The sequence below is a fragment of the Pseudoalteromonas sp. MMG024 genome, from assembly GCF_021654175.1.
In the GTDB taxonomy this organism is placed as follows: Bacteria; Pseudomonadota; Gammaproteobacteria; order Enterobacterales; family Alteromonadaceae; genus Pseudoalteromonas.
In genome coordinates this window covers 173,015-230,267 of record NZ_JAKFZO010000003.1, presented here as the reverse complement: position 1 = coordinate 230,267, position 57,253 = coordinate 173,015, and the positions used below count along the sequence as shown (strand labels likewise).

The window sequence follows — 57,253 nt, the reverse complement described above, 5'->3', positions numbered from 1 at the left end:
AGCTGGTTTACCATTTGCGCTATTTGCCGATCGTTTGGCAGTAAACGCGTAAGGTTTTCAGCATAAAATAACGCTTGCTTAAACTGGTTTAACGCAATGTAACTTTGCGTCCGGCTATAGCTAATATCTGGGTTTTTCGGGGTAATCGCATAGGCCATTTCAAAATAATGAATTGCTTCGTGAATATTCTTTTGGTCTTGCAGCAATAACGCGTAAGTGTATAAGTAATTTGCATTTTTAGGGGCAAACCGAGTGGCATTTTCTAGGCTTTTAAGTGCATTTTTCTTTTCATTGCTGCGTATTTGGCTCATTGCTAATGCGTAGTAAACATCGCTTGCCTCATGATTGACACTGAGCGCCTGCTTAAGAATATTTTGAGCTTTTGATTCATCACCTTGCTGGCGATATAAATCGGCAAGGTTTACATACGCTGGCATAAAAATAGGTTCAATTTTTATCGCATCGAAATAGTGCATTTCTGCGGCTTTAGGCTCTGCCAACTCAAGCGCTAACAAGGCTAAATTAGAGTGTGAAAATCCACGTTCCGCGTTAAATTCTTGGCTTTTTTTGTAATCGTTTAGTGCGGCGCTTAAACGCGCCTTATCTTGCTTTGACAGCTCATTTGGAAAGGGCGCGTTCAACATGCCGGCCAGTGAGCGCGCTGCCTCAATGCGCACACTGTGGTGAGTTGAATCTAATAAAAAATTAAAAAGACGCCAGCGGTCTGTCACTGGATAGGGCGTCGCAGCATTAATTGCGGCGATGTGTTTGAGTGGCGATGGGTCTTTTACTGCCCGCGCAATCGCAACTAACGCGTTATTGTCGGGTGTATTGCGCATACGTGTGAGTGCTGAAGCTCTAACAATGGTCGAATACTGTTTATCTTGCGCGATACGGGGCAGTAATTCAGCTGCGTTTGGCGCACGCTCGTCGACGCGATGAAAGCTGGTGGCAAAGTGTTGTTTGCCAATATGTTTACTATTTGGGTGCCACGTTTTAATTTTCGAAACCGCCCAGCTTGCCGTTTGATCTTGGTGACATTGGTTACACGCATTACTGACACCCGTTTTAATCGTTAAATCAGGTCTTGGCACTTTAAAACTGTGGTCGCGACGGGCATCAACTTGCATGTAAGTTGTGGTGGGCATATGGCAATCTACACATTGGCTGCCAATTTCATTTGTTGCGTGGCCATGATGTTTTGGTGTATCAAAAGTGGTGCTTGCATGGCATTGGGTACAGGTTAAATTACCTTGCAGTTTTAACTTACCACTGTGCGGGTTATGACAGTTAGTGCAGGTGACACCTGCTTGGTACATTTTACTTTGCACAAATGAGCCCCAAACGTAATTTTCATCTCATACTTGACCATCTACTTGATAGAGTTCAGGGGTTAATAGCGCCGGTTGAAATGCATTGAAAAAATCATGGGGTCCATGGCGGTCAGCCAAATTTGAACGTCGGCCGTGACAGGTGGCACACATAGTAAATTGTTTGGATTCTTTTAAAGGCGAAACGCTTTTCACCGTGCCATCAGCCTGGCTTTGAAATAGCGATGTTTTTTGCCCAATAACATGGGTAAAGCCTCTGTTTTTGATTTTGTTATTACCACTCGCCCACTTTAAGTGTTGTTCACTGTCGCCGTGACATGCGTTGCAGCTAACATTAATAGCGGAAAACGTTGAGTTAAAAGTGTTACTTTTAAAGTCGGAGTTCTTTTGAAAGTCAGTGGAGTGACAATCGGCGCACATATGGTTCCAATTTTGCCCTTTTTGGCTCCAGTGAAAGGCGTCTGTTTCACTTTGCTCAGGATGAAGCACAAACCAGCGTTGCCCCCCCTTGCTGTTTACTTCGGCTGTCCCATGCAAATGGAAAAAACTGGTAATGACCGTTACCAAAATCAAACATATATTGTTGCAGAGGATGATAGCCAAAAGTATATGCCACGGCGTAAGTTGTTAATTTGCCAGTAAGGTTTGGCATTTCAATATAAAAACCACTGTCTTTTTTGAAAAAGCGCGCTGTTTGGTTTTTATAAGCTAAGCTTGCGTTGTCAAAGTTACCTAAAATTGACGAGTCGCTTGCGACTTCCATGGCATGAAAGTGGTGTGAAGTCTGCCAATCTGCAACTTGGCTTTGGTGGCATGTTGCACATACCTGTTCGGGCTTTTGCGCTGGTAACGCAAGGGCAAAGGTACAAAATACGCTGTAACTTAGAATAAAAAAAGCGAGCCAAGCCTTAGACATAATCCATTATCTTTTTATTGTTTTTCAACCTTATAACAAGTTGTAGGTTTAAACGCAAAGGCTTAGCCTGCACTCGGGTTAAGGTGTTACTCCCGCAGGCACGTATGAGCTATGTTGTTTTATAGCGCTAGCTTAGCAAAAGGCAAATTTGTGCGCCAAAAGCGAGTCTATTGCATCAAGTTTAATGCAATAACATGTAAAAGGTGCTGCTAAAGAGTAATTTGTGATTTCGAGCTCAGGACTTAATGTTTCAAACAACATTGTTTGCTTTTAAAGCGTGAGAGTAATGGAGCATGTGTGAATTTAAGTGTTGTTTTTTTTAATAGCGATTGTTTGCGTCGCGTGGCGTAAAAGTCGACTACTTTACTATCAAAATAAATCGCTAAAACCAGTGCCACTATCGTTAGGGAGGGGGCATAGACAAGTGATGCAATCACATCACCTTTAATGGTTAAGTTGATCATTAATGGCGTTAAAACGACCAATGTAGCAAGTAAACGATAGAAAATTAGAAATATTTGAAACATGGTAATGGCTCTGTGTATAGCTGTTTGCGTAATTGCTACTTTAGAGCCAAAAAATGGTCATGACAAAAGGATAATATTCACTCTATAGGTGAATACCATTCATCTATTATCAACGTAGAGCTCTGGTGATGTAGTTAGCCAATTTATAAAGCACTGAATATCGTGACGACCTGCGTCTTCTTCTCGGTACACGGCGTAAAGACCACGTTCAAAAGGAACAAACTCATTAAACGGTGCAATCAATGATTGGTTTTCCAGCCGTTGATTTTCAAGTGGGAAAATCGCCAACGCCATGCCTAATCCCTGAGTTGCCGCATTAATTGAAGAGTCGTAATCATTAAAGGTAAGCACGCGTTTTGTGTTGGATAAAGTAATGCCTACAGCACGAGACCATTGTTGCCATACATCGTCCATGTAGGCTAAATCAATTAACGGCAACTGGTTAACATGCGCTAATTTATTGATTTTATGTTGAGCTAAAAATGGCGCCGAGCAAACCGCAGATACTGATAGGTCAAGCAGCTTTTGGTGTGTGGTATTGGGCCAATTACCTCGGCCAATGCGAATTGCTAAATCAATGTCGTCGTAGCGCAAATCAGCTACGTGGTTACCGGTTTCTATTCTAAGTTCAATGTCTGGGTGTTTTGCTTGAAATGCGCCTAATTTTGGAATAATGATGCTACTTGCTAGGGTTGTAAAACACGAGATTTTTAATGCTTGCGATGAAAACCGGTTGCGGGTTTTACGCGTACCAAGTTCAAAGCAGTCAAGCCCTTGTTGCACGTAATTTAAGTACATTTCTCCTGCAGCGTTTAGTTCAACACCACGGCTTTTGCGTTGAAATAAACTAAACCCTAATTGCTGCTCAAGTGCTTTTATTTGATGACTTACCGCAGAGGGCGTAATGCATAGCTCATTACTGGCCGCTTTAAAGTTTTGGTGACGTGCCGCTGCTTCAAAAATACTCAGTAGATGAAGCGGCGGGTATTTATGTTTCATCGAAAACACCATGTGAACGTATTGACTAGCACAATTAATTTACGCTTAAGGTGAATTTTATTCAACCTTTTAATTACAGTCTCTATTTCTTGCCTGAGCAAATCATGGCTTTAGTTTAAAAACTCGGTACAATAAAAACATGATAAATTTTAATGAGTTGTAAAATGAGCGCTGTGAAAAAAATAATAAGTAAGGTGGCGTTTGAGTTAATTGTGATCACCTTAGGTGTATTGGTCGCGCTTGGCATTAACGCTTGGTACAACACTTACCAACAACGACAACAAGCTGAAGTGTTATTGGGTAAAATTGCTTATGAACTAACGCAAAACATAGAGCGATTAGAAAGTGCAGCAAGTGCTTATAACGATAACATTATTAAGTCGCAGCGTTATGTCGCTGAGCTGGAAGAAACCGGTGAATCGCCAAGGTTTGAGTTTGTATTAAAAATGCTCAATGTTGATCAAGGGGCATGGCGTTTTTCACAAAGTCGTGAGGAGTTAAATACCTTACCTGTTGAGCTGTTAATCGCGCTTGACCTTGCCAATCGCAGTAATACTGAAGCCAAACATATGGTGAACACCTTTATTTTTGAAGGCCATGACGATTTGAGTGAATTCTCAGATAGCGATTTAAATGAACGTTACTTAGACGGTGTGGAGCGCGAATTTAAACAAATTAAGTTTTATGTGGATTATGCGTTAATGAGTTCACAGCAAGCGCTTTCACGCTTAAAAGAATACCGCGCTACTGGTAAATTAGTCGCTCGTAAAGAGAATGTAACCCTCTCGACAGAGTTGTAAAACAAGAAAGTACTTTTCGATATTAATAAGGATATTACTTTGAAAAATTGGGTATGTGCATTGGCTGTCACTATGTTAGCTGGATGTGGTTATTTTGGAGCACCCGTGCGCGAATTTGATTCTACGGTTAAACAGCTTAATTTAGCAAATACCGTTGAAGGGTCGTGGCAGCGGGTTTGTTTTATTACGCCATACACTGATAATCAACGAGCTCGCAAAGTGTTAGGGTTTAAGTTTGATGTTGAAAAATTGACTCGAATTAAAACTAATGACGGCGTGACACTGTTGGTTTTTATTAAGGACAATCAAGTAGAACACTATTTTGAAACACCACGCGGCAATATTGATTTTACTAGCGTTACGCCTACATGCATTGATCGTGAAAATGCCCATTTTAAACTAGAAAGTGACAGCAACTGGACTCGAGCGGTTCATAGCGGAAAAGGAGAGTAAAGCCCAATGGTTTCAATCGAAACATTAAACCAAACCCATTTTAATCGACTTGCTAACGTAACATTGGCAAGTGAGCAATTAAAGTTTGCTTGCAGTGCTAAGGAGTTTATTCAAGAAGCAAATCCAGCGGTGCATTTACATGTAATTAAACAGCATGATGAGATCATTGGCTTTTTTAAGCTCGATACCCATTACAGCAAGCATTACGATTTTTGCCCAACTGACGGTTTAGGGCTGAGATCGTTTGTAATTGATGAGAAGCAACAAGGAAATGGCTTAGGTAAGCAGGCGATTGCTGCATTACTTAAATATTTAACGCAGTACTACGGCGATTATAATTGGCTTTACCTAACCGTTAATTGTAAAAATGCCATTGCACAACGCTGCTATCAAAAAAGCGGTTTTACTGAGGCTGAATCCCTTTATTTAGGTGGTCCTGTTGGCCCGCAACACATTATGTATAAAGCGTTATAAGCAACCAATAATCAGCTTCACGTTAACGCGTTACAACAATATTTACAGATTAATCTGTAAAAATCGCTTTCTATTTTAACTGGTCAGATATACAGTAAAAAAATAAAAGGAATGCGATTATGAAATATACAGGTAGTTGTCACTGCAAAGCGGTGCAATTTAAATTTGAAAGTCTACCTATTAAAGATGCGTTGCAATGCAATTGCTCAATTTGCATTTAAAGATGCGTTGCAATGCAATTGCTCAATTTGCATTCGTAAAAATGCGATAATGTCTAAACATTACGTTAGCGCGCAGCAGTTTACATTGATTTCTGGCAAGGATGATTTGAATACCTATCATTGGGGTGATCACGATGTAAATCATCATTTTTGCAAACACTGCGGCATTTATCCGTTCCACGACACCCTATACAAACCGGGCGAGTATCGTTTGAACCTGGGTTGTGTTGATAATCTTGAGCCGCGTGAATTAACAATTACCTATTTTGATGGTCGCAATGAATTGTAGCGAGATGGGTTGTTGAGCTTTATTTTTGATTGATAAAAGTGAACGTAAAGTTCGTATTAATTAATTTTATTGTTAGCGGCGAGTTGCTCATAATAGCCTTGTTACTTGGATAACACTGGAGAACAAAATGAGTACATTAATCAATTCGTTAAAACAAGCACTGACGCAACCAGCGACGGCACCAAAGCAGGTATGCAATTACCCGAACAATTACTACGGCGACCAATGTTGTAAATAAACGCTTAACTCAAAATTGCGACAATATAATGCACTGCTAACGCTGGAAGCCAGCTGAAAAGCAGTGTATTTTACCCTTTTATTTTTGATCGTTAGGGATGTTGTCATTGTGACGCAAAAAAATTTATTAAAAGCTGAACGTGTCGCGTTTATTTTAGATGAACTTGAAAAGCGTTACCCAAATCCCCCTATCCCACTTGATCACAGCGATCCCTATACCTTATTAGTTGCAGTTCTTTTGTCGGCGCAATGTACTGATGAAAGGGTAAATCAAGTCACGCCAAAACTATGGCAACTAGCCGATAACCCGTTTGATATGGCAATGCAAACGGTTGAGGATATTCAAGCGATTATAAGGCCTTGTGGGCTATCGCCGCAAAAGTCCAAAGCCATTAAAGTGCTGTCTGAAATGCTTGTTGTAAATCATAATGGGCAAGTGCCACAAGATATGGCTATTTTAGAAACGCTGCCAGGTGTGGGCCATAAAACAGCAGGTGTTGTAGTGGCGCAGGCATTTGGTGTTCCGTCGTTTCCAGTCGATACACATATTCACCGCCTTGCACAACGTTGGGGGCTAACCAATGGTAAAAATGTGGCGCAAACCGAAAAAGATTTAAAACGACTTTTCCCGAAAGAACGCTGGAACGATTTGCATCTGCAAATTATCTATTATGGACGTGAGTTTTGCACTGCGCGTGGGTGCCACGGTTTAGTATGCCCGATCTGCACAACTTGTTATCCTAATCGAAAGCACGCGAAAGTGATTAAAAAACCTTAAGGTCTGTTTAATAGTGTAGCTTTACCCCCAAGGGCAGTGGTGATTTCTTCCCTTGCCTGTATTGGAATTTCCTTGATTTAGAGCGGTAAACCATACTCATTCTGTTTTGTTAGTGAAATAAATGATCAATGCTTAAAATATTAATAAAGATAACCAGTCCCCCAGTACTTCACATCAATTCGTATGCCGCATTGCTAATACATAAATCGTAATGCAGCCGAATGCTCTAATATTTATTTATTGAATGTTATATTCAGGTGTAAATATCGTTAACATTTTGAGTGTTAATACCGATACCAAATAGGTATATTAAATTTGTAACCTGTTATACAAAACAATAATAAAGGCAGTATTATGAAAATGCGCACCAAGTTAATTGCGGGATTCGCCATCACCGTAATTGTGCCTATTCTGGCAATCGCTATGCTCGCACTCTCGCAGGCGAAAAGTGATGGTTTCACCCGATTTTTAGCAACCACCCATGCTGAGATCCGCCAAGTAGAAAAAGGCTTTAATCTATTTTTTCAACAAGTTAAACACAATGCTGACTTTTTAGCACAGGCCAATGTTGTAAAAAATGTGCCAACAGATGTCACCACATATATGGACGCTGAAAAGTCGATGGACCCGCTGGCAGCAGTGGCCGGTGAGGCAGATATTTTTACTCTGTATGAAACCTTTGGCAAAACCCATCAAGAGTTGCTGTTTGTTTATTTGGGCACAGAGCAAGGCGGGTTTATTCAATACCCAGCAGAACCACTTGGAAATTACGACCCGCGTCAGCGCCCGTGGTATAAATTAGCACAAAGCGCCAAAGGCAAAACCGTTATTACCGAACCCTATCAAGGTGTAACAGGACAAGCTATGGTGTCAGTGGCCAAAGCGATTAATAATGACAATGGTCAATTTGTTGGTGTGCAATCCCTTGATGTGACCTTAGCCACACTGACCGATATTGTATCGAGCATTAATATTGGGGAAACAGGCTATTTAATTTTGGTTGATGGCTCGGGCACTGTGCTTGCTGACCCTAAAAATGCTGATAACAATTTTAAAGCTATTTCTGAATTGTCGTCACCGATTTATACATCGCTTGCGGATAGCCTATCAAGCAAATCATTTACCATCGAAACCAGTAATAACACGTTAGAAGCAACTACTTATTTTTCAGATGATCTAAATTGGCGTTTTGTGGCTGTCATAGAGCAAGATGAAATTCTACAATCTGCATCGGAAATGAAGGTATTTATAGGCATTATCGCATTGATAATGATTGCACTATTTGTGGTAGTTGGCGTTATCTTAGCCAATCGCATTGTTTACCCAATCGAAAAAGTATCTGAAGGCCTAAAAGAAATAGCGCAAGGTGAAGGGGATTTATCGAAACGCCTTGATGTGATTGGCAATGATGAAATTAGCCAATTAGCAAAGTGGTTTAATCAATTCCTATCTACAATTAACGATCTTGTTAAAGATATAAATCATAAATCGCAAATTCTAAATGATGCGGCCACTGTGTCGGGTGTAAAAGTCACAGAGATTATGAACGCAAGTCACGAACAAGAGGGAAGCAGTGAAGAAGCTGCAAAAGGCACGGTAACACTTGCTGACGTAGCAAAACAAGTCTCTGATGATTGCACTATTGCTATGAGTGATATCGTGCAAGCAGAGAACTTTGCTGATGAAGGTAATAATGATGTTAGGCTCGCGGTAAATGAAGTCACTAGTTTAAACGACTCGTTAAGCGAATCATCACAGGCCATGACCCAACTTGAAAAAGAAAGTGAAAACATTACCAAGATACTTGATGTGATCCGTGGAATTGCAGAACAAACCAACTTGTTGGCACTGAATGCGGCGATTGAAGCGGCGCGAGCGGGTGAGCAAGGACGTGGCTTTGCGGTGGTTGCTGACGAAGTACGTACACTGGCAAAACGTTCACACGAATCAACCGAAGAAATCGATAAAGTTCTCAACAGTTTAATTGAACAAACCCGCTTGATGTCAGATAAAATGGCAAGCAGTGTTACGCGCTCACAAGGCGCCATCGAAAAGGCAGAAAAAGCACATAACTCGTTTGATGACATTAGTAGTGCGGTTAGCAAAGTTAAGCAACTGATTTCACAAATTTCAGATGCCGCGCAGTCTCAGTATGATGCCGCCGATGAGATTAACCGCGACATCACGGGTATTAGCGATTCGGTAAAATACACTGCTGGTTCTGCCGATGAATTAGCCGAAGGCTCTCAGCAACTCGTTGCATTGTCGGACGATTTACGCAGCCTAGTAAATCGCTTTCATGTGAACTAATACGGCTATTGGGCTTGGCAAATACACTGTTGCCAAGCCGTTATCTCCCTTTTAAAAAACCGTCAATCTACCTCTATACTTTACCTTTCTGCACATCATAGGGCGAAAAAGTGGTCTACACTTTAGATGGTTCAGCCGTAGGTTAATGCTATGTCACGTTGTGTATTATGGTTAATTGTTATGTGTTGCTTAGCGTTTTTTGTGCATGCCAATGAGGTTTCGCTGCCAAAAAATAACGCCGATATTTCTGACGTGATCCATTTTCTTAAAAAGAATTCCATCAACAGCCCAAAAATAGTCATAAGTTATATAGAAGATAACAAGCTAACGCAAAAAGCGTTTAGCAATGAGGATAAAATTAAAGTATTAAGCTATTACGCTCAGGCGAATCAATTTATAGGCGAAATTGAAAAAGCCAACGCCCTGCTAGCAGAAGCATTTACCATAATCAGTAATGGCTCTGTATCAGCTGACACGCAGGCAATTGCCTTGTTTGTGCGCGCTGTGATTAGCAGTGAAACGACACAATACACACAAGCACTCAGTGATTTGAATGCGGTTATTGCACTTTATCCTAAAGATAGTAATAACAAAAATATAGGTAAGGCTTATCAAACCCTCGCAGATACATATCTACTGATAAATGACTACAAAAATACCTTTGATGCGCTATACAAAAGCCAATTTGTTTTTAAGGCAATGAAAGATCAAACCATGCTCGCTGTGAGCTATGGTCGCCTTGGTTCGGTCTATCGTTCAATAGGGGATTTCGATAAAGCCCTTGAAAATATGCTTAAATCACTTAAAGCATTAGAGGGTACCCAGGCTGAAAGGCGCGTTGCAATTACCTACAACAATACCGCAATTATCTATAAAGACTTAGGCCGCTATGATGAAGCGATTAACTTACACAAACGATCGCTCAATCTAAAAGAAAAAATTGGTTATCAGCGTGGCATGGTGTATTCCTACAATAACTTGGGTGAAACATATCGACTAAAAGGCGATAAAGTACAAGCCCAGCGCTACTTAGATGAAGCACAAGCCCTGGCGGTAAAGCTTAATAATACCATGTTACTCGGTTCTACTTATTTATATCGAACACGCATAGCTAAACAAAACAAGCAGTTAGAGCAAGCGTTAACGCATCTAGACAATGCCATGACGATTTACAAAAAGCGAGATTCAAAAGCACGTATATCGGAAGCATGGGTTGAATATGGAGATATTTACTTCGCGCAAAACGATTTTGTAAAAGCTGAAAATAGCTATCAACACGCTATTGAACTAAGTCAGGCTGTGCAAAAAAATGTCGTGACCTTTGCCGCCTATGAGGGCTTAGTTAACGCGTTAAAACAACAGCAAAATTACCAAAAAGCGCTTAATGCATTAATTGTCTATCAAGGGTTAAAATCGGCCTTATTTGATAAGCAAAGCCAACAGCGACTTGAATCTTTAATTGTAGAAAATCAATTATTTCATGCTCAGCAAAAACTAAAGTTTGTTCAGCAAGAGGGCAAGTTAAAGCAGGCCGAGTTAGAGCGGGTAGAAACGCACCGAAACTGGAGTGCTTTTACCCTGGTTGTTATTTTTATTATTAGCTGGTTAATTTATCGAAAAGTACAGCAGCATAATCGTATAAAAGTAGAGATCGGAGCGCGCAAAGCAATAGAAGAAAGCGAACGAAGACTCAACCTTGCACTTTGGGGCAGCGGCGATACGCTCTGGGATTGGGACTTAACTAGTGGCGAAATTACGCGCGAAAATTTACCGACTTACTCTCGCTTTTCATCAAATGCTTCAGGGCTTGATGCAAAAGCACTGAAAGAATTTGTGCATCCCGACGACTATTCATCACTTACCGATGCGTTTGACGCCCATATTCGCAATAAAACGCCGTTTTTTGAAGCGAGTTATCGGGTGCTAGACAAACAAGGTGAATGGCGCTGGCTGCTTGATAGGGGCAAAGTAGTTGATACCGATGAGTATGGTAAAGCATTGCGCATTACGGGAACGCAACGAGATATTACTAAACTAAAGCAACAAGAAGTTGCGCTATTAGAGTTAAACAGCGAGCTTGAGCAGCGCGTTGCACAAAGAACGAATGAACTTGCAACAATGAATCAGCAACTGATGCATACAATTGAAAAATTAGAAGTTGCTCAAAAGTACATTATTGAAGCCGAAAAACACGCAGCGTTAGGAAGCATGGTTGCGGGGCTTGCCCATGAAATAAATACGCCGCTTGGCACTGCGATCACTGCCGTAAGCCATCTTAAAATGCAAACAATGACTACAGAGTCGCAATTTAAAAGTAAGACCTTATCAAGCCAAGCGTTTGAGAGCTTCTTAAATGATGTGAATAACAGTAGCGAATTGATTGAAAGTGGGGTTGGTAAGGCTGGCGAACTGGTAGAGCGGTTTAAACTGCTTGCCGGTAAAAATAGCGAACAAAAGCCGACTGTAATAAACCTTTCGACCCTATTATTAGAAAGCTTTAAAGTGGCGTTAAACACGCTGCAACGTGACCCTGAAACTGCCAACTTAACCATCAGTGGTGATGTGGAGTTAGTTAGTTTTGCGGCAACATTAGCGCAAGTATTTAATATTATTGTAGAAAATGCGTTACTGCATGCTGATGTACCGTATGTAGAAATAACCTGTGAACTGTCTAAAGTAGGCTCAGGTGTTGAAATAAATTTTTATGATAACGGTAAAAACATTAAGGTTGGCGATGAAAAACGGATATTTGAACCTTTCTATACACGAAAACGTCAGTGCGGATATGCAGGACTTGGTTTGCACATTGCCTACAATAATGTAACACAAGACCTTAATGGCAGTATTGAGTGTTACCGCGATGCAAGCAAAGGGCTCGGATATAAAATAAAGTTACCCTCTATTGAAAATTAAAAATTTAGCTGGCTAGATGTTGAGATTTAATAATGTCTAGACGTCTTAATGCCTATTTTAAGTGCAAAATGAAACGCGAGAATACAAGTGTTTCAAACAACGAGTAAACATCTAAGTATTTATTTATCAATCGGTTATGCCTAAATTAACTATGTGCTTTTATCATTTCTAAACGTCATTAAATGCGTTTAAACATCGAGGATTTACAACTAAGGTTTAATTGCGTTTTATGCCTTACGCTTTTCTAGTATAAAGTTGCTAATTTACCTCAATATGAAAAGAATTTTAGTACCCGTTTTAATTACATATTGTTATAACTTATTGTTTTACTTGCGGTGTAAAATCACATAATCTGGAGATGGCATTCTTATGACAATTAACTAAAGGACGTTATAAGTGACAAGGACGAAATCTCAAGTTTACTTACAAGTTGCCGCTAATGCGCAACAACAAAACACAACGGAAATTCTACTTAAAGTACTCGAAACATTGTGCTTAAACGTAAAGGTAGAGTCGCTGTTCCCAGCAATAATCGATTCATCGGACAGTGCAGAACTGTATTTAATTTGCGCTAAAGATGCGCCGTGGAATGATATGTTGCCCAGCGCGCTTATTAATCTGGCGCGTCATCATAAAGTAGTGATTTATGACGCGCATAAAGATAATATTTGCGAACAATTACTACTGCTCGCTAATGTTAAAGGTGTTTTTTACCAAAACGATACACCCGATGTATTGTTTAAAGGCGTACAAAAAGTACTGAACAGCGAGTTGTGGTTTCAACGTGGTGCAATTTGTGATGCATTTTCAAATCTGTTGGCGCTACAGTTACAACGGCAAGATAGCAGTGGGCACAACGAAGCGTTAGATAAGCTTACCAACCGCGAACGCACAATTATTCGCTTGGTGTCGCAAGGCGCACAAAATAAAGACGTTGCTGAGCAGCTGCATATTAGTGACCATACGGTCAAAACCCACCTTTACAGTGCGTTTCGCAAAACCAAAGCGCGAAACCGCATTGAATTGGTTAACTGGGCACAACAGTTTTTGCCTTCGCTGGTTAAAAGCGGCATTGATATTAGTCATCAAAGTTAAATCCAAGAAATAGCGCTTTTGGATAGCTATGGCAATCGCTTAAGTGATTGCCATTTAGCATAAAACGAGAAAAATCCGATGAATTAACAGCATCGGATTTTTTTATACTTATTTTTAGGGTAATACACCAACTTCATGATGTTAAAATTATTACTTGGAAACTAAAAAAGTTTGTAACGGGGGTTAGATGAGGTTATTTAAACTAGCGATGACCGCTACAGGTATTTTGTTACTGTCATCTATGCTTTTTTACAATAAGCATGGGATTGCATGTGAGGCTGCTCCGCTGCTTGGGTTTGAGCAAATTGATGCGGAAATTTATGTCGATGCGACATTAAGTCAAACAGAACGAGACGCCCTGATAACCTTTGTTGATAAAGCGCAAGAAAGGGTTAGTGCAGCTTTTGGTGATATGAGTTCAAAACCTCGTTATATAGTGACAAAAAAGAGTGCTCAATTTGGCTTTAACCCAACAGGCATGGCCAGAAGCTCATTAACACGAGAGTGTGTTTTTATTGGTCCTAAAGGCATCAATGTCGATGTTATCGCCCATGAAACGTCTCATGCAGAAGTGTTTTATCGCGCAAATTTTATAACTCAAACGTTCAAAATCAAACCATGGTTGCTAGAAGGGGCTGGCACATATGTTGATTACAGACATGCCCTAAAGTTAGAAAATATTGCGCTCGATAAAGCTTTAGTAGAAAAAGTAACAATGTTATCCGATTTTTCGCCAAGCGATACATGGGCTTATCAAGCATCACGAGTTGCATTTGAGAGCATAGACCCTAAAACATTTTATAAAGGCATCGAGCGGTTAAACGAAGGCGAAAGTTTCGAATCGGTTTTTGGTTATGCCAACTAGCGCGTATTTAGGTTAAGTCAAAAAGTAATCATGCCAACTTTTTACCATGTTTAAGTCGGCATGATGCGTGTTAATTTTCGCCTCGCGCAATTAGCTCGACTTTAAATTGATAATCACACGTCTGTCGAAAAATAAACCTTCGTTATCTGCTGTGTCGTACTGCGCATCATCATCACCGCGGGCCATAATACTTACACGCTCTTTGGCAATGCCGTTAGTAATGAGGTAGTTGGCGATGGCATTTGAGCGAGCAAGCGAGAGCGCATGATTGCTTTGGTCGTCACCACGTTTGTCGGCGTAACCAAATAGTTCAACGTGAGCTGATTTTTGCTGTGATAATAACGCTAATACCTGCTCTAATTGGGTATTATATAGCGGTTCGATTTCAGCGGTTGCCGTTCTAAATTGCACCATAAATGAAATGCTTGGTGCTACGTTACGTTTTGCAATTTGTGCTTTTTGCTGTTTTGCTTTTAACGCGGCAAGTTGCAGCTGTTTTTGCTGACGTGCTTTAGCAAGGGCAATGCTTTGCTGTTTAGTAGTCCACACCCCTTTATCAATACCTTTATGCACCAATTCAGAGAGTGCTTTTTCAATCGCTTGTTTAACACAAATATGCATTGGTTCGTTTTCACTAAAGCCGGCTTCCGCTTCGGCTAAACGTTTGTAGCTTACATAACGGAAAAAGCCTGCACGCATCTCTACGCTGAGCACCTTTTTGGTGGTCGCAACGGAAAGCAACACTTGCCCGGTACGTACATCAACCGCGCGCAGGTAAATTGAAATAATGTCTTCGCGATATAACTCAGATGCACCAATCCCAAAATATTCGGCACCTAAACCACCGGTTTTTACGTTTGAGTCATAGCTAATCACACCGCCTTCAAGAATAATTTTTGCTGTGGTCAGTGGCGGTAATTGTGCAGCTTCATCTTCTTTATTTGATAGCGATGCACGCACAATTTTTCGTTCGGTGAGAATGTTTTGCAGGCCCTCACGTTCAACCGGAATAAACCAATCTGACTCGTGCAGTGCTTGCACTAAAATCGAGTTCGCCCCTTGCGTTACTGCGGTAGAAAATGAACTGACATTGGTTTGCGGTTTGTATTGTCCGGTTTGGTCGCGAAAAGAATAAACCGATACTGGAATGCTGCCAGCGGGCGCGGGAAGACCACTCAGCTCACTAAAGGTTTTTGTTTGTGCAAGCTGCTGTGCCACCTCAAGCTCGGGTGGTAAAGTTTTTTTGATGGTGCTGCAACCGGCTAATAACATCAACACAATACTAATAAATATACGCCAAATCATTCGCCAAACCTCGGTACTTCAACAACCACAACTTCGCCCGTAACCATATTGGTAATTTGCACCGTGATGGTGTCGCTGCCACTGGTTAAGATTTGAATTTCATAGTCACCGCTGGTGAAAATGGAGTCTTGATTGAACATGCTGTCTTCTACACCTTCACCAAACGCGAGATCGGTGATTTCGCGCACCATTCGGTTAATATAAGAGCGCTCTAATGATTCTTGAAATTTTTCGGCGTAGGTTTTTTCGTTGATGGGGGCGCGGTGTTTGTTTTGTGATTGTGCTTTGTTCAGCAGCATCGCACCATTGAGCGGGCTGCCACCAAAACTTGGATTAACCGGCGTATACACCAACTCGGTGCTGACAACACAGCTTGAAAATACCAATAAAACACTGCTTACTATTATTTTATTTATCATTTTTATGGTTACCATCCACTGCTTGCTAAGTCTTCACTTTGCTCAGAAAACTTAGACTTGGCGATTGCGTCAATTGTCGCGAAAATCGCTTGTTCTACTTTATCTTTTACTGGCTCGATGCGACGACCCATGTAAGTGGCATAAATTGCTTTGCTATTAACTTCAACAAACAATTTAGTACCAGCGCGCGGTACAACCGCTTCTTTTATTACGACATTAATGCCAGTAGTGCTTGGCATGTCTTGCCATAACAAACTGTACGAGTGGTAAAATTCTTTACCCGAGCGACTTAATGTTCTGTCGAGTAACAGGCCACTAATTTCAATATCTTCGCCATTTGCTTGCGGGCTAAAAGAGGCGCCTAAAAGCGTTAGCGTTATGATTATTTTTATAATTGAATGCATTAGAAAAGGGCCGTGAACGGCCCTACCATTTTGTTACTGCTGAATAATCGTTGCAGTATTGTAATCACCCGTTTGCGTTACAGTTACGCTGCCTGATGCACTGTAAATACCACCATCCACTAAGTTGCCGTCGCCAACTTGTGAAATTGATAGTTCAACATCAGAGCCTTGCACTACAAATCCGCCAGTACCCATACCGCCAATCATGTTGTAGTTACCTGTTTGCGCGATATTAAGCGTGTTGCCACTGCCTTCAATTAGTAGGTCAAGCGAGTTAATTTCGCCGTTTTGGGCAATATCAAGCGTGTTGTCATTGCTGTCTACGGCTGTGCTAAATGTCACCGCTGATTCGTTTTGATTACCTAGCTGCTGCACGTTAATGTCGTTGTTGTAACTAGTAAGTGATTGATCAGGGTAAGACGATTGAACATAACTGCTATTTTCGTTACCCACTTGCGTGATGTTAACGTCGTTATCGCTACCATTAAAATGTGCTAGGTGGCTTGCGTTAGCGTCACCGTCTTGGTGTACGATTAGTTCGTTGTTATCGCCAATTGCGCCAACATACGAGCTATTGTCATTGCCAAGTTGTGTTACTTGGAAATCATTGTTGTCACCAACAATGTCACTGCTTGATTCGTTGCCGTCACCATTTTGTTCAACGATTAATTCGTTATCAGAACCAATAATGTAAGTGCTATCAAACTTGTTGCCTGTGCCTTCTTGGTCGATTGAAACAGTGTTATCTGAACCTTCAACAATGGCTGCTGTGAAATCATTCTCAGCACCTTCTTGTACAATGCTGATGTCGTTATCGTCGCCCGTAACTGAGCCAATTGCAACGCGCTGTACATCGCCTTGTTGATTTACGCTTAGCTCGTTATTGTGGCCAACCAATTCTTGAACGCCAAGCACGTTCCAAAAGCCAGATTGTTCTACTTCAATATCGTTTACATCGCCTTGCACGCTTTCTAGATTTGTTTCATTCCAAACGCCCGACTGATTAATGTAAACCGTATTGTCGTTGCCTTCCATTGCTTGGTTATAAGCCCAATGACCGCCGTCACCTTGCTCAATTGTGATATCGTTATTATCACCAGTCACAATATTTACCGCTTCATTAGAAATACCAAAAAAGCCTGCGCCAGACTGATTTACCGTAATTTGGTTTGCGTCACCTTTTAGTTCAGTTAGCGCAATGTGTGATGAACCATTTTGGTCGTACGATTCAAGGTTGTCGTTACCTTGTGTGTTTAACAGCAACATATTAGAAGTGCCCACTTGCGTGGTTTGCGTGCTGTTTGCGCTACCTTGCGTTTCAGTTTTAAGGTAGTTTAAATCGCCTTCTTGCAGTGCAACTAAATCGTTACCAAATGCAGCACCGGTTTCAGATGTTTGGTTTACAACCATAGTGTTTGCGACATTTTGCACTGTGTTATTTGCTTTAACTGATTTACTGTCGTCTTTTGTACTTGCCATTGCCGAAGTAGAGCCAACAGCCAGTGCAACAGCTAAGGCTAGTAAAGATTTATTCTTATTCACGGAGTATCTCCTGTAAAATTATTGCTTGTAAAACGTCACATTCACTTCAATACCGTTACCTATTTGCTGAACTGTAAAGGTTTGTTCGCCAGCTTGAGAGATATTGGCGGTATTGCCGTCGCCTTGTTGCAGTATGTGTGCTTGGTTGTTATTTCCTTGTTGTAACAGGTTTACAACGTTATTTGCGCCGTACTGAAACAATGCAGCTTCGTTGTTAGTACCGTATTGGGTAACATGCGCTTGATTGGACGTTTCGTTTATTTGATTAACTGTTGCTTTGTTTAAAATCCCATACTGAGTGATAACCACTTGATGCTGTTGCGCACCTACTCGGTATTGCAGGGAAGTATTTAGACTGAGAGAAAGAGGAGATTCTTGTAGGTCCTTCGCTAATGCTAAGTGAGAATTACTAAGCGCCGCTAAGTAAAATACAGAGGTGCGCAAAACCGTACCTAACGATTTGCATATACCAGATTGAGTTTTACAGAGTTTTGCTTTCATCACAGAATTTTAGAGTAAGAACACGACAGCGATTAAATTACTATTTTTACGAAAGCGAGCGCTATCAGCCAAATTTGTGCTTCTTTAATTTCAGCTAATAAACAATAGCTTATGTTGTTTTCTACGGTGGTGTTAAATATTTGTGAAAGGCCAGCTACCAAAAAAGTGCTAGTCATAAAACAGTCATATTTAATTGATCAAAAACACCCAAATGAAATTAATTCCAATAAAAATCAGCTTGTTAAAGGTTTTGTTGATTTTTATTTATATTAACGCTTGCGCCTTTGTTGGGAACTGTGTTTGATAAAAAGGTTGCTTAAAAATTTAGATTGATGAGTTGTTGAGATAGGTGCTCGATTGTCGAGCGTACATTTTATAAAAAATGGAATTTCAATAATGAAAGCGAAACTTTCTGCAATTTCACTTGCTTTGCTTCCTTTGGTGGCAAGCGCATCAGCAACAACGACACCAGCGGTTAAAAGCGCTGACGGTTACAAAAATAATTCAGTTATTGTTGTGTACAAACAACATGCTCGCGCAGCAGATAAAGCAGCTGCACGTAAGCTTGTAGCTGCGACTATTTCAGATGCAAACCTTGATGAAATAGATGATCGTTATAACCACATTCTTAAAGGTCGTATGGCGCAATACACGTTGAACGATAATGATGTAAAAGGCGCAATATCAAAACTGCAAAATCACCCAGCGGTAGAATATGTAGAGCCTGATCATATTGTGTCGATTAATGCACAACCTGATGATCCACAGTTCAGCGATTTATGGGGCCTTCACAACATAGGTCAAACCGGTGGCACAAATGATGCCGATATTGATGCGCCAGAAGCGTGGGATATCTCAACCGGTAGTCGCGACGTTGTCGTGGGCATTATCGATACGGGTGTTGACCATACACATGAAGACATTCAAGCCAATGCGTGGGTTAACCCAAATGAAATCGCAGGCGATGGCATCGATAACGATGGCAATGGCTACATTGACGATATTCACGGTATTAATGCAATTACCGATGTGGGCGACCCAATGGATGACCAAGGTCACGGTACCCACGTCGCGGGCACAATTGGTGCAACGGGTAACAATAGCCAAGGTGTGGTGGGTGTTAACCACACTGTATCTATGGTTGGTTGTAAGTTCTTATCAGCACAGGGCACGGGTTCAACTTCAGATGCAATTAAATGTATCAACTACATGGTTGGCTTAAAAAATGCTGGTGTCGATATCAAGGTACTAAACAACAGCTGGGGTGGCGGTGGCTTTAGCCAAGCGCTATCTGACGCGATCACTGCATCTGAACAAGCTGATATCTTATTTGTTGCAGCGGCAGGTAACGACGCGGTAGATAACGACGCAAACCCTCATTACCCTTCGAGTTACGAGCATGACAGCGTATTAGCTGTAGCAAGTACTGATCACTCAGACAATATGTCGAGTTTCTCACAATGGGGTTTAACAAGCGTTGATATGGGCGCACCAGGTTCAAGTATTTTGTCTACTGTGCCAGGTAATGGCTATGCAACTTACTCAGGTACGTCAATGGCAACACCACATGTTGCGGGTGCTGCAGCATTAGTATTATCGTTAAACCCAACGCTTAGTGCATTAGAGTTAAAAGAGTTATTAATGAACTCAGGTGATGCAAACGCGGCACTGCAAGGTAAAACGGTTGCTGGTACACGACTAAACGTATATAGCGCACTTGAACAGTCTAATCCAGAGCCTGGATTTAGATTGATCACAAGCCCAACATCACAAACCGTAACTGCAGGTCAAACAGCAACGTATGAGTTTGAAATTGCGTCTGTTGCGAATTGGGATGACGTAGTAACACTTACTTTAGACTCATCAATTGCTGGTGCAGCACTGTCAACTGACACTGCAACACCGGGTCAGATTGTTACGCTAACTGTGCCTACTGCCGCTGATACGCAGTGGGGTGATTATAGTTTCACGGTAACAGGTCAAAGTGGCGCGTTAGAAAAATCAAGTACTGTTGGATTATATGTTAACCCACAAGGGCTCGCTGACTTCACTTATGACAATAGCGACGCAGTATCAATTCCAGACAATGACCCAGCGGGCGTATCGTCTGTAATTACTGTGCCAGATGAAATCACCATCTTTAACACACTCGCGACGGTTAATATTACTCACACATACATTGGTGATTTAATTGTTACCCTTACTTCACCGACAGGCACTGTGACAACACTGCACAATAAATCGGGCGGTTCGAGTGACAATATTAATCAAACGTATGAAGCAGTTATTTTCAATGGTGAAAATGCAGCTGGCGATTGGACCCTACATGTTGAAGATACCTACAGCGCAGACACAGGCTCATTAGACAGCTGGTCATTAACCTTCAGTGCAATTGGCGATGTTGCGCCAGTAGCACCGGTTGCTGATTTTACCTTTGAGCGTGATGGCTACAATGTGATGTTCACTAACGCAAGTAGTGATCGCAACAATGATATTGTGTCGTACCTGTGGGACTTCGGTGATGGCAATACATCAACTGAAGCAAACCCAGTTCATGCGTATGCGGCGGCGGGCAACTACAGCGTGTCGTTAACCACAACTGATGCAGAAGGCCTAAGTGATACTGCGAGTAAAGATGTTCAGATCTCAGATGCCAACATTGTGGTTGATGTGAAACGTGCAAACTTATCGCGCACAGGCTTTATGCGTGTTGAGTTATTAATCGATGGCGCAACAGAAGGTACTGTTGACGTTTACCGTAATGGTGAATTGTATGAAACAGTAGAAAATGTGGGCGTTTATCGTGACTTCAGCCGTGGCGTAACTGAAACAAACTTTACCTATAAAGTTTGTCAGGCTGGCGATGTTTGCTCAAATGAAGTAACGGTTAATTTCAATTAATCAATTGTGATTTAATAACCTAACCGATAAGGGTTATCGTACGCTTTATGTTAAAGCAAGTGCGGTAACTCTTTTTTTATTTGGACTTGAGGGTCTTTATTAAAACTTAATGCGTTTTGCCTGCCAAAAAGCGCTTTGCCAATAGCTATTCTTTAACGACGACACAATAACGCCTTGACTGGTCGAGGCATGTAAAAACTGATTATCCTCAATATAAATACCTACATGATAAGTACGAAAACCTGTTTTAAAAAACACTAAATCGCCCGCTTGTAACTCTGGTTTGCTCACTTTGTTGCCAAATTCAGCTTGTTTAAGGGTCGTGCGCGGTAATAAAAAGCCAAAACGGTCAATATAGGTCGTTTGCACGAACGCTGAACAATCAATGCCTTTTTTTGATGTACCACCCAGTTTGTATGGCACGCCCTGCCAAGCATCTAGCTGTTGATAAAGCGCATTCGCCACAGAGTTATTACTTGATTCGTTTACATTGTTATTCGGCACAGGTGCTGTAGCGTTTGAGGGGGATTTTGCACAGGCAACGAGCCCTAAACAAAGTGTCAGGCAAAGTAATGGGGCGGTATTTTGGCGTAACAGCATACTGATGCAATATCCTTTTGTAATGCGCTGATTTACTCTAATTGCTTTGGCTTTATGTTGTTACATGATTTACGTTGATAATCAATAGCGCGACCAAAAGTATCAAACTCGAAATGACAACATTCGTCAAACAGTTCTCTAAGGGCTTTTCGACTTGTTTGTACACGCGATTTTAGCGTGGAGTAGTGAATTCCCATGTGTTCTGCTAATACTTTTTGTTGGGCATTTTCTAAATCAACCGCGATAAGCAACGCGCGCTGTGGTTCAGGTAAGTGCTGAATAAATGGCGTTAAACAATCGATTAAATCTTGCTGTACTGACTCTTCGTTATCAGTAATTATAAGCGATTCTGGTATTTCATGTTGTTTTCCGCGGGCACGATAAAAATCAATAATCGTATTATTAGCGATTTGAAAAAGCCAGGACTTGAGTTTGCTAATATCATTTAGCAAATGCAGGTTTTTATGGGTTTTAATAAAAATCTCTTGCATTAAATCTTCTACATCAGCGCTATTCGCCACCTTCTTTTTTAAAAAGCGCGTTAATGCGTGCTGATATTCAAGCCATATTTCTTCAATATTCACGACAGTTACTACCATTTTTATCATTACTACAAAGTGTGACAAATAAGACGTTATTTTTCATATAAAGACGAAGTTTATTTCGTCTTTTTTAATAGCCAAGCGTCTTACCGTGTGTAAATTAATTGAATTAGGTAGTAATTATGTCTTTTTTACAAAACGAAACATTCACCTTAACACCTGAAAATAAAGAGATGAGCACACATAAACCAAAGGTTTTAATGCTATACGGATCGTTAAGAGAAAATTCGTACAGTAAGTTCGCCACACTAGAAGCGGCTCGTATACTTGAATATATGGGGGCAGATGTCAGAGTGTTTGACCCCGCGGCCTTACCGGTATTTGATAACAACGCGTCGGCCGAGCATGCAAAAGTGCAAGAACTGCGAGAACTCGCATTGTGGTCTGAAGCTCAGGTTTGGTGTTCTCCAGAAATTCACGGCAATATGTCTGCGGTATTTAAAAACCAGATTGATTGGTTACCTTTGTCATCTGGTGCACGTAGGCCAACACAGGGAAAAACACTCGCACTAATGCAAGTGACAGGCGGTTCGCAAAGCTTTAATGCCCTCAATAATATGCGCGTGTTAGGGCGCTGGATGCGCATGTTTACAATAGCTAATCAATCGTCGATTGGAAAAGCTTACCAAGAATTTGATAGTCAGGGCGTGATGAACCCCTCGAGCTTTCGCGACCGCATTGTTGATGTAATGGAAGAGCTAATGCGATTTACTTTTTTACTGCGGGATCATAATGGATTATTACTAGACCGTTACAGTGAACGAAAGGCGAGCCAACAAAATATCGATGAGTTAAATCAACAACTAAAAACGCACATTCTCTTGCCAACCTGATAGGGCGTTCGGTAACTACTCATTCGACCGCTGCAAAGCTCACAACATAGTGAGCTTTGCATTTATTGTTTAGAAAAAGTTTAATGAAATTTTCAATAAAATTAACTACTTTATATTGCTTAAACCTATTGACTCTAAAAGTGCCGCTTTTAGAATGCTCGCAGCTTAATAATATGGAAAAATTTAATGAAAAAATTCGCATGGTTTTTCGCACTCGTTGCGTTAATGTTTTCTTTTTCGTTTGATGCTGAAGCACGTAAAAAGTTTGGCAGCAAAAGCAAAGGTAAAACGAAACAAACCACAACAACACAACAAAAACAGCAAGTTGATACAAATAACCCAACGCTTCCGGCAAAGAAATCTTCTAAAAAAGGCTTAATGGGTGGCATTCTAGGTGGTTTACTTGCCGGTGGCTTAATTGCCGCAATGCTAGGTGGCGATTTTGAAGGATTCCAATTTATGGACTTCATCATTATTGCGCTCGTTGCGTTTGTATTATTTAAATTGTTTAAAGCATTTATGATGAAAAAGGCGCAAAGCCAATCGCAGTTTGCAGGCGTGCCGCCAGTGCAACACGCTCCTTCGTCACAGGCTGCGCCGCAGCAATTTAGCAATCAAGGCTTTGCACAGCAGAGCCAATCGGTACCTATGAATTTACCGATTAGTTTTGACTTAAACGGCTTTTTGCAAGGTGCTCGTGAGCACTACCATACGTTACAAAAAGCATGGAATGATAACGACTTTACGGTGATTTCTGAGTACGTAAGTGAGCAACTGTTAGCTGAACTAAAACAAGAGCGAGCAGAGGTTGAAGAAGTGGCGACTGAAGTTATGTTTATCGATGCAGAACTAGCACGTGCTGATACATCACCTATGTTATGGGAAATCAGTGTACGTTTTCGTGGTAAATACCGCGATTTAGGCGATAAGCAAGAAGAGCCAATTGATGAAATTTGGCACCTAGAGCGCAGCTTGTCACAGCAAGATGCACCTTGGGTTATCGTAGGCATTGAAGACAACGCCGCGTAATTTGCCAAACGAATGAAAAGTTAAAAGCAGCCGATTGGCTGCTTTTTTACGTTTATTAAGACTGATTTTTTAACAGTATGGATAAATGTTGTTGTAGCTCTGTTGGACTATCTGGAGTATGTAAAAAGCCACCTAGTCTTGCGCCAGATAATTCTTGCCTAATATCGTATTTTAGCGCGTTTAAGCGAGGCACCACGTTGTCGCCTTCGACAAAGTACATGTCCAAATCCATTAAAAATGGTACGCGTAGCGACATAGTAATGCGCGCCATTAAATTGGGGTAAAGTGCCATTAAATCCGAAAAGGTGAGTTGTATTTTCTGTTTACCGATTATTTTAAAGCCCGCAGCTTTAATTTTATTACGAATAAAGTGGTGTTTACCAAACAAGTAGGTTTCGGGTTTTAGTAAGTAAAACGAGACACATTTATTCTTAATGAGTTTTCTCATACGCACACTCCCTTACTTCAAATTGTTGGCCGCGTTAAGGTTTTAAATTATTTGGCCAATATGCTTACTATAGAAGCAAAAGCACATTGCTAACAAATTGTTTTGTGTAAATGATTATTACCTCACCGCTTTTTAGCAAAGGTAAAGTACGCTTTTTACAATTCTCGATTAATTTAGTGCTTTGCTATTGAGCGTATACGGTCAATTTTCTACAATGGCGCAAATTAAATACGTAATAAAGAAATAACTATGAACGATAAAACAGATTTACCAGCATTACCGGATCGTCTTTCAATTAACCCGCGCAGCAAATTCTACTCTGAAGAAGTGTTAAAGCAGGATATTGGTATTCGTTTCAATGGTAAAGAGCGCTCTGACGTTGAAGAGTATTGCATCAGTGAAGGTTGGATTAAAACTGCTGCACCAAAAGCGTTAGATCGTTACGGCCAACCTATGCTTATCAAATCAAAAGGCACGGTTGAAGCGTTCTACCGTTAACCTAAAAAGTGCACCTTTTTAGGTGCACTTTTCCAGCAGCTATCTATCGCTCAATGATTTTGAGTTACTGGGCTTTTCGACTAAGCCTAAACTCAGGTTGTTTAGTAAGCGCAATGCTTACAGCCATTACCACAGCAATAACCGCGCTTTAAATGCGCCCATTTCGTCATCACACGATAACCATCTTCATTTAAATAATAATCTAACTTTTCAACGGGAAACTGGTTTTGATATTGCGCAGCAAGCGTAACTAATTCGCTATTTGATTTCGTTTCGTAAAGACGTAATAGTTCATCGTTAATTTTATCGATTAAACATGCTTTACATAAGCAATTGGCGTCTTTAGTGACTGGTAAAATATTGGGAAGCGAAAAACACCAACAACTGCCTTGTTGGCTTTCGCATTTGAATGGGGCTTGGCAAGAAATACAGTTCATAATTTGGCGCAAAAAAGCGTTAGCATAAGTAAAATACCACACTAACGCAAATTTCAATTTGCGGCGTTTGCACCCTTTGCTGCCTAAATGGCGCTTAACGCTAATCCGCCTAGCATAAAGCTAACAACTAACCAAATAATAGGAAGTTTTAACTGTTTCATAATTAAAAAGCCAATCAATACCAAAGCGATATCTTTTGGTGCACTTACCGCACTTGTGAAAATAGGCGTATAAAGCGCCGCTATTAGCAATCCTACAACCGCGGCGTTAACGCCTGCAAGCGCACCACTTACGCTTGGTTTGTTAGCAAGTACTTGCCAGTCTTTTAGCACCGTTAATAACAGTAAAAAGCCTGGTAAAAATACCGCTAAGGTAGCGATTAGCGCACCGATAATTGGCGCATTATCAAATAGTTCATAGCCAATATAGGTAGCAAAGGTAAACATAGGCCCAGGTACTGCTTGCGCCGCTGCGTAGCCTGTTATAAAAGCGTCTTGTGATAATTGGTCGCCAACAATGTTTTGCAGTAAAGGCAGTACTACATGACCACCGCCAAATACTAAACTACCAGCCTGATAAAAATCATTAAATAGGCTTATTTCAGGTGCCAAAGATGCAGTTAAAGGCAGCCCAAGTAACAAGACAATAAACAACAGCAATGGTATTAGGCTAGGTTTAAATTCTTGCTGATGTGTCGTCGGTATTTTACCTTTTAATGCAACCGCGCCAATAAGCGCAGCGCTAATTAACACGGCAAATTGCGTGCTAAGGGTAGGGCTTACAAGCAATACGCACGCTGTGGCGATGCACAAAAATACGGTTTTAGTGTCTTTACAGAAGTTTTTAAACATTCCCCATGTGGCGTCTGCCACTACTAAAACGGCGAGTAGCTTTAACCCGTGAACAATACTTTCAAAAATACTGTTATTAACCAGCGCACTTGAGGTGATTGCAAGCGCCAGCATAATAATCACCGATGGCAGAGTGAAACCAACAAACGCCGCGATCGCACCTTGTAAACCGGCACGTTTGTAACCTAATGCAAAGCCTACTTGGCTTGAACCAGGCCCGGGTAAAAACTGACTAAGCGCAATCAGTTGGCCGTACTCTTCATCACTTAACCACTTATATTTAGTGACGAAGGTTTGGCGAAAGTAGCCAATATGGGCGGCAGGCCCCCCGAAACTGACCCAGCCGAGTAAAAAGAACGTTTTAAAAATACTGAACATACGCGCATAAATATCTGTGTTATCAAACCTGCGCAAAGCTTAAAAAAAGCGATACAATTAATCCAATTAATATTATTTGTAATAAATATGAATTAAATGGGATTGGTTAATGGTTTCGATTGAAGAAACGAAATGGCGCAATGTCGATTTAAACCTGCTGGTGGCTTTTTCGTATTTGTATCGCTTTGAAAGCGTTAGCTTAGCGGCAGAAAAAAACTTTGTTAGTCAATCGGCAATGAGTCACAGTTTATCGCGCTTACGGATATTACTTGATGACGAACTGTTTGTTCGAGTGGGCCATAAAATGGTGGCAACAGACTTTGCTCATGCGGTTTATCCGAGTGTTGAGTCGATGCTGCAATTAGTGCAACAGCAGGTACTAAAGCGTGACACTTTCAATGCAAAAACCTATCAAGGGGTTTGTCGAATTGGCTTAACCGACTACGCTGAGTATATTTTTGCGCCGGCTATTTTCGATTTAATTCGTGCGCAAGCGCCTAATGCGCAAATTAGTTTCGTTAACGTAAATAGGGTGAATTACCGTGAGCTTAGTGAGCAAGAATCACTTGATTTGGTGATTGGCAGCATTCCTAACTTACATAACGCGTTTGAAAGCGAGTTACTGTATAGCGAGCAACACATGTGTTTGTTAAATAAAGAGTTTGCCAAACGCATAATGCCAATCACAAAGCATACTCTTGCTAATATTGAACATGCGATTGTCAGCCCCGATGGTAGTTTAACCACTCAAGTAGATAATTTGCTGAGTGAAGATGGTTTAACACGCAGGGTGACTGTGGCTAGTCGTAACTTTTTAACCGTACAACGTTTACTGTTGGAGCGAGATCTTATCGCGATTGTGCCAAAGCGCATGGCCGAAATCTCATTACCTAACGATGCGCTACAAAGCGTCACGCCGCCTATTAAGGTACCTGATTTTGATATTTCTATGTTGTGGTTAAAACGTTCACGGGCCAATGAAAAACACATTTGGCTGCGTTCAATCATGAAACAAGTCGTAAGTTAGGGACCGTTGACGGTTCAAGTTGGCTTTTTACAGCAGTTTGATTTGGTTTTAGACAAGGAAAAGGCTAGGTGGAAACGCTACTTTATGTGAGTTTGCCGATAGCGTCTTTGGGCTTCAGCAAAGTCACTTTCCTACATCAATGAGGAGCAATACAATAGGAAGCTAATCAGGCACCATAATTAAATTTTGCTGAAATAGCACAAAAATAAAACAGTGGTTGAATGTTAAGCTTGGATTAAGGGAAATAATTGAACAATACGCACTCCACAGAAGGAAAAAGTTATGAGCAATTTAATTTTTCAAAATAAGCTATCTTTTACATTAACACTGTTAGCCGCTATTGGGCTTGGCGTATTCTTATTGCCAATAGTGTTATTTTTATGGCTAACCATGATGATGTTTATTGGCCTTAACGTGTTAATTGCAAAATTACGTGGCGGTACGCTAACGGGGAACGGCTTTAAAAAGCCAAAATACGCATTTTATAAAGGCAAAATCGAAAAAGTGATTAACTAGTTTTAATTGTTTAGTTAACCCGAATTCAAATAAACCTTAATCGCCTGCTAAAAAGGGCGATGTTTTTACCGATTAAACGTGCTGCTTTTTTGCTGAACATGCCATTTGTGCAGCACAATTAGATACGCAGTGTGTTTCTAAGATAATTAAACATGTAAAAGGAGAGAGAATATGGGAAAGTTTCTTACACCAATACTGTCACTACTACTTGTTAGCATCAGTACGTTTGCCAGTGCCGATGAATATCAAACTACGCTACAAAATTTTAAACAATCTCACGAAACCAAGCGCTTTTTTAATAGTGCTTATGGCTATGTGGTATTTCCAACCATTGGTAAAGGTGGCTTAGGGTTAGGCGCTGCCTTTGGTAAAGGTCAGGTTTACAAGCAAGGCAAAGCGGTGGGTAAAACAAGTGTTAGTCAATTATCGGTTGGCTTTCAAGCAGGCGGGCAAGCCTACAGCCAAATCATTTTCTTAAAAGACAAACGTGCGTTTGATGAATTTACCTCGGGCAATTTTGAATTTGGTGCAGGGGCGTCCGCAGTTGCTATTACCGCCGCGGTTCAAGCGCAGGCAGGCTCTACGGGTGTTAGTTCTAGTGTCGGCACCGATGCGAATTCCACCAAGCAAAATAAAGCAAAATACCGTAAAGGCATGGCGGTGATGACGCTGGCAAAAGGCGGCTTTATGTACGAAGCTGCACTTGCTGGGCAAAAATACAATTACACACCGTATAAGCAATAACACTCAAAAAACCAGAGGCGACTCTGGTTTTTTAGTTGTTGCTCTCGCTAATCAGCTTGGTTTAGTTGATGATGAATACTGTTTACTAAGTCGCGTGGTAAACACAGTTGATTAGCTAAAGTTTGTAAATATTGCTGTGATGCACTTTGGTTTAAATCAATTGCGCTGGCGCTTGCTGCATACACTTCAATGCCCGTTTGTGCGTTAGGCACGGTTGCAACTAGCTCACTTAAGCTCATTGGCGCACGTAATTCATCAAACAACATGGCTTTTTCTTGTGTTGTTAGTGCCATTTGCTCTACTTGAGCGAAAATAGTTTGGCGCTCATTTTCATCAATATGGCCATCGGCATACGCTGCCGCGATCATGGCGCGCATTATAATTAACTGGCCGTTACCCGTTTCGTCTTCAACAACGGCATCAAAGTTTTGTTCTTGCATATGTGTCGGTTCAACGCGGTATTGGCTACTGCGATTTTGCATAGCGTTATCAAATGCCTGCCTATCAGCGGCTTGCTGAGTTTGGCTGCTTTTTTCGCTGTATTGTTGATAAGCTTTCCAAGCGAGTCCGCCAACGGCGGCCAGTGCGCCATACTTTACTGCTTTCTTACCCACTTTTTTTGACTTCTTACCTGATAGCAAACTGGTTAAGCCGCCACCCGCTACACCACCTAAAAAGCCACTTAATGCACCTGATTTATTTAGGTTGCCAACTAATTTTTGTAGATCTTTCATTGCTTTTTCCTAAATTGATAACTTTCATTAGAGTAAAAAAAATGATGCAATAAAGGAACAGCAGAACTGTTACAAAGTGATTCAAACATTTTGTGATAATCGGCAATTAAAATGTGTGGGTTACATTTCTATGCGATAAATTTGTCACATAAAAGGTATAATCTCACACACATAACACAGACAGTAGGAGATGCTATGAGTGATACCAACCAACGCGAAATCTTAGCGGAATTTTTAGCGCAAAGTAAAACAAGCCAATCAGTGTGGGCACTGCAAGATAAAGAAAGTGAAGATTGGGTTGTATTAGATTCTCCTAATTTTGAAAACGCAGAAGTGATGCCAGTTTGGTCAAGCAAGTTGTTGGCCGAAACACACTGTGTACAGGAATGGCAAGCATTTACGCCAAGCGAAATTTCAATTAACGACTGGTTAGATTATTGGCTAGAAGATTTAAAAGATGATGACATTGTTGTGGGTGTAAACTGGGCTGAAGAAGGCGATATTGTTGAGCTTGAAGTGACTGACTTTAGCCAAGCGCTTGCCAGCATTCAACCAGTTAAATCATAACTTTATAGCCATTTTAAAGCAGCATTCACAGGCTAAGTGAATTGCTTTAATAAGTCGGCGTAGTTTATGCCGACTTTTAATTTTAAATGCGTTAATCGTTAACGCCGTCAATATCGCCACGCCTTACCGGATAGCCTTGATTCATCCAACCAAAAATACCTTCCCACAAGACAGCTGTGCGGGTGTAACCACGTTGCCTTAGGCGATTAATCGTGTGATCGGCGGCCGCACGCGGACATGAACAATAGGCAACAATTTGCACGTCTTTTGGAATGCCAGCCACAGTTTCATCTAAATCTGCGTAGTAGGGGAAAGGAATCGCCCCTTCAATGTGTGCGGTTTGCCAAACCGATGTAACCCGCGTATCGAGCAGCACCATGCGTTTTTTGGCCTCAAGCGCTTTGTTTAAGTCTTTTGACAGCACATACATGCCATCTTTTAAATCAAAATTTGGATCGTCACCGTTTTTGTTTACGATGTAATTTTCTGGCGTAGGCAGTGCTTTGAGTACCGGCGTCTCATCTTTCCAACCGAGCGACTTACTGCGCAAAAACGCGGTAATATTGTCAATATCAGCACTTGAAAGTTTGTCTTTAAACGATTGCATTGGCGTATCTTGCCTTCCATTTTCAATGGCATAGCGAATAAACTCATCGGTATTATGAGCCAGCGCTGATTGGTTCATAATGGCAGGGCCGGTGATCCCTTGGCCTTTATCGCCATGACAGCTAGCGCATTCTTTTTGGTAGACTTGCTCACCTCGCTTAATATCGCCGTGAACAGGGTTAGTGGTAAACTTTAAGCGATCGTAACCCGCTTGTTCAAATAGCCAATAGGTGAGATCCCAGGTTTCATCCAATGTCATTGGACCGCCAACCTCATCTAAATAACCACCCATTGCTGTTCCTACACGTCCGTATTGCATTGGTCGTAAAATTTGATGGGCAATGCCTGATTCCATTAAGCTTTTACTGCGAAGTGACGGTGCGTGATCGTTTTTATGACCTTCGCGGTTTTCACCGTGACAAAGAGCACAGTATTTTTGATAATTAGCTGCAGCGACTTTAGCTTGTTGTGTGGTTAATTTGCGTGGAGGTGAACGCAGTTCGCGCTCAGCTGAAGTACTGTTAAATGACACAAATGCCAGTATTGCTGAACATGCAATGGTGATTTTTTGAGTAAAGGTTAGCATGGAATTCCTTGTAATTTGCCCCAAAATCCAGAATATCAGGCAGTGACTTTATTACTAGTGAAAAACAAATTTAGTAACAATTACGTGAAAGTATTTACGTTTATTGTATATGGCTAAAAGTATGGCTATTTATCTAACGGCGTTTTGATTAAAATAGCCGTGATGACCTTATTTACTCCCCTTATTTATAGTTTATTTTTGCTCGGCAGTGTGAGTTGCTACGTGCTGCATTCCTCTTTTTCGGTACCAATTGTGTTAGCGGCGACGTTTCCTGCACTTATTGGCAGCTTTATCCCGTTTAAAACAGAGTTTAAACATCACCCTTATGCTGCAATTTATACGGGCTGCTTTGCCGGAATGTGCTCTACTGCAGCTATTAACTCACTGTGGGAACTAATATTTGTCGCCTTGATTGGCACATTTTTGTATATAAAAAGCATCAGTTTATTTGAAGGATTTGGCGGCAGATTAGGTGGAATCGCGTTTACCTGTAGTGCTTTGTTTGTATTGATTAAAGGTGTGCTATGAGCCTAGATTTAATGCTTATTTCACTGTTTGGTTCACTTGCCACCTATTTACTTGCCAAGCGCAATCGGTTTGATGGCATAAGAGCATCCACTTCGCTTTCGATTATTGCTTATTTGTTTTTTTACACCGTGCAATGGGATGTTGCGCTTTATAGTTTAGTGTTTTTTGGCAGCACCTTTGTTGGCATGAGCGCTCCTAAACGCTTTGGGATTTATACTCAGGTGATTGCGGCGGTGCTGTTTTCAGTATTGTTTGAAAACTTGGTGCCGTTTATTAAAGATTATGGCGGTGCCCTTGGTTTAAGCGCGTTTTTCTCGGTGTGTGTGTGCCATTTAGGCATTTTACTTGGCGCACCGCGCAGCATTAAAGTAGATAAATAACGCTCAAAGTGAACTAACAGACTGAGCGGCGCGTAAAACTAACTACATCAACACAGTTTAAGAGGTGTGTATGAAGTGGTTAATACTTGGCGCACTACTTTTCTTGCAAGGATGCAGCAGTAACTATTTTTTATATAGTCCAAATGACAAAATTGTCTTTTCAAAAGACGACTTTTCTCACCCAGTGAAAGATAGTTTTATTCGCTCTCGCTCTGGCAACACTTTACATTTACAACATCATTTAAGCGACAACCCTCAAGGACTCGTTATCCACTTCCATGGTAATCGTGGTAATTTATCGCAAACCGTTGAAAAGGTAGTATGGTTGGTTGATGAAGGTTATGATGTGATGCTTGTTGATTATTCCGGTTACGGCTTATCAAACGGCAAACCGACCCGTGAAAACTTAGCGTTAGACGCACAAACTGTGTTTGAAATCAGTCACGGACTAACCCATCAGCATAAAGTGATTGTCGCCACGTCTATGGGCGGCGCAATTGCCCTTGATGGTTTAGCTAAAAGCAAACTTGAGCGTTATTTCGATTTGTTAGTAATAGATTCAAGCTTTGAAAGTTATCAAAACCTTGCGCGAGATGTCGTAGCAAATGTACCAATTGCAAAGTGGTTTAGTAGTCGTATTCCTGCGCTTGTGAGTGATGAACGCTCACCTGCCAGTAACATCAAGCAAATTGTGAATATTGACACCATTATTGCTCATTGTAATGATGATAGATTGATCCCCATTACTCGTGGCAAGGCGCTTTATCAAGTAGCTGGCAACAACAGCCAATTTTGGCAATTTAACGGATGCCGCCACGCGCGAACTTTTACCGATGAATTTCCGAATAATCAGCAGCGATTATTGGCGCATATTAAAAAGAATCGCGGTGCAAGTTTAGTCGCAAGTAATACGTTAACCAGTCCTTAATCAGGTAAAGGTGCCTTTATTTTGCTGTGTCAAGCGCATAAAAAGGCACGCCTAGGCCGTTTGAAAACCCAAATACGAGTTATATAAAGTACCATCCAGTTAGTTCTAGTCCCAGCATTAACGCGAATACTACGCTTAATGGTTGCTTGTTTGGAATAACCGGCACTAACGCGTAAAAAGGCTTTTTTTCAAATAACACACTCAATAAACATGCAAGCACAGTAACTAACCCGCAAAGCAGCACAAGTGCGTTTGAAAATCCATTTTCAAGGCTTAACATTGTGATACTCAAAGCGATTAAAAGCCACGCGCCGAGGCGGAACCAGGTGCTTTGTTGAGACGACGGTTTGAATTCACGACCGAGTACTTTAGTGTATTTAGGCATCGCCAACATAAATAGGCAAAGCGCCTGATAAATCAATAAGCTTGAAACTAATAAAATCATGCTGCTACCTCTCGGCGTTGCTTTTCCTTTGGTGCTATCTCAGCGTTTACTAAACGATGTTTTTTCACAAGCATTGCAATACACATACAAAGCGCAGCAGCACCAAGGTTAACTAAATCAAAACCAGCAAAAACCCAATCGTTTTGTTTGATACTGGTAATTAAACCGCGCTCGGTGGTTAGGCTGTTGGTAATTGGTACTAGCGCAAATAAAACGGCAGCCATAAGCCACTGCTGGTACCAGGCAACTGCGCCGCGATTTTGCCAAGAATGCTTACACGCATGCAGCAAAAACACTAACCAAGTTATAAACAAGCAGTGCATTTCCCAATTAGCGCGCGATGTCATTTCTACAGGCAACAAACGGTTAGCAAGAAAATAAACGGCAATAGCGGCGGGTAACCCAACCACTGTACCTATGTTTAACCCTTCGGTTAATTTAAAACTAAATGGTAAACCAGCAGGGTTTGAAAGCGCTTTTTTGCGACGTTTTGTCGTCCAAAGTATCATGCCAGAGGCAATCATGGCGCAGCCCGTTAACCCCGTTAAAAAGTACAACCAACGCACCGATAACGTGGCGAAAATCCCTTCATGCAACTCTAAAAAGATAGATTGCACATGACGCGTGCCTTCAAATTGTGGTGTATATGCGTACGTTGCACCGTTAGTTGCGTGCAAAATAAGTTTTGCACCGTCATCACTTGGTGAGGTTTGCTCAAGGGAAAACACCGCTAAGCTGTTGAGATCGTTAGGGTGATAAATACGCATCGCGTAACTTTGCCGTGTATCATTATGCTGCGTTAATACATCTTGCGCTTTTTGATAAAGCACAGGCAGTGGTAATTGGGCAGCAGGTATTCCAGCTGCATCATTCGGTGCACCACGTTGATAATACTCATCAAAAAATTGCTTTTTGCCTTGTTCACCGAGGCCGTAGCTGGCGTTCATAACAAACGGCACATAGGTGAACATAAACATGATTAAGCCAGAGTAGGTAATCATTAAATGAAACGGCAAGCTCACAACACTCATTAAATTATGCCCATCTAACCAAGACGTAGCACCTTTATTTGAGCGAAACGTAAAAAACTCTTTAAAGATTTTTTTATGTACCACAATGCCAGTAACTAGGCCAAGCAGCATAAACATGGTGAAAATACCCACTAAATAATAAGCAAAGCGGGTAGGCAAGTAATGCAATCGATAATGCATGCGATACAAGGCTTGTCCGCCGCCCGTTTTACGGTGCTCAAGTACTTCGCCTGTTTCGCCATTTAGAGTTTTACTAACGCGTGATAGTTTATCTTCGTCATTTTTTTGTTGATAGCTTAACCATAAATGCGGTTCGCTACGAGTGAGGGGTAAATAAATACGCCACTCTTTGGCGTCTTGCCCGTATCGCTGCAAATGGGTTTGCGCGGTTGTTAACGACGTTTCAATATTGGCGGTGTTCTTTGGTAATTCAGGCGCCATCCATGCATCAATTTCACTGTCGAAATAACCTAAGGTGCCGGTAACAAAAATAAAATAAAGCAGCCAGCTTACTAAAATGCCTGTCCAGGTATGAAGCCACGCCATAGACTGGCGAAATCCACTTTTCATATTAACCTCTTAGCCAAAACATAAGCGCGTTGGCCAGCGCGCTAACGGCGAGTACTAACAGGCTGTTAATGAAAACGCTGCGATAACTTTTTGCTGAAAATACGTACATGATGTAACCCGTATAAAGAGCAAAACTCAACATTGAACTGGCAGCAACGGCGTCTTTTTGTGAGAGAGGCAATAGAAAAGAAATTAAAACACTGACTGAGATGGTTAGTGCATAACCTAAAAATGCGGCAATTAAAATACGGTAGCAGATTTCCTTTTTAAAACTGCTTTTTGACGAAACATGTTCCATAAATAAACGAGAAATAAAATTAGAGACAATAAATGATAACAGTTATTGTTTTTATTATAAATATGGCAGAGATGTTTGACACGATAAGAGCGTAATTATTTGTTGTTGCGTGTGGTGTTTGGTTTGAAGTGTGTTGAATACGTTAATGGTGAGTATAAAACCTGAGGTGTTGTGAAGTTAGTTTTAGTTAACTCAAAGTAAAAAATATTTGACATACAGAGGTGCTGGTTTATATTTATTAATGTTAAATATTTTTAACTTAATGTAAGGAATAATAAACATGACTAAAAATGAGTTACGGGATTTTCTTAATTCGATTAGCTTTCGTGAGTTGACGCTAACGGTAGATTTAGTCGCAACACTTGGCATTTTATATTTCTATTTAACGCGTTTGATTGCTGCGACGCCTGAAATGCAAGCTGATGCTGGTTTTGTTTCAAGCTTATTGCTTAAGGCAATTGTATTTTCGATTGTGGTTGCTATTGCGAGCAGAATATTACTGCAAGTGGTTAGCGACGGAGAGTTAGAGCGACCCCTTGATGAACGAGAGAAGTTAATTGATTTATTTGGCAATAAGCATGCCTTGTGGGTGCTGCAAGCCGGTGTGTGCATTGCTATTTTTCAGTACACTGCTGAGGCGCAAAACTGGCTGTCGGCTAAAGGGCATCAACTGCCATTTTTAGCGCTGCATATTATGGTTGTGTCGTTTATTCTGTCGGAGGCGGTTAACTATATAATGCAACTTGTTAAAAGCCGAATGAGTGCAGTATATGGCTGAACTTCAAATTACTAATCAAATAAAAATGCTGCGTTTTATGAATGGCGAAATGACGCAAAAAGAATTAGCCGATCGTGTAGGCGTTACGCGCCAAACCATTATGGCAATTGAAGCTGCCAAGTATTCCCCCTCGCTTGAGGTCGCGTTTAAAATTGCTGCTGTGTTTGATTTGCCTTTAGAAAGCGTGTTTCAGTATCAATAATAAGCGACTAAGTTGCGCATTAAATATGCAAATTAGTCATAATAAACACTGACATAAATTACGTTTTAGATTAGGATAAAAATAAAAAAATAAAGGCTAATCAAGCAATGGATTTCTTGTTTAATGGCAAATTCTGGCTAAGTGCCGTGTTTATTGCGGTACTTTTGGGTTTTGCATCACAATTACGCGCCGATGACCGACCTTGGTTAAGTTACCTCATTAATCCGTCGTTTTGGTTCTCTGGTGCAGTCGACGAAGACAAATCAGATTCTTATTATTATTCATACGATAAACAGCAAATTCGTTATTCGCCCATGGGGAATTGGTTTGAGCTTGGCAACACCCTAATTGAATGGGCAGATGTTGAGACATTTGAAGTACTGGCGCGCGATTTCGCTAAAGACAAAAACAATATTTATTACCAATCAGACGTGATCACCCGTTCAGTTGATTACATGACTTTTTCACTTATTAATGAGCTAATTGCACGCGATAAAAACCACGTTTATGTGCCATCCCGATTTGTTGCTAAAAGTGCCTTAGCTGAACAATCAGATTCCCCTTTACATATCATTAGTGATGCAAATCCAGCTAGTTTTGAAATAATAAATGATGCTTGGACGAAAGATGACAAGCAGGCTTATTATTATTTTGTACCGCAAGCGGTTGATGTTGCATCGTTAGCGCTTTTAAATGAATACATAGTGAAAGATGCGAATTCGGTATTTATTAAACACGATGATCGTTTTATTAAAACCCAAGTTGCGGGCCTACATGTTAACGCGCTCAATGAGCAGTTTATTTACGACGAGCATAAGCTGTATTGGTTTGATGCCAGTTATCAACAAAACGATAATGGCGACTCGCAATCTAGCGTCTGGTTGGAGTCGGTTGCTTATCAAAATATCGATTCTTTTACGCAATTTAATGACGATTATTTTACCCTCGATGATAGCGTCTATTTCGGCAAAAACCGTGTAGAACACGCTGATGCTAAAACCTTTCAGATTATTAATAATGCCGGCTTTGCCAAAGATGCCAGTCAGGTGTTTTATCAACAACACCGCTTACCTAATGCCGATGCGCACAGTTATGCTTTATTGCTAGAGCACGGCAGCTATGGCCGCGATAATTCGCGTATTTACTACAAAAACCAATTACTTGGTGAAAAACAAACACCGTTAAAAGTGCTCAGTAATGATGATTATTTAGTAAGTGGTGACAAGGTATTTTTCCAAGGTAAAGTAATAGAAGGTGCCAATGCTGACTATTTCACCTTATTGAAACGCTTTGCAAGTTACGCAAGTGATGGTAATGCAGTTTATTTTCAAGATAAAAAAATTGAAGGCGTTGATTTAAATACTGTGGTTGTGATTAATCGTGATATGGCGATTCGCGACGCGAATCATGTTTATTGGCATGGTTCACGAGTTGAAGGTGCAGATGTAAACACCTTTATGCGTAGCCATCGCAATTACGAAAAATATGATGCAGAAGATAAACGCTATTTTTATAAAAACGGCATTCGCGTTGCAACAAGGAATGATTAGTTGCGCCTAGTGGGTATACAACAGTAGAGTTTAACAGCCGCTAAGCTACTAACTAAACACATGAAGATGTTGAACTTTTCATATTGGTGATGTTCTTATGTTAAAAATAATAAGGATACAAATATGAAACGCATGGTCTTTTTCGCATCTGCATTAGCACTTACCGGCTGCACGGCCACTATTAAAGAATCACGCTTTATTGCACAAGATGACGAAAAAACGCTTTATAGCGATACCTTTATCAACACTTTGAATGCGCAAACACCACGCCATAATGTCAACGTGATCTCTATCCCGTCAGAAGATAAAACGACTACCTTGTACGGCGTGTTCTTAGATAATCAGAAAACACGAAACACAGTTTTGTATATCCCCGGCAATGGCATGAGCGTTGAAAAAGCGGCTACTAACACCTTGCTTGAGCTTGCCGAATACGATTATGACATTGTGATATTTGACCGTCGCGGCTTAGGTGCGAGCGAAGGCACTGCCACAATCGCTAATTTAATCAACGATGCTAATGTTACTTTCGACTATACCAAGCAATCCCTTAAAGCCGACAAAGTGATTGTGCATGGTTATTCACTTGGCAGCTTTATTGCTGCGCAACTTGCCAAAAATAAAGCGGTCGATGGGCTAGTAATGCAAGGCTCGGCGACTAACGTAGATGATTGGGTAGACGAAGCGATGCCTTGGTATTCAAAAGTATTTGTTGATGTGCAAATTGATGATGCGTTTTACTCGGTTGATAATAAACAGGTACTGAGTGAAAACTATGTAGGGCCACTGCTTGTGATTTGCGGTGCTGATGATAAACAAACGCCAGCAATCTTGTCAGAAAAACTATTTAACGCAAGTACAAGTGCCGAAAAGCAGCTGGTGATTGCAGAAAATGCCGGTCACGGTGAAATGTTCAACAGTAAAAATGTGCAAGTTGCTTATCAAACCTTTCTTGCAAAATTTTAGCCTGTAACTTTTAACCTGTAGCTAAGCCCACACAAACGCGAAAGCAAAGTGGGCTTATATTCGTTAACAGCGAATTGACCGCTCCAATTTATGACTATACTGAGTGAACGATCATTTTCTCAGGACTTGTTATGAACCATCTTAAACTCCCCGCGTCTAGCGTTACACTTTCACTAACTTGTAGTTTTGCCATTGTATTGTTAACTGGCTGTTCAAAAGCCGACCCCGTTCCCGTAACTGAATGTAAAACTGTGGTAAGTCATGCAAAGCGTGTTTTAGGTGATAAAGCGCCGAGCAGTTCACAAATGTTGAAGCAGTGTAAAGCGGCGAGCGATGAAGCAAGAGGGTGTGTGATGGCGGCAGATAAGCCAATGAAATTATTAGATTGCGACTTTTAAGTGATCGCCACACCGTGTTGTTCAGTACCCACTTAAGCAAATTTAAAAACTAAGGGAAACCAATCATGATTACAGCTTACGCAGCAAAAGAGCCCGGTGGCAAATTAGAAAAACATACGATTGAAGTAGGTGAATTAGGCGCTCACGAGGTAGAAATTGACGTTGAATATTGTGGTATTTGTCATTCTGATATTTCAATGATCGACAACGAGTGGGGGTTTTCACAATATCCGCTTGTGGCGGGTCATGAAGTTGTTGGTCGTATTGTAAAAACTGGCAGTCACGTGAATAGTTTACAACAAGGCCAGTTAGTCGGCTTAGGCTGGCATTCCGACTATTGCCAAACCTGTTATTCGTGCAATACCGGTGATGAAAACTTATGCGCAGCGGCAACGCCTACGATAATGAGCTATGGCGGATTTGCAAATAAAGTGCGAGCTAATGAAAAGGCGGTGGTTGCGTTACCAGATGGCATGGATGCGCAATCTGCGGGGCCGCTATTTTGTGGCGGTATTACCGTATTTAACCCACTGGTGCAATTTGATGTAAAACCAACCGACAAGGTTGCGGTAATCGGCATTGGCGGCCTTGGGCATTTAGCGCTGCAATTTTTAAATGCATGGGGGTGTGAAGTTACCGCATTTACATCATCTGAGGCAAAATCAGACGAAGCAAAAAGCCTTGGTGCACACCATACGCTGAACTCGCGAGATAGCAGTGAAATTGAGGCCGCGGCAAATCAATTCGACTTCATTATTTCAACAGTCAATGTAAAGCTGGATTGGAATTTATACCTTTCAACATTAAAACCAAAAGGGCGCTTACACTTTGTAGGGGCTACGTTAGAGCCGCTTGATTTAGGCGCGTTTGGGTTAATTGGCGGACAAAAGCAAGTATCAGGCTCACCTGTGGGCAGTCCGGCAACGATAGCTCAAATGCTGGAATTTGCGGTGCAGCACAATATTAAACCACACATTGAAACCTTTAAAATGAGTGATGTGAACAATGCATTGGCGCATTTAAAGTCGGGTAAAGCGCGCTATCGTATTGTGCTTGAAAAAGATTAATTGGCTAATAGGGTGTAAATACTTATTTAGTGAGTAATACGTTTAAAAGTGATATGGCGTCGCCATATCACTTTTAATTTCTAACACCGTTTTAATTTCAAGCACCGTTTTAATTGTTCAGTTTAATACCAGCGAAAACGCTTCTTTAATACCATTGTGATGGGGAATTGGTTACACTCTTCGGAATAACATAGCTTTATTAACCATCCGTATTTATTCATGAATTACTTAATCTCAGTCACTATTTTGTGGGCATTTTCATTTAGCTTAATCGGTGTGTACTTGGCAGGACAAGTCGACGCTTGGTTTAGTGTGTTAATGCGTGTTGCGCTTGCCGCAGTGGTGTTTTTACCGTTTTTAAACATTACCCGTATTGCTAAACCGCTTGCGCTTAAATTAATTGCTATCGGGGCGATTCAATTAGGCGCTATGTATGGCTTTTACTACCACAGTTTTTTGTATTTAAGTGTGCCTGAAGTACTGCTGTTTACTGTAATGACACCGCTTTATATCACGTTATTAAACGATGTTTTAGAAAAGCGCTTTAACGCCCAGTTTTTACTGGTAGCCATTATTGCCATTATTGGCGCGGTGGCGATTCGCTATCAGGGCATTGATGGTGATTTTGTGTTTGGCTTATGCTTAGTACAAGGCGCTAATATTTGCTTTGCCAGCGGACAAGTATTTTATAAGCGTGTAATGAGCGAACAATCGCTTGATCATAAAACAGCATTTGCATGGTTTTTTGTGGGAGCCTTAATTGTTGCGGCAACGTGCTTTGCCTTATTTGGCAATATCAATAAATTACCAACAACAGTTACGCAATGGGGCGTTTTAACTTACTTAGGGTTAATCGCATCGGGCTTTGGTTACTTTGCATGGAACAAAGGCGCAGTAGCGGTTGATGTAGGCACACTTGCGGTAATGAATAATGTACTTATTCCGGCGGGCATTGTTGTAAATTTAGTGATTTGGAATCGTGATGCAGATTTACTTCGTTTATCGCTTGGCGGGGCAATTATGCTCTTGGCGCTTTGGCTAAATCGGGTTTTTACAAAACGTCTCGCCCATTCACAATAATAGCATTTTTAATACATAAAAAAGGCACCAATTGGTGCCTTTTCAATTTAATTAACAATTAAAACAGGTAGTTAATACCTAAATTAACTGTAGCGCCTTTGCCTTTCACATTGTAGCCACTGCCTGTGTAAGACTGAGAGCGAGCAGGGTAGTAATCGTTATTAAGTAAGTTTTCTACACCGCCATATACTTTGAAATCTTGGCTTATTTGGTATGAAGTACTCAAGTTAACAACATTGTAGCTACTTACCGGGCCATTGGTGCCTGTGTATACGTCACCTACTTTTTCAAAACGGTCACGGCTGCCAACATGCATCATGGCAAGTGATGCGTGCCAGTCATTTGTGATGGTGACATCGGCATAAGCGGCAAACTTAGGCGGGTTAATCGTACTGCCGTTAAGGTATTCATCGGTATCGGTGTTTTTACCTTCTAACCAGCTGTAGTTAACACCTAGTGTCAGGGTATCGCTTGGTTTTGCTTCAAGTGCCGCTTCAAAACCGTAGATTTCTTGCGGCGAGCGCACGCTTTCGTACTTGCCTGTTGCTGCATCTTCTACAAGGCTGGTACCGATATTTGATTTACTGATGAAAGTGGCAAACTGGTAGTTGAAAATGCCGTAGTAACCGTCAAAACCAACTTCATAGTTTTTAATGATTGACGCATCTGTATCAATTTTATTGATGCTTGGTGCAGATGCGGTGCGTAAGGTACGCCCTAAATCTGTCACATCAAAGCCTTCAGAATAACTTACAAATGGCATAAAGGTATCAAATGCGTTGTAACGTAAACCAAGGTTGTAGGTTGTTGCGCTGTATTCAATATCGCCGCCAGTGACATTGACTACGTCACTACAAGTTTTGCGACACACCATAAGGGTTTGAAAGTCATTAACTGATACATCAATTTCTTCATGGCGAAGACCCGCTTTTACTACCCAATCATGATTAATTACAAATTTTGATTGTAAATAAAGCGCAGCGTTATCCATGTCCATTTCAGGCGTCCAATCACGACCATCTACCATGGTTTGCGCTGTCACGTCGTTGAGTAAATCGATACCGTAAGTGAAGCTTGCCGCAGTGTTATCAAAATCAACTGTAGTATTAAAGTTTGCACGAATACCGGTTTTTTCAGACTCAATCATAGATTGGCCGCCCGCTAAGTCTAGCTCAGGATCACGGAATTTAGTGCTGTAGAAAAACACATTTTCAAGTTTCTGCCAATAAACATCACCGGTAAATAAGGTATCGGTAAAGATTTCAGCGTGCTCGTATTGTAACTTTAAGTTGTGGTTACCACGCGGCCCTTGAGGATCGCCCGGGGCTTTAACCCCGCTGGTGTTTTTCTCAGCGTAGCTTTTTTCGCCGTCGTTAACGGTTTTGTTGATGCTGATATAGTCGGTTTCTTGCTGACCTTCAAAATAGTTGTAAGTAAGCGATAGCGCACTTTGGTCGGTTAGGTCGTAGCCGATTTTAGTAAATGCATTTTTAGATTCAAAGCCTGACATACCATAAAGCAAACCAAGCGGGTCGCCGTCGGCGTCTTTAATAATGCCGTTATCTTCATAAGCGACATTGGCAACATAATTTAACTTGTTGTTACGACCATCTAGAGTTACATCGGCACGTTTGCCTAGGCTGTCGTTGAAGTCGGTTGCGGAAAAATTAGTCGCAAGATTAAGTTTACCGTTAAAGCCGTCTTTGCTGTCGGCATTTTTAGTAATGTAGTTGATGATACCGCCCGCAGCGCCGTTACCATAAATTGAGGTCGCACCCTTAATCACTTCAACGCGTTCAATAACACTTGGATCAAGAGAACGAATTGCTAAACGACCATTTCTTAAGGGAGTAGATTGCGGTAAACCATCAATTAATACAAGCGCACTACGGCCACGTAAGTTTTGACCTGAACTACTGTTAGTGCCAGTGTTTGGCCCCATGCCTGGTACCTGAATGGCTAAAATGCTTTGCAATTCATTGGTTACTTCCATGTTTCTTAGTAGCGCTTGCTGATCGACAATCACTACCGACGCGGTTACTTCATCTAAACGTTCTTCAACACGGCTGCCCGTTACGATAATGCGTTCCATATCTTTGGCTTGCTGTTCGGCGTTGGGTGCGTCGGCAAATACGGCACCTGAAACAAAGAGCGCGGTTAGGCTGAGGGAGGTTTTTAACATGGTTGATCCGATACTTGAGTAAAAAATTAGTGCGGATGTTAATGATATTAATTATTAATTGCAATAAGTAAGAGGTCTGTTGAGTTTTATTTATTTACTATTTTAATTATATGTATCAAAGAGCTAGTTACAGTTTTACTGAATGATTCACCCAGAGAAGCAGTGTATTACTTGTTTTGGTACGTATTAACTAGATTGTAATTGCGGGACCTTGATTCGAGTTGATAACAAGACATAATTTAAGTTAGCGAGTGTTTACTTGGGGTTTTAGTTGCGTCTAATAATCTAGAAAACTCATTACTCGAGCCGAGCAGTGATTTTTTAATATCGCGCCATTCGTGGCGATGATGACCAAATTGGTCTTGCCATAAGGCAATCGTTGGTTGATCTGGTTTAAACACAGTGCAGCCTCGCTTTATAAACTCCTGTTCACAGTTTGATTCGATATGACTGACATTACTTAGCTGAGATAAAAAGGTTTTTTCAGCGGCATCGTTAACAGCTAAGCGCAGTGTTTGCGGTAAGGTGTTAAGCCACTTTTGACTGACTACGTTGACCCAAGTATCAGGTACGGTGTTAAGCTGCGTAATGGTTGCGATTTCGTCACGTAAATTATTTGGACCTGCATACAGGCCGATTATACCGGGGTCGAGTACCTGAAACTTGCCTAAGCGCGCCATACTCGCGACATTCGCCCAGTTAACCTCCACAATATGTGCACTGGTCATGGCATAAAAGTGTTTTAGCACCTTGCTTGCGGGTACGCGTAGCACCATATTCTTTAAGTCTGTTGGTGTTTTGATCACTGTATTGGCAAGTTTTGTGGTACTTAGTGTACGTGCGCCTGTAATGTAGTGATATAAAATAGCCAATTTACCTTGTTTTGCTATTTTTTCAATTACGTTTTGCTGCCAGTACGGCGAACTAATTAGATTCAAAAAGGCTTGATTGTTACCTGCCCAAAATGGAATGTTTAGAATATCTAGAAGTGGTAACGCGCGCGATAAATTTGCAACTGAAATGAGCGCAGCGTCGACTTGCCCTCGCGAAACAGCCGCCATCAGGTCAGTGCCAATGCCCATTTCGCCTTGTTCGTGGATATCAACATAGATTTTGCCTTGTGACAGGCTTTGAATATTGCGTTTAAACTCGATGTGTAAATGTGGAACGAATGAGGCATCTGAGGTGTGATAGGGCGATGCGAATACTAAGGTGTGCTCTGCAGTTTGTTTTATCGCTTCATCTTGTGTAATATCGTCAGCACTTAACTTTGCTGTTGCAGCGGTTACATTGCCAAACGGAAAAAGCGAGCTTGCAACAAGCGCGCTCGACGATTTGATAAAATAACGACGTGATATTGGCATATTTTAAGTTTAGCCAAGTTCACGGTGCTTTCAATGCGCACTAGGGCTGTTTTATTTGTTAGTCAGATACATCTTTAATCGTAAAAGACTCAAAAATCTCCTCTTCTTGCTCTAGTTTTTCTGCCCACGCGGTTACGCCGTCTAGTGATAGATTAGGTCCTGCCACATAACGTTGCACGCTGTCATCTTCACTGATCGCAAATTCAATTAGATATCGTTTAGTTGTCATCATATTGCCACCGATGATTTGTATGCTCATCTTTTGGTTTACCCGTTTTTGATTACAAATTAATGACACAGTTTGAAGAAATTTTAAACAATTATTTTTACCTCCTGTTTACATTTGTTATCGAAACTGCAAATCCCTTGCTCTGTATGGCCTAAAGCAGACTTAATCGAAATTCAAATAGAGTTTTGACTCTAAATGTAAGGAAATTGTAAAGATAATACTTTAAAGTAGCGCGGCAATAATTTCAAAAAGTTGCACAGGAAGAAGTATGCAAAGGATGGTATTGATTTGAATTTTTAATAAAAACAAATGGATAACCATGAATCTCTCACGCTTAAAAATCGTAACATCAATTATTGTTGCAAGTTACGCAACGCAATCGCTGGCAGCAGCACCTGAAAATTACTATCAATTGGCTGATCAATCTTCGCCAACTAAACTAAAACAAAGCCTACATAACATCATTAAAGGGCATACTAAAATTCCGTATACCTCATCCAGCACCGACACTTGGGATGTACTGGAAATTGCGGATCAAGATCCAGCAAATAGTAATAACGTGATTGATGTGTATAAAAACGCTAGCTATGCAAAAGTTGGCGGCGGCAACACTCAGTATAATCGCGAACATAGTTGGCCAAAGTCGTACGGCTTTCCAAGTGACGGCAGCAATAATTACCCTTACACTGATTTGCACCATTTGTTTATTGCTGATAGCAGTTACAACTCAAGCCGCAGTAATAAACCGTATGCAACGTGCAGCGATGCGGCGTGTATTGTAAAAGCAACGGAGCTTAACAATAATCGCGGCGGTGGCTCAGATGATATTAACTTAACGTTGGGTTCAGGTGCGACGGGAACATGGCAAACGTGGCCTGCACGCCGTGGTGATGTAGCGCGTGCACTTATGTATTTAGCAGTGCGTTATGAAGGTGGTAGTCACTCAATCACAGGAGTGTTAGAACCCGATCTTATTCTGACCGATGATCGCATGTTGATTGAGGGCTCAAAAACAGGTGGCAATGAAGCAATTGCTTACATGGGACTAAAATCTACCTTGCTGGCATGGCATAAAGCCGATCCAGTAGACAGTTTTGAAACGCGCCGAAACGACGCAATCTTTGAGCATCAAGGCAATCGTAACCCATTTATTGACCATCCAGAGTTTGTTGCATGTGTATTTGAAAGCAGCTGCTCAGGTAATGGCCCTGATACCGGCACGCCGAGTGACAGCACACCTTGGATTAACGAGCTTCACTATGACAATGACGGCACCGACGTAAACGAGGGTGTTGAAATTGCGGGTGCAGCAGGCATTGATTTCAGCGGTTGGTCGCTGGTGGCATACAATGGCAATGGCGGCAGCGCTTATAAAACCGTAAGTTTATCGGGTGTACTTGCAGATCAGCAGGGCGGCTTCGGTACGCAATTCTTTGCGATTGCAGGTTTGCAAAATGGTGCGGCTGATGGCATTGCACTGATAAATTCGAAAAATGAAGTGGTGCAATTTTTAAGCTACGAAGGCAGTTTAACCGCAACAAATGGCCCAGCTAACGGCTTAACATCGACAGATATTGCTGCAGCTGAAAACACCAGTACCGCAGTCGGCATGTCACTGCAGCTAAAAGGCACCGGTAACGTGTATAGCGACTTTAGTTGGCAACTGGCATCAGCTACATCAAATCAAGTAAATTCAGGTCAAACATTTGAAGGTGTTAGCACAACACCCACCGAGCCAGAGCAGTCAATATTTACCAATACGACAGCAACGGCAATTCCTGATAACGCGTCAGTAACATCAAACTTAGCGGTAACGCGTTTTGGCAGTGCCAACACTATTACGGTTGATGTAGATATAACGCATACCTATCGTGGTGATATTAGCTTGGTGTTAATCGCTCCCGACGGCAGCGAGTTTACGCTTAAAAGTAAAAATGGCTCAGACTCTGCTAATGACGTAAAAGCACAGTACGCAGTAATAACCTCATCGGTTGCAAATGGCGAGTGGCAGCTACGCGTAGAAGACAACTATCGTAAAGATACGGGCACGCTAAACAGTTGGTCAATTACCTTTAACTAACAGTGCTTATAGTTAGATAAATCAAAATGCTAGAAAAAAAGCGCCAATGACATCTGGCGCTTTTTTTGTATTAACTTAATGCATAAGTTTGGCATTTACTGCTGAATACATAAATTAATTCAAAGGATTACTTTCGAAAACGGCCACAAAGAGCGCCTAGTTTGTTTGATAGTAAAAGCTGCTATCGGAGACTTTTCGAACAATATTATACTCCAAACCTATATGGTTATAATCGCCTGAATTTGGAATACTTGATTTGTGGTTAATCACGACTCCCCAATGGTTATCACTTATCCCTCCAAAGATTATGTTGATACTTTCTTCATTTGCCTTCGCGATTGCAGCAACATTATACTTCGCCATTATGTCTCTAAGAGCCTTGGTAACTTCAGATAATGCTAGTAGATTTGGAGCATCTTCTGGCTTGGACAGTTTATAGTCACCAGAAGGAATAAATCCTGCTTGTTTGGTTGGGTAGTAGGTAATAAGCTGTGTTGGACTATAAAACGTATTATTGACGCGAAAAACATGAGGTGCCGTTTGCTGGACAATATACAGATTTGTATTTTGCCTCAACATTTCTAATTCGCTCTTTGAATCGAGTAAAAACTGATTTATCAGCTCAATCCTTTCTTTTGTACATTTTTGCTTCTTACATATTGAAATACTTGGTAAATTTGAAAGCTGCTTCTCATTAATATTCAAAAATCTACTTCCTAATACTCCAAAATTAAAATTTGCAAAGGCTTGCTTATCGTTATTGTTGACGAAATTTGTTGGATGAATGTCTAGCAAACTGAAAGGGAAAAATGAAGGAAGATAAGCTAGCTGTTTATCTGTTTTAGGCAGCATCTCGTTAGCATGTTTAAGCAGTTTTCGGTATTCGAGATCAATGTCTTCGGTGAAATAGGGCGGTGTATTTCCATAAGCTGAATTCGCACTGATTAAAATGCAACATAATAAAAAAGCTCTAAACATTTGTTATTTTAAATCCCTGTAAAATTAAGAACCATTATGATTCGGCATCATATTGTAATATAAATATAAAAATAAAAATAAAAATAGGAACAGGTCTTGCGCTTTTCATGCTGATTCAAGTTTTATCTATGTTAGCTTTTGCTTATTTCCGTCAGGAACATAATTAAAATCAGAGGGGTACTTTCGCGAAGAGCCTACAACTGACATTCGTAACCCCCAAATAAACGGCAATAAATAGTTTACTAACATTTGTCAGACACAACAAAGCCAACTGGTTTTTGTCCTACCACTTTATTAACTTCTATTTTTATTCGTAAAGCTTATCTGTTGCTTCTTTGAGCCCAGAGTGCGGTAAAAACTGATCTGTGATGGTCAAAATGGAGTGAAGATTATTTTTTAGTTTATCAAGTTCGATACTTCCTGGCTTCATAGCTGTTTGTAATAAATGAATTGCCATGTCTGCTAACAGAATTCGCTGCTTCTCTAGCCACTCTTCATCTCCTTTGGTAGCGGAGTTATTGAGGTAACTATCTTCTACCAAACTATGCAATTGCCAACTTGTTTTTATTAGTTTATTTCTTTCAATATCATTCACTGTTTATCCCTCAAACATTTAAAAGCTAATAAATCAGACTTTGCAAAGTTGCTTAGCTTGTAAAATACGAAAAAAGCAAAATAACAAAATCTTAATCTATTGAAAAATTAATTAAGTTATAAGAAATAAATTGAATGTATGTGAACGATTAATATTTGCTCATTGCGACTAGATATAAAATAAGTGCTGAAAAGTAGTGTTCTAATATCCGCTCGAAAGAGTCTCATTTTGCATTCCAGATAAATGGATACTCAGAATAGTCACACACAAAACGTCATTCCACATAAGCTACTCTCATCTTTAAACGTAGTTCAAGTGCAATTCTATGTTGTATCTAAGGTTGGCGCGTTGAGTTGAATGTGTATGCCTAAATAAAACCTTGATGTGTTCGGTATGCATGTAACGTAATCAAACCGACTTCTTTTATTAATTATTCAGTAACTTATTTTTCATATTAACGCGACACCATAGGGCGCGAATTTAATTACCGTCACTTATGGAAAATAAAATGGAACATAAAAAAATAAAAATGAGCGCACTTGCGCTGTCAGTATTACTCGCGCTAACGGCTTGTTCAGATGGCGATGATGGCGCACAAGGCCCAACAGGGGCAGCAGGCCAAAATGGTACTGATGGTTTAGATGGCACAAATGGTAGCGATGGTTCAGCTGGCAAACTAACGCGCCTTGCTACAGTACCAACAGGCGCTGAAGTGACGGGTATCTTTTTATCACAAGAAGGTGATTTATTTTTCAACGCCCAGCACCCATCAGACAGCAATACAGTAACGAATGCTGCAGGTAAAACATTCCACACAGGGACTGTGGGTGTGCTTGCTGGTGTTAATTTTAATAACTTACCAGAAACGCTGGTTGATTCACCTGTACCTGTGAGCGACGAAGAACGCCAAACGGTGATGAGTGCTTACGGCCAATATCAAATCCTCGGCCAAACGGGCGATACGTACAACGGCAAGTTAGCAAAAGGCTTAGGCCACATTTATTCGATGGTAAGCGATGAGCTTATTCTTGAAAACGACATGCCAGATTTTAACGGTTTTATTCAAACAGGCGCGGGTAAAGGCTATTTATTCACTAACTGGGAAATGTACCCAGGTGGTATGAGTCGTATGGCGCTTGAAAAAGATAACCAAGGTAGCTGGACAGTTACTGATGCCATGATGCTTGATTTTGATGGTGTAAAAGGCACAGCGGCAAACTGTTTTGGTTCAGTAACGCCTTGGAATACACCGCTCACCTCAGAAGAGTGGATCGTAAACTCTAAAGTAGATACTACTACTCACCCAGATTGGAACAATCCTGCAGTAATGAACACAGATATCATTGGTTACATGTGGCAACTTACAGCACCGGATGCGCCAAACCCGTATCGCTATGGTTATATTGCAGAAGTACAAAACCCAACATCAAATGAACCAATGGTGGTTAAGCACTACGCATTGGGTCGTTTTGAACATGAAAACGCAACGGTAATGCCAGATGGTAAAACAGTTTACCTATCACAAGATGACACTGGTGGCGTGTTATTTAAATTTGTTGCCGATACACCAGAAGATTTAAGTGCAGGTACGCTTTACGGTGCTAAATTAACCCAAGATGTTGGTCAGAACGACCCAGCGACAACAGGCTTTGATGTAGCGTGGGTTGAACTTGGTCACGGCGACAACGCAATGATTGAAGCATGGATTGCAGATTTTGACGGTATAGGTACGGATCAATACGTTGAAGGCGAAACGAGCTACATGACCATGGCTGACGTGGAAGCGTGGGCAAATGGTGCGGCAACTTACCCAACGGTTGCTAATGGTGGCGGTAAAGTTACCGCAGGTGAGCCGATGGATAACCGTGTTGTATTCCTAGAATCACGTCAAGCAGCCCGCTTAAAAGGTGCCACGGCAGAATGGCGTAAGCTTGAAGGTATTTCAATTAATACCAAGCGTGCGCAAGAAGCAATTGAAGGCGTAAACACCATTGATGGTGAAGATATCACTGATGCGTACGTGTACCTTGCGATTGCCGATTTAGATAACACCCTAATTGATAACGAAGGTGATATTCAGCTATCAAGCCGCGTTAAAGATTGTGGTGGTGTTTACCGAGCAAAACTAGAAGAAGGTTATAACATTAGCCGCATCGAACCATTAGTAATGGGTTCAACATACCGCAGCAGCTTATCAGGAGCAGCACGTTGTGATGTTGACCAGTTATCACAACCAGATAACGTTATCGTAATGGACGACGGTCGCATCATCATTGGTGAAGACGGTTTCCAAGAAAACAATACGCTTTGGCTTTATGAACCTGTGAAAAAGTAAGCAGTTGTTTTAAGAGAAGTGAATAATACCAATTTACTTAAGTAGCGGATCATCCTAGCGGACTAAATATCATGCTAACTGCGTTAGAATTTATCAATGTAGAACAAATACATAAGAAAAGTTCTGCGTTGTTAGCATTTCATTTATCCAGTTCTATTCTTGATCACATACTTAACAGAATTGGTATAAGCACTTCTCATTTAGTTGGAAGAATGAGTATGAAATACCTAAACCTTGTACTTGCTGCGTTTATAACGTTTGCGAGTTTTTGTGTTTTTGCAAACAAACAAAATGACAGTCATAACGCGCTCGATTACATTAAACACAATGAAATTTATAACCCCGAGGCGGTGATCCCACCGCAGTGTTACACCAAAACTGAAGGCAAAAACAACCCGTGTTATGCCTGTCACCAAACCTATAAGCACAGCGAAAAACGCCCAAATATTATGAATGACGGCGACTTACAGGGCGATTATCAGTTTTCAGATGAAGGAATGAACAACAGTTGGAAAAACCTGTTTATTGATCGCTCTGACTTAATTAAAGGTATCAGTGACGACGCCATTTTGGCTTACGTTAATCAAGATAACTATGGTCAGTTTGCACACACTTACCCTACATCGCCTCAAGCCAATGCAATGTTCATTAATAATTTAGCGTACCCTGAAAAAGCTTTTAATCAGCAAGGGCTTGCAAAAGATAAAAGTCATTGGGTGGCATTTAACTACAAGCCGTTTCCAAGTACTTTTTGGCCAACAAATGGCTCAACCGGTGATGCGATGATCCGCTTGCCTAACGCCTTTCGTGAAATTAACGGCGAATTTAATCTCGATGTGTATTTTGCCAACTTAAGCTTGGTTGAAATAGCAATTAAAGAGCTGCAAACAATTTCTACCCCAGAAATTGACGAGCGCACTATTAATGTTGATTTAAATAATGACGGCACGCTTGGCAAAGTCACGCAAATAAATAAACAAAGCCACTACTTGGGGGACGCTAAACAAGTGCCACTTCACAGTATGTTGTACCCTAAAGGCACAGAGTTCTTGCACACAGTGCGTTATTTAGGGGTTGACGAACGAGGCGAAATTTACAATGCGCCGCGCATGAAAGAAGTGCGTTATATGAAAAAGCACGGATTCAAATCAGCCAACAAGCTACGTGGCGCGTACACGCTTGAGGCAAAAGAAAAAGAATTTGAGCAATTACCTAAAACCATTTCAATTGGCGAGCGCGGCATTGATAACGGCTTTAGCTGGACCATTAATGGTTATATTGAAGACCAGCAAGGCAAGCTTCGCAAGCAACATTATCAAGAGCTGATGTTTTGTAACGGCTGTCATAAAACCGTTGGCACGACTATCGACCAAACCTTTTCGTTTCCGCGCAAAGTTGAGGGCAAACTTGGCTGGCGCTATATCGATTTAAAATCACAAAAGGATGTGCCGACATTAGGCGAATCTGACGGGGAGTTTTTAACCTACTTACAACGTGTTGGCGGCGGTGATGAGTTTAGACAGAACCAAGAAATGTTACTGCGTTGGTTCGAGAGCGACGGCACAGTAAAACGCGATAAAGTTGCTAACCTGAGCAGCATTTATGAACTGATTATGCCGTCAAAAGAACGCGCGCTTAAACTCAACAAAGCCTATAAAACCATAGTGCAAGAGCAAAGCTTCTTATTTGGTCGCGACGCCAATATCAACAAAGCCAAAAATGTACTTGAACAGGTTGATGATAAGCAAGCGCCACTTGCGCCTGAGCATCATCATAAGTGGGATATTAGGCTTGCGTGGTTAATGGGTGAAGACAATGCAGTTCGCCGCTGAATACCTTATTACCTGTTTACTGATGGGGGCTGCGATTGGCATGGATGTAGCACTAGTCACAGCGCTTTACAGTACCAAGCTTACGTGCCGTAAAACACGCACGAAATGGATTACCGGCGTGGTTGGCTCACACACACTTTTACCTATGTGTGGCTATTTACTGAGTTTTTACGGTATCAAATGGCTGCCTTGGCTAACGCCGTTGTTGGGTGTTGTCGCAATTGGCTTTATTGCGGTGTACTTATATCACGAGATATTTGCCGATGATGAAACCGATGCGCTGGTCGCGACCATTTCGTGGTCGTTGATTGTTGCGGTAAGTTGGGATGCGCTTTGGTCGGGGCCTGCAAAGTCGGCACAAGTAGTAGAGTGGCAAACCGTGTTTGTCTGGACATCATTTATTGTGGTGGGCGCTGTGGTGTATCTATTTACCCTTGCTGGGCTTAAAGTTGGCAAGCGCTTAGCGTGCAGGCAAAACAATACGCCATTTGTTTGGCTTTGGTTGCAATACGCGGCAATTGGCTATTTTGGTTTGTTGGCATTGATGCGCTATACCTTTGCGTTGGATGTACCCGACTGGCAAATTTTTGCGTTAAGCGCGATTATTATTCGCATTGTATTGGTAAAACAACGGCCGTTATTTTCAACTGCCTTATCGTAATTAAAAAGGGCTCAGGCCCTTTTTAATTTATTAGCAACACCCGCAACAACAATCGTGCTTGTTAACTTGCTTTAACTAACTCGTCACTCAAATGCATTTGGCGAAATTGGTTGGGAGTAACACCTGTTTCGCTTTTAAACGCGCGGCTAAATGGCCCTACAGAAGCAAAACCGCTTTCAAGGCTAATCACTAATACCGACCAATCTTGTTTAGTCGTATCGGCCAACAGTTCTTTGGCGTGCGCAATACGCAGCCCATTTATGTACTGATTGAAATTTTTATCGCTAATATGCGTTTTTAGCGCACGGCTAACACGGTATTCAGGCACATCTAAATGACGGGCTACATCTGCGACCTTTAGGTTAGCTTGTAAAAATAAGGATTCGTTTTCAATTAATTGACTAATTTGTGCGGCAAGTAACACATCACTGTCAGATGATAAAACACGGGTTTCTGTTGCCGCAACGACATCTTCAACCGTATTTTCTTCACTAGCGTGTTGTTGCCAGTGGGTTCTATTTCGCCAAATAAGCAAAATGTGAGTATTAACAACTACCATTAAAATAATGGCTGTGATCACCCACTGCTTTGCTGCTACATCACCGGCAAAGAGGTAGTTGCTCAACTTGCTAATGCCTACCGCTAATGCAAAGGTTGATAAAAACCACACGCGTTGCAGTTGCTCTTTTTTTGTAGCGCTTTTAAAGCCGCGGCAGCCTTCCCAAAATGATAAAACCAACACGCACGATGACAGCAATATGGTGATTTCAGACAGTGCATGGCGAAATAGCGACTGCTCACTTGCATTAATTAACGCGGTGGAGCTTGCAAACAAATAACCTTGTTTAATGAAAATAAGAAATGAAATGACAAGCGCAAAGGCCAAGTGGTGCCGTTCAATGGCTTTTTGTTGGCGAAAAAAGCTACGCGACAATAACCAATAGCAGTTGCAGGTCGCTACGGTTCCTAAGCCAATTAAATATTTATAAGCTCCAATAGCATCGCCGCTTAGTTTTTGCGTCAGTGTCATGGCGATTGAGCCACAAAATACTGCAAATAAAATGTGCGGTAGTTGCTTTTCACGTACAAACAGTTGCGAAATTAAACCGCCAATGCTGACGCAAAGCACTAAAATATAAAAACTCGAAAGGGTCATAACAACATGTCAAAACCAGAATTAAACTAGCACTAAGTGTAACCAGCTCGCACCTATCAATCAATTTGCTATTTGTAAGTAACTTTTTCGAATTTTTTGTATGCCGAATTTCAAACTCGGCGCGAAATAAAAAACTTGGCATGCCAATTTATTAACTAAATCAATAAATTAAAAATTAGGGGCAGTTATGCAAAGTTTACTAGCAGATGGTGTGAAAAACGGCTTATCACCACAACTAATCTTAGATAAAAGCGTTAAAACCTGGTTTGTTACCGCTCTTTTTGGGCAGTGGATGTTCGCGTTATACATTCTTATTTTATATGTCATGCCCACAATCGTTGGTAACAGCGAGGTGACACATAATTTGCTACCAGGGCAAGGGGTGGAAGATAAACGCGTGTTTGATGGCGTGGTGTTTTTTTCTCATGTGGTACCCGCAATTATCTTGGCACTGTGTGGTATTTCACAGTTGGTACCAACAATTAGAAATAACTATCCGCGTTTTCACCGGATCAATGGTCGCATCTTCTTTATTTTGGGTATTAGTGGTGCGGTAACGGGTTTATACCTTACTTGGGTGACGGGCATGCGCTTTAGCGATATTGGTTCAATGGGCATTACGCTAAACGGTATTCTAATTCCTATTTTTATCTATTTTGCATGGCGTACCGCGTGTAAAAAGCAATTTAACTTGCATCAGCGTTTTGCTGTGCACAGTTTTTTGTTGGTAAATGGGGTTTGGACGTTCCGTTTGTACTTAATGGGCTGGTTTGTAGTAAATCAGGGACCGCTTGGTAATTCACGTAATCTTGATGGGCCTGCGGATATAGCAATGTCTTTTGCTTGTTACGTGTTGCCTATGCTCATTGCAGAACTCGTATTTTGGGCAAAACGTACAAATAACCTTGCAGTAAAATGGCTGGTTGCGTTTGTGTCGGTGTTTGGCGCAGCGATTACATTAATTGGGGTAGGGGCGGCAACGATGATGATGTGGCTGCCACGCATTGAAAAGGTTTTTTATGCGCTTTTTTAACAGCCACGGGAGTGAGCAGTGTTAACTCGCTCCGCGTAGCATCCATAATAAGCGAAAAGTAAATTTCAGACACAAAAAAGCGCAACCAAGGGGCGATTCATTAGTTGCGCTTGCTCACATTGAGCAGTGCGAGGGCACGTTAAACGGTTTTAAGCTACTTTGCTTTGTGCAATATTAATGGTGTTGCACTGCAAGCGAATTTCGCCGCGGCGTCTAGCAATAATATCAACGTCTAAATGTAGTTTTTTCGCCGCAGTATGCAACTGCTTTCTAAAACGATAAAACTGCGTATTGATATGGGTTTCTTCCATACGTGTTTGGCGCATTAACAGGCTTTTATCAAGCCAACCCGCTTCGCTGTCGGGTACGTTGTTTTGTTTGTCTTCCACGTATTTACGCGCCAGTAATAACACCAAGTAGTGGTGCGTTCTGTCTTCTAAATCAATTGATTGACCGTCAATATTTAAAATCACACCAACGTGCTCTTCGTTTTGGCTTACTGTAAAGTTAACATCTACTGTGTGCTCGGCGGTCTGTTCGCACTCTTGTGTCGCGTCAATATCGCTTGGCGCAATTAAAATGTATTGATTGCCTTGGTAACGTACTAAATCGCCGTTATGAATGGCTTTAACATTACCTTCTTGCTCAAGTAACCATTGGCCAGAGAGCGTTTGGCTGATCATTTGTTCTTGGTCATCGCAATTAAGCATGTTTACGTGGTGGTTAAGGGCAAAGTCACTCACACTTTCATTGGTGCTTTTTAAAAATGGGCATGGCTGCTCTAAACTCGAAACTTGCCATTTTACGCTTTCGCTATCGCCAAACTGCACAACATCATTTATTTTTAAGTC

General features: G+C 41.2%; 59 protein-coding genes and 1 pseudogene (2 of these 60 cut by a window edge). 32 read left to right on the top strand and 28 right to left on the bottom strand.

The genetic code is table 11. The features are described 5' to 3' along the window. The 5 genes from L1068_RS04435 to L1068_RS04415 form a co-directional block, all read right to left on the bottom strand. A protein-coding gene (locus L1068_RS04435) for a tetratricopeptide repeat protein (protein WP_237129264.1) crosses the window boundary here: on the bottom strand, nt 1–1,331 show its 5' portion. The gene continues 25 nt to the left of window position 1, outside the view; the window shows 1,331 of its 1,356 coding nt (coding positions 1–1,331); the start codon lies at nt 1,329–1,331; the stop codon falls past the left edge of the window. Between the two features lie 27 nt (nt 1,332–1,358). After that, complete coding sequence (locus L1068_RS04430; protein ID WP_237129263.1) at nt 1,359–1,820, bottom strand: multiheme c-type cytochrome; 462 nt, start codon at nt 1,818–1,820, stop codon at nt 1,359–1,361. Then, nucleotides 1,807–2,247: a cytochrome c family protein gene (locus tag L1068_RS04425; protein WP_237129262.1), complete on the bottom strand. Its 441-nt coding sequence runs from the start codon at nt 2,245–2,247 to the stop codon at nt 1,807–1,809. Before L1068_RS04425 ends, L1068_RS04430 begins: the two co-directional genes overlap by 14 nt. 242 nt (nt 2,248–2,489) lie before the next feature. Beyond that, nucleotides 2,490–2,774 carry a hypothetical protein gene (locus tag L1068_RS04420; protein WP_237129261.1) on the bottom strand — a complete coding sequence of 95 codons (285 nt, stop codon included), beginning with the start codon at nt 2,772–2,774 and terminating at the stop codon, nt 2,490–2,492. Nucleotides 2,775–2,873: 99 nt separating this feature from the next. Continuing rightward, nucleotides 2,874–3,773 (bottom strand): LysR substrate-binding domain-containing protein, encoded by a 900-nt coding sequence (locus L1068_RS04415; RefSeq protein ID WP_237129260.1) that lies wholly within the window; start codon nt 3,771–3,773, stop codon nt 2,874–2,876. A 173-nt stretch (nt 3,774–3,946) separates the two neighbouring features. On the opposite strand from L1068_RS04415, the gene L1068_RS04410 reads away from it, so the two are divergent. The 9 genes from L1068_RS04410 (at nt 3,947) to L1068_RS04370 (ending at nt 14,208) form a co-directional block, all read left to right on the top strand. Next, nucleotides 3,947–4,573: a hypothetical protein gene (locus L1068_RS04410; protein WP_237129259.1), complete on the top strand. Its 627-nt coding sequence runs from the start codon at nt 3,947–3,949 to the stop codon at nt 4,571–4,573. A gap of 39 nt (nt 4,574–4,612) precedes the next feature. Then, entirely contained in the window at nt 4,613–5,026 is a 414-nt protein-coding gene (locus L1068_RS04405) for a hypothetical protein (RefSeq protein ID WP_237129258.1), read from the top strand. A gap of 6 nt (nt 5,027–5,032) precedes the next feature. Beyond that, nucleotides 5,033–5,500 carry a GNAT family N-acetyltransferase gene (locus L1068_RS04400; protein ID WP_237129257.1) on the top strand — a complete coding sequence of 156 codons (468 nt, stop codon included), beginning with the start codon at nt 5,033–5,035 and terminating at the stop codon, nt 5,498–5,500. A 270-nt stretch (nt 5,501–5,770) separates the two neighbouring features. Next, a complete protein-coding gene (locus L1068_RS04395; RefSeq protein ID WP_237129256.1) occupies nt 5,771–6,010 on the top strand; it encodes a GFA family protein in 240 nt (79 codons plus the stop codon). A gap of 346 nt (nt 6,011–6,356) precedes the next feature. Beyond that, nucleotides 6,357–7,025 carry an endonuclease III gene (gene nth / locus L1068_RS04390; RefSeq protein WP_237129255.1) on the top strand — a complete coding sequence of 223 codons (669 nt, stop codon included), beginning with the start codon at nt 6,357–6,359 and terminating at the stop codon, nt 7,023–7,025. Nucleotides 7,026–7,379: 354 nt separating this feature from the next. Beyond that, complete coding sequence (locus tag L1068_RS04385) at nt 7,380–9,335, top strand: methyl-accepting chemotaxis protein (protein ID WP_237129254.1); 1,956 nt, start codon at nt 7,380–7,382, stop codon at nt 9,333–9,335. Nucleotides 9,336–9,485: 150 nt separating this feature from the next. Beyond that, on the top strand, nt 9,486–12,248 hold the full coding sequence (locus tag L1068_RS04380) for a tetratricopeptide repeat protein (RefSeq protein ID WP_237129253.1): 2,763 nt from the start codon (nt 9,486–9,488) through the stop codon (nt 12,246–12,248). Between the two features lie 396 nt (nt 12,249–12,644). After that, a complete protein-coding gene (locus L1068_RS04375; protein ID WP_054979280.1) occupies nt 12,645–13,343 on the top strand; it encodes a response regulator transcription factor in 699 nt (232 codons plus the stop codon). Nucleotides 13,344–13,530: 187 nt separating this feature from the next. Next, complete coding sequence (locus tag L1068_RS04370; protein ID WP_237129252.1) at nt 13,531–14,208, top strand: hypothetical protein; 678 nt, start codon at nt 13,531–13,533, stop codon at nt 14,206–14,208. A 90-nt stretch (nt 14,209–14,298) separates the two neighbouring features. Here L1068_RS04370 and L1068_RS04365 read toward each other — a convergent pair whose 3' ends face one another. The 6 genes and pseudogenes from L1068_RS04365 to L1068_RS04340 form a co-directional block, all read right to left on the bottom strand. Further along, nucleotides 14,299–14,622 (bottom strand): OmpA family protein, encoded by a 324-nt coding sequence (locus L1068_RS04365; RefSeq protein ID WP_232732411.1) that lies wholly within the window; start codon nt 14,620–14,622, stop codon nt 14,299–14,301. A 129-nt stretch (nt 14,623–14,751) separates the two neighbouring features. Then, a pseudogene (locus L1068_RS04360) lies at nt 14,752–15,510 on the bottom strand (CsgG/HfaB family protein); the annotation flags it as partial. Further along, nucleotides 15,510–15,932: a curli assembly protein CsgF gene (locus L1068_RS04355; protein WP_051320898.1), complete on the bottom strand. Its 423-nt coding sequence runs from the start codon at nt 15,930–15,932 to the stop codon at nt 15,510–15,512. The pseudogene L1068_RS04360 and the gene L1068_RS04355, both read right to left, overlap by 1 nt. Nucleotides 15,933–15,940: 8 nt before the next feature. Continuing rightward, the gene (locus tag L1068_RS04350; protein ID WP_237129251.1) at nt 15,941–16,336 is read right to left on the bottom strand and encodes a curli production assembly/transport protein CsgE; all 396 of its coding nucleotides are present in this window, start codon (nt 16,334–16,336) and stop codon (nt 15,941–15,943) included. A 33-nt stretch (nt 16,337–16,369) separates the two neighbouring features. Next, the gene (locus L1068_RS04345) at nt 16,370–17,878 is read right to left on the bottom strand and encodes a curlin (protein ID WP_237129250.1); all 1,509 of its coding nucleotides are present in this window, start codon (nt 17,876–17,878) and stop codon (nt 16,370–16,372) included. Nucleotides 17,879–17,896: 18 nt separating this feature from the next. Beyond that, nucleotides 17,897–18,322 (bottom strand): curlin subunit CsgB, encoded by a 426-nt coding sequence (locus L1068_RS04340; protein ID WP_233430573.1) that lies wholly within the window; start codon nt 18,320–18,322, stop codon nt 17,897–17,899. Nucleotides 18,323–18,775: 453 nt separating this feature from the next. On the opposite strand from L1068_RS04340, the gene L1068_RS04335 reads away from it, so the two are divergent. Then, nucleotides 18,776–21,280 carry a S8 family serine peptidase gene (locus tag L1068_RS04335; protein WP_237129249.1) on the top strand — a complete coding sequence of 835 codons (2,505 nt, stop codon included), beginning with the start codon at nt 18,776–18,778 and terminating at the stop codon, nt 21,278–21,280. Nucleotides 21,281–21,379: 99 nt separating this feature from the next. On the opposite strand, the gene L1068_RS04330 is transcribed toward L1068_RS04335, so the two are convergent. Both L1068_RS04330 and sigZ read right to left on the bottom strand, forming a co-directional pair. Then, nucleotides 21,380–21,880 carry an NlpC/P60 family protein gene (locus L1068_RS04330; RefSeq protein WP_237129248.1) on the bottom strand — a complete coding sequence of 167 codons (501 nt, stop codon included), beginning with the start codon at nt 21,878–21,880 and terminating at the stop codon, nt 21,380–21,382. Between the two features lie 32 nt (nt 21,881–21,912). Further along, nucleotides 21,913–22,479: an RNA polymerase sigma factor SigZ gene (sigZ, locus tag L1068_RS04325; protein ID WP_237129247.1), complete on the bottom strand. Its 567-nt coding sequence runs from the start codon at nt 22,477–22,479 to the stop codon at nt 21,913–21,915. Between the two features lie 125 nt (nt 22,480–22,604). Here sigZ and arsH point away from each other — a divergent pair, with 125 nt between their 5' ends. Continuing rightward, nucleotides 22,605–23,315 (top strand): arsenical resistance protein ArsH, encoded by a 711-nt coding sequence (gene arsH, locus L1068_RS04320; protein ID WP_275419452.1) that lies wholly within the window; start codon nt 22,605–22,607, stop codon nt 23,313–23,315. A gap of 186 nt (nt 23,316–23,501) precedes the next feature. Continuing rightward, on the top strand, nt 23,502–24,344 hold the full coding sequence (locus tag L1068_RS04315) for a Tim44-like domain-containing protein (RefSeq protein ID WP_237129246.1): 843 nt from the start codon (nt 23,502–23,504) through the stop codon (nt 24,342–24,344). A gap of 55 nt (nt 24,345–24,399) precedes the next feature. On the opposite strand, the gene L1068_RS04310 is transcribed toward L1068_RS04315, so the two are convergent. Beyond that, on the bottom strand, nt 24,400–24,792 hold the full coding sequence (locus L1068_RS04310) for a hypothetical protein (RefSeq protein WP_054979289.1): 393 nt from the start codon (nt 24,790–24,792) through the stop codon (nt 24,400–24,402). 249 nt (nt 24,793–25,041) lie between these two features. Between L1068_RS04310 and L1068_RS04305 the strand changes: the two genes are divergently transcribed. Beyond that, a complete protein-coding gene (locus L1068_RS04305; RefSeq protein ID WP_054979290.1) occupies nt 25,042–25,290 on the top strand; it encodes a DUF3297 family protein in 249 nt (82 codons plus the stop codon). Nucleotides 25,291–25,391: 101 nt separating this feature from the next. On the opposite strand, the gene L1068_RS04300 is transcribed toward L1068_RS04305, so the two are convergent. Together L1068_RS04300 and chrA are read right to left on the bottom strand one after the other, a co-directional pair. Beyond that, complete coding sequence (locus L1068_RS04300) at nt 25,392–25,727, bottom strand: DUF5522 domain-containing protein (RefSeq protein WP_082428535.1); 336 nt, start codon at nt 25,725–25,727, stop codon at nt 25,392–25,394. An 83-nt stretch (nt 25,728–25,810) separates the two neighbouring features. After that, the gene (gene chrA / locus L1068_RS04295; protein ID WP_237129245.1) at nt 25,811–26,956 is read right to left on the bottom strand and encodes a chromate efflux transporter; all 1,146 of its coding nucleotides are present in this window, start codon (nt 26,954–26,956) and stop codon (nt 25,811–25,813) included. Between the two features lie 109 nt (nt 26,957–27,065). On the opposite strand from chrA, the gene L1068_RS04290 reads away from it, so the two are divergent. From L1068_RS04290 to L1068_RS04280, 3 genes are all read left to right on the top strand, one after another. Next, nucleotides 27,066–27,983 (top strand): LysR family transcriptional regulator, encoded by a 918-nt coding sequence (locus L1068_RS04290; protein ID WP_054979291.1) that lies wholly within the window; start codon nt 27,066–27,068, stop codon nt 27,981–27,983. Between the two features lie 282 nt (nt 27,984–28,265). Then, entirely contained in the window at nt 28,266–28,499 is a 234-nt protein-coding gene (locus L1068_RS04285) for a hypothetical protein (protein WP_054979292.1), read from the top strand. A 171-nt stretch (nt 28,500–28,670) separates the two neighbouring features. Next, complete coding sequence (locus tag L1068_RS04280) at nt 28,671–29,243, top strand: YSC84-related protein (RefSeq protein ID WP_054979293.1); 573 nt, start codon at nt 28,671–28,673, stop codon at nt 29,241–29,243. 47 nt (nt 29,244–29,290) lie between these two features. Here the strand turns inward: L1068_RS04280 and L1068_RS04275 are convergent, their stop codons facing one another. After that, on the bottom strand, nt 29,291–29,977 hold the full coding sequence (locus L1068_RS04275) for a tellurite resistance TerB family protein (RefSeq protein ID WP_237129244.1): 687 nt from the start codon (nt 29,975–29,977) through the stop codon (nt 29,291–29,293). Between the two features lie 195 nt (nt 29,978–30,172). Between L1068_RS04275 and L1068_RS04270 the strand changes: the two genes are divergently transcribed. Continuing rightward, nucleotides 30,173–30,544 carry a DUF2750 domain-containing protein gene (locus tag L1068_RS04270; RefSeq protein ID WP_237129243.1) on the top strand — a complete coding sequence of 124 codons (372 nt, stop codon included), beginning with the start codon at nt 30,173–30,175 and terminating at the stop codon, nt 30,542–30,544. 91 nt (nt 30,545–30,635) lie between these two features. On the opposite strand, the gene L1068_RS04265 is transcribed toward L1068_RS04270, so the two are convergent. Next, nucleotides 30,636–31,736: a c-type cytochrome gene (locus L1068_RS04265; protein WP_054979295.1), complete on the bottom strand. Its 1,101-nt coding sequence runs from the start codon at nt 31,734–31,736 to the stop codon at nt 30,636–30,638. A gap of 162 nt (nt 31,737–31,898) precedes the next feature. Between L1068_RS04265 and L1068_RS04260 the strand changes: the two genes are divergently transcribed. The 3 genes from L1068_RS04260 to L1068_RS04250 all read left to right on the top strand — a co-directional run bounded on the left by L1068_RS04260 (nt 31,899) and on the right by L1068_RS04250 (nt 33,572). Continuing rightward, nucleotides 31,899–32,264 (top strand): hypothetical protein, encoded by a 366-nt coding sequence (locus L1068_RS04260; protein WP_082428532.1) that lies wholly within the window; start codon nt 31,899–31,901, stop codon nt 32,262–32,264. Beyond that, nucleotides 32,261–32,644 (top strand): hypothetical protein, encoded by a 384-nt coding sequence (locus L1068_RS04255; protein ID WP_237129242.1) that lies wholly within the window; start codon nt 32,261–32,263, stop codon nt 32,642–32,644. The genes L1068_RS04260 and L1068_RS04255 overlap by 4 nt, the downstream gene beginning before the upstream one ends. A gap of 70 nt (nt 32,645–32,714) precedes the next feature. Next, nucleotides 32,715–33,572: an alpha/beta hydrolase gene (locus L1068_RS04250; protein WP_237129241.1), complete on the top strand. Its 858-nt coding sequence runs from the start codon at nt 32,715–32,717 to the stop codon at nt 33,570–33,572. A 79-nt stretch (nt 33,573–33,651) separates the two neighbouring features. Here L1068_RS04250 and L1068_RS04245 read toward each other — a convergent pair whose 3' ends face one another. The 3 genes from L1068_RS04245 to L1068_RS04235 are packed head-to-tail and all read right to left on the bottom strand — an operon-like array spanning nt 33,652 to nt 35,916. Further along, nucleotides 33,652–34,017 (bottom strand): DUF3325 family protein, encoded by a 366-nt coding sequence (locus tag L1068_RS04245; RefSeq protein WP_237129240.1) that lies wholly within the window; start codon nt 34,015–34,017, stop codon nt 33,652–33,654. Then, complete coding sequence (locus tag L1068_RS04240) at nt 34,014–35,618, bottom strand: PepSY-associated TM helix domain-containing protein (protein WP_237129239.1); 1,605 nt, start codon at nt 35,616–35,618, stop codon at nt 34,014–34,016. Before L1068_RS04240 ends, L1068_RS04245 begins: the two co-directional genes overlap by 4 nt. Before the next feature lies 1 nt (nt 35,619). Next, nucleotides 35,620–35,916, bottom strand: a complete 297-nt coding sequence (locus tag L1068_RS04235) for a hypothetical protein (protein ID WP_054979300.1) — start codon at nt 35,914–35,916, stop codon at nt 35,620–35,622. A gap of 280 nt (nt 35,917–36,196) precedes the next feature. Here L1068_RS04235 and L1068_RS04230 point away from each other — a divergent pair, with 280 nt between their 5' ends. The 7 genes from L1068_RS04230 to L1068_RS04200 all read left to right on the top strand — a co-directional run bounded on the left by L1068_RS04230 (nt 36,197) and on the right by L1068_RS04200 (nt 41,957). Continuing rightward, nucleotides 36,197–36,694 carry a hypothetical protein gene (locus L1068_RS04230; protein ID WP_054979301.1) on the top strand — a complete coding sequence of 166 codons (498 nt, stop codon included), beginning with the start codon at nt 36,197–36,199 and terminating at the stop codon, nt 36,692–36,694. Further along, nucleotides 36,687–36,896: a helix-turn-helix transcriptional regulator gene (locus tag L1068_RS04225; protein ID WP_237129238.1), complete on the top strand. Its 210-nt coding sequence runs from the start codon at nt 36,687–36,689 to the stop codon at nt 36,894–36,896. Before L1068_RS04230 ends, L1068_RS04225 begins: the two co-directional genes overlap by 8 nt. A gap of 107 nt (nt 36,897–37,003) precedes the next feature. Continuing rightward, nucleotides 37,004–38,446, top strand: a complete 1,443-nt coding sequence (locus L1068_RS04220; protein WP_237129237.1) for a DKNYY domain-containing protein — start codon at nt 37,004–37,006, stop codon at nt 38,444–38,446. A 123-nt stretch (nt 38,447–38,569) separates the two neighbouring features. Further along, entirely contained in the window at nt 38,570–39,412 is an 843-nt protein-coding gene (locus L1068_RS04215; RefSeq protein ID WP_237129236.1) for an alpha/beta fold hydrolase, read from the top strand. Nucleotides 39,413–39,543: 131 nt separating this feature from the next. Then, nucleotides 39,544–39,810 carry a hypothetical protein gene (locus L1068_RS04210; RefSeq protein ID WP_237129235.1) on the top strand — a complete coding sequence of 89 codons (267 nt, stop codon included), beginning with the start codon at nt 39,544–39,546 and terminating at the stop codon, nt 39,808–39,810. A gap of 65 nt (nt 39,811–39,875) precedes the next feature. After that, the gene (locus tag L1068_RS04205; protein WP_237129234.1) at nt 39,876–40,877 is read left to right on the top strand and encodes an NAD(P)-dependent alcohol dehydrogenase; all 1,002 of its coding nucleotides are present in this window, start codon (nt 39,876–39,878) and stop codon (nt 40,875–40,877) included. Nucleotides 40,878–41,096: 219 nt separating this feature from the next. After that, a complete protein-coding gene (locus L1068_RS04200; protein WP_054979307.1) occupies nt 41,097–41,957 on the top strand; it encodes an EamA family transporter in 861 nt (286 codons plus the stop codon). 58 nt (nt 41,958–42,015) lie between these two features. Here the strand turns inward: L1068_RS04200 and L1068_RS04195 are convergent, their stop codons facing one another. The 3 genes from L1068_RS04195 to L1068_RS04185 all read right to left on the bottom strand — a co-directional run bounded on the left by L1068_RS04195 (nt 42,016) and on the right by L1068_RS04185 (nt 45,762). Further along, on the bottom strand, nt 42,016–44,139 hold the full coding sequence (locus L1068_RS04195) for a TonB-dependent receptor (RefSeq protein WP_237129233.1): 2,124 nt from the start codon (nt 44,137–44,139) through the stop codon (nt 42,016–42,018). Nucleotides 44,140–44,378: 239 nt separating this feature from the next. Next, nucleotides 44,379–45,503 carry a TRAP transporter substrate-binding protein DctP gene (gene dctP / locus L1068_RS04190; RefSeq protein ID WP_237129232.1) on the bottom strand — a complete coding sequence of 375 codons (1,125 nt, stop codon included), beginning with the start codon at nt 45,501–45,503 and terminating at the stop codon, nt 44,379–44,381. Between the two features lie 58 nt (nt 45,504–45,561). Beyond that, complete coding sequence (locus L1068_RS04185) at nt 45,562–45,762, bottom strand: hypothetical protein (RefSeq protein WP_054979310.1); 201 nt, start codon at nt 45,760–45,762, stop codon at nt 45,562–45,564. A 289-nt stretch (nt 45,763–46,051) separates the two neighbouring features. Between L1068_RS04185 and L1068_RS04180 the strand changes: the two genes are divergently transcribed. Next, nucleotides 46,052–47,812, top strand: coding sequence for an endonuclease (locus L1068_RS04180; RefSeq protein WP_237129231.1), 1,761 nt, complete (start codon nt 46,052–46,054; stop codon nt 47,810–47,812). 156 nt (nt 47,813–47,968) lie between these two features. On the opposite strand, the gene L1068_RS04175 is transcribed toward L1068_RS04180, so the two are convergent. Both L1068_RS04175 and L1068_RS04170 read right to left on the bottom strand, forming a co-directional pair. Beyond that, nucleotides 47,969–48,790, bottom strand: a complete 822-nt coding sequence (locus tag L1068_RS04175; protein ID WP_237129230.1) for a hypothetical protein — start codon at nt 48,788–48,790, stop codon at nt 47,969–47,971. A 307-nt stretch (nt 48,791–49,097) separates the two neighbouring features. Then, a complete protein-coding gene (locus L1068_RS04170) occupies nt 49,098–49,385 on the bottom strand; it encodes a hypothetical protein (RefSeq protein WP_054979312.1) in 288 nt (95 codons plus the stop codon). A gap of 508 nt (nt 49,386–49,893) precedes the next feature. Between L1068_RS04170 and L1068_RS04165 the strand changes: the two genes are divergently transcribed. From L1068_RS04165 to L1068_RS04155, 3 genes are all read left to right on the top strand, one after another. Beyond that, the gene (locus L1068_RS04165) at nt 49,894–51,720 is read left to right on the top strand and encodes an alkaline phosphatase PhoX (RefSeq protein WP_237129229.1); all 1,827 of its coding nucleotides are present in this window, start codon (nt 49,894–49,896) and stop codon (nt 51,718–51,720) included. A 218-nt stretch (nt 51,721–51,938) separates the two neighbouring features. Further along, entirely contained in the window at nt 51,939–53,552 is a 1,614-nt protein-coding gene (locus L1068_RS04160; protein ID WP_237129228.1) for a hypothetical protein, read from the top strand. Continuing rightward, nucleotides 53,536–54,213 carry a manganese efflux pump gene (locus L1068_RS04155; protein WP_237129227.1) on the top strand — a complete coding sequence of 226 codons (678 nt, stop codon included), beginning with the start codon at nt 53,536–53,538 and terminating at the stop codon, nt 54,211–54,213. The genes L1068_RS04160 and L1068_RS04155 overlap by 17 nt, the downstream gene beginning before the upstream one ends. A gap of 61 nt (nt 54,214–54,274) precedes the next feature. Here L1068_RS04155 and L1068_RS04150 read toward each other — a convergent pair whose 3' ends face one another. After that, nucleotides 54,275–55,369, bottom strand: a complete 1,095-nt coding sequence (locus tag L1068_RS04150) for a response regulator transcription factor (RefSeq protein ID WP_237129226.1) — start codon at nt 55,367–55,369, stop codon at nt 54,275–54,277. Nucleotides 55,370–55,556: 187 nt separating this feature from the next. Between L1068_RS04150 and L1068_RS04145 the strand changes: the two genes are divergently transcribed. Further along, nucleotides 55,557–56,402: a DUF2306 domain-containing protein gene (locus L1068_RS04145; RefSeq protein ID WP_237129225.1), complete on the top strand. Its 846-nt coding sequence runs from the start codon at nt 55,557–55,559 to the stop codon at nt 56,400–56,402. Nucleotides 56,403–56,551: 149 nt separating this feature from the next. Here the strand turns inward: L1068_RS04145 and L1068_RS04140 are convergent, their stop codons facing one another. Beyond that, nucleotides 56,552–57,253, bottom strand: partial view of an FHA domain-containing protein gene (locus L1068_RS04140; protein ID WP_237129224.1) — the 3' portion only. The gene runs 222 nt beyond the window's last position; 702 of the gene's 924 nt are visible here — the last part of the coding sequence; its start codon lies beyond the right edge, outside the window; the stop codon is at nt 56,552–56,554.

What these genes read in the sequence shown, in the direction of transcription:
- L1068_RS04425 (WP_237129262.1), bottom strand. Translation starts at nt 2,247, where the DNA reads ATGTCTAAGGCTTGGCTCGCTTTTTTTATTCTAAGTTACAGCGTATTT.
- L1068_RS04420 (WP_237129261.1), bottom strand. Translation starts at nt 2,774, where the DNA reads ATGTTTCAAATATTTCTAATTTTCTATCGTTTACTTGCTACATTGGTC.
- L1068_RS04415 (WP_237129260.1), bottom strand. Translation starts at nt 3,773, where the DNA reads ATGAAACATAAATACCCGCCGCTTCATCTACTGAGTATTTTTGAAGCA.
- L1068_RS04400 (WP_237129257.1), top strand. Translation starts at nt 5,033, where the DNA reads ATGGTTTCAATCGAAACATTAAACCAAACCCATTTTAATCGACTTGCT.
- L1068_RS04395 (WP_237129256.1), top strand. Translation starts at nt 5,771, where the DNA reads ATGTCTAAACATTACGTTAGCGCGCAGCAGTTTACATTGATTTCTGGC.
- L1068_RS04385 (WP_237129254.1), top strand. Translation starts at nt 7,380, where the DNA reads ATGAAAATGCGCACCAAGTTAATTGCGGGATTCGCCATCACCGTAATT.
- L1068_RS04380 (WP_237129253.1), top strand. Translation starts at nt 9,486, where the DNA reads ATGTCACGTTGTGTATTATGGTTAATTGTTATGTGTTGCTTAGCGTTT.
- L1068_RS04370 (WP_237129252.1), top strand. Translation starts at nt 13,531, where the DNA reads ATGAGGTTATTTAAACTAGCGATGACCGCTACAGGTATTTTGTTACTG.
- L1068_RS04365 (WP_232732411.1), bottom strand. Translation starts at nt 14,622, where the DNA reads ATGGTGCAATTTAGAACGGCAACCGCTGAAATCGAACCGCTATATAAT.
- L1068_RS04355 (WP_051320898.1), bottom strand. Translation starts at nt 15,932, where the DNA reads ATGATAAATAAAATAATAGTAAGCAGTGTTTTATTGGTATTTTCAAGC.
- L1068_RS04350 (WP_237129251.1), bottom strand. Translation starts at nt 16,336, where the DNA reads ATGCATTCAATTATAAAAATAATCATAACGCTAACGCTTTTAGGCGCC.
- L1068_RS04335 (WP_237129249.1), top strand. Translation starts at nt 18,776, where the DNA reads ATGAAAGCGAAACTTTCTGCAATTTCACTTGCTTTGCTTCCTTTGGTG.
- L1068_RS04330 (WP_237129248.1), bottom strand. Translation starts at nt 21,880, where the DNA reads ATGCTGTTACGCCAAAATACCGCCCCATTACTTTGCCTGACACTTTGT.
- sigZ (WP_237129247.1), bottom strand. Translation starts at nt 22,479, where the DNA reads ATGGTAGTAACTGTCGTGAATATTGAAGAAATATGGCTTGAATATCAG.
- arsH (WP_275419452.1), top strand. Translation starts at nt 22,605, where the DNA reads ATGTCTTTTTTACAAAACGAAACATTCACCTTAACACCTGAAAATAAA.
- L1068_RS04315 (WP_237129246.1), top strand. Translation starts at nt 23,502, where the DNA reads ATGAAAAAATTCGCATGGTTTTTCGCACTCGTTGCGTTAATGTTTTCT.
- L1068_RS04310 (WP_054979289.1), bottom strand. Translation starts at nt 24,792, where the DNA reads ATGAGAAAACTCATTAAGAATAAATGTGTCTCGTTTTACTTACTAAAA.
- L1068_RS04305 (WP_054979290.1), top strand. Translation starts at nt 25,042, where the DNA reads ATGAACGATAAAACAGATTTACCAGCATTACCGGATCGTCTTTCAATT.
- L1068_RS04300 (WP_082428535.1), bottom strand. Translation starts at nt 25,727, where the DNA reads ATGAACTGTATTTCTTGCCAAGCCCCATTCAAATGCGAAAGCCAACAA.
- chrA (WP_237129245.1), bottom strand. Translation starts at nt 26,956, where the DNA reads ATGTTCAGTATTTTTAAAACGTTCTTTTTACTCGGCTGGGTCAGTTTC.
- L1068_RS04290 (WP_054979291.1), top strand. Translation starts at nt 27,066, where the DNA reads ATGGTTTCGATTGAAGAAACGAAATGGCGCAATGTCGATTTAAACCTG.
- L1068_RS04285 (WP_054979292.1), top strand. Translation starts at nt 28,266, where the DNA reads ATGAGCAATTTAATTTTTCAAAATAAGCTATCTTTTACATTAACACTG.
- L1068_RS04280 (WP_054979293.1), top strand. Translation starts at nt 28,671, where the DNA reads ATGGGAAAGTTTCTTACACCAATACTGTCACTACTACTTGTTAGCATC.
- L1068_RS04275 (WP_237129244.1), bottom strand. Translation starts at nt 29,977, where the DNA reads ATGAAAGATCTACAAAAATTAGTTGGCAACCTAAATAAATCAGGTGCA.
- L1068_RS04270 (WP_237129243.1), top strand. Translation starts at nt 30,173, where the DNA reads ATGAGTGATACCAACCAACGCGAAATCTTAGCGGAATTTTTAGCGCAA.
- L1068_RS04265 (WP_054979295.1), bottom strand. Translation starts at nt 31,736, where the DNA reads ATGCTAACCTTTACTCAAAAAATCACCATTGCATGTTCAGCAATACTG.
- L1068_RS04260 (WP_082428532.1), top strand. Translation starts at nt 31,899, where the DNA reads ATGACCTTATTTACTCCCCTTATTTATAGTTTATTTTTGCTCGGCAGT.
- L1068_RS04255 (WP_237129242.1), top strand. Translation starts at nt 32,261, where the DNA reads ATGAGCCTAGATTTAATGCTTATTTCACTGTTTGGTTCACTTGCCACC.
- L1068_RS04250 (WP_237129241.1), top strand. Translation starts at nt 32,715, where the DNA reads ATGAAGTGGTTAATACTTGGCGCACTACTTTTCTTGCAAGGATGCAGC.
- L1068_RS04245 (WP_237129240.1), bottom strand. Translation starts at nt 34,017, where the DNA reads ATGATTTTATTAGTTTCAAGCTTATTGATTTATCAGGCGCTTTGCCTA.
- L1068_RS04240 (WP_237129239.1), bottom strand. Translation starts at nt 35,618, where the DNA reads ATGAAAAGTGGATTTCGCCAGTCTATGGCGTGGCTTCATACCTGGACA.
- L1068_RS04235 (WP_054979300.1), bottom strand. Translation starts at nt 35,916, where the DNA reads ATGGAACATGTTTCGTCAAAAAGCAGTTTTAAAAAGGAAATCTGCTAC.
- L1068_RS04230 (WP_054979301.1), top strand. Translation starts at nt 36,197, where the DNA reads ATGACTAAAAATGAGTTACGGGATTTTCTTAATTCGATTAGCTTTCGT.
- L1068_RS04225 (WP_237129238.1), top strand. Translation starts at nt 36,687, where the DNA reads ATGGCTGAACTTCAAATTACTAATCAAATAAAAATGCTGCGTTTTATG.
- L1068_RS04220 (WP_237129237.1), top strand. Translation starts at nt 37,004, where the DNA reads ATGGATTTCTTGTTTAATGGCAAATTCTGGCTAAGTGCCGTGTTTATT.
- L1068_RS04215 (WP_237129236.1), top strand. Translation starts at nt 38,570, where the DNA reads ATGAAACGCATGGTCTTTTTCGCATCTGCATTAGCACTTACCGGCTGC.
- L1068_RS04210 (WP_237129235.1), top strand. Translation starts at nt 39,544, where the DNA reads ATGAACCATCTTAAACTCCCCGCGTCTAGCGTTACACTTTCACTAACT.
- L1068_RS04205 (WP_237129234.1), top strand. Translation starts at nt 39,876, where the DNA reads ATGATTACAGCTTACGCAGCAAAAGAGCCCGGTGGCAAATTAGAAAAA.
- L1068_RS04200 (WP_054979307.1), top strand. Translation starts at nt 41,097, where the DNA reads ATGAATTACTTAATCTCAGTCACTATTTTGTGGGCATTTTCATTTAGC.
- L1068_RS04195 (WP_237129233.1), bottom strand. Translation starts at nt 44,139, where the DNA reads ATGTTAAAAACCTCCCTCAGCCTAACCGCGCTCTTTGTTTCAGGTGCC.
- dctP (WP_237129232.1), bottom strand. Translation starts at nt 45,503, where the DNA reads ATGCCAATATCACGTCGTTATTTTATCAAATCGTCGAGCGCGCTTGTT.
- L1068_RS04185 (WP_054979310.1), bottom strand. Translation starts at nt 45,762, where the DNA reads ATGAGCATACAAATCATCGGTGGCAATATGATGACAACTAAACGATAT.
- L1068_RS04180 (WP_237129231.1), top strand. Translation starts at nt 46,052, where the DNA reads ATGAATCTCTCACGCTTAAAAATCGTAACATCAATTATTGTTGCAAGT.
- L1068_RS04175 (WP_237129230.1), bottom strand. Translation starts at nt 48,790, where the DNA reads ATGTTTAGAGCTTTTTTATTATGTTGCATTTTAATCAGTGCGAATTCA.
- L1068_RS04165 (WP_237129229.1), top strand. Translation starts at nt 49,894, where the DNA reads ATGGAACATAAAAAAATAAAAATGAGCGCACTTGCGCTGTCAGTATTA.
- L1068_RS04160 (WP_237129228.1), top strand. Translation starts at nt 51,939, where the DNA reads ATGAAATACCTAAACCTTGTACTTGCTGCGTTTATAACGTTTGCGAGT.
- L1068_RS04155 (WP_237129227.1), top strand. Translation starts at nt 53,536, where the DNA reads ATGCAGTTCGCCGCTGAATACCTTATTACCTGTTTACTGATGGGGGCT.
- L1068_RS04150 (WP_237129226.1), bottom strand. Translation starts at nt 55,369, where the DNA reads ATGACCCTTTCGAGTTTTTATATTTTAGTGCTTTGCGTCAGCATTGGC.
- L1068_RS04145 (WP_237129225.1), top strand. Translation starts at nt 55,557, where the DNA reads ATGCAAAGTTTACTAGCAGATGGTGTGAAAAACGGCTTATCACCACAA.